Annotated in this window: 54 protein-coding genes (2 of these 54 running past the window's edge); 26 read left to right on the plus strand and 28 right to left on the minus strand. The window is 60.1% G+C overall.

The window, feature by feature from the left end; translation table 11 throughout:
- Nucleotides 1–199 carry the 3' end of a cation diffusion facilitator family transporter gene (locus BZL43_RS19965; protein ID WP_095633891.1) on the plus strand. The gene continues 695 nt to the left of window position 1, outside the view, so only the last 199 of its 894 coding nucleotides appear in the window; its start codon lies beyond the left edge, outside the window; it ends in the stop codon at nt 197–199.
- A gap of 46 nt (nt 200–245) precedes the next feature.
- Here BZL43_RS19965 and BZL43_RS19970 read toward each other — a convergent pair whose 3' ends face one another.
- Nucleotides 246–1,070: a DUF6515 family protein gene (locus BZL43_RS19970; RefSeq protein ID WP_095633892.1), complete on the minus strand. Its 825-nt coding sequence runs from the start codon at nt 1,068–1,070 to the stop codon at nt 246–248.
- Nucleotides 1,071–1,505: 435 nt separating this feature from the next.
- Here BZL43_RS19970 and BZL43_RS19975 point away from each other — a divergent pair, with 435 nt between their 5' ends.
- Both BZL43_RS19975 and BZL43_RS19980 read left to right on the plus strand, forming a co-directional pair.
- Nucleotides 1,506–1,985: an Lrp/AsnC family transcriptional regulator gene (locus BZL43_RS19975; protein WP_007894448.1), complete on the plus strand. Its 480-nt coding sequence runs from the start codon at nt 1,506–1,508 to the stop codon at nt 1,983–1,985.
- A 212-nt stretch (nt 1,986–2,197) separates the two neighbouring features.
- Entirely contained in the window at nt 2,198–2,407 is a 210-nt protein-coding gene (locus tag BZL43_RS19980; protein WP_056855782.1) for a DUF2788 domain-containing protein, read from the plus strand.
- Here BZL43_RS19980 and BZL43_RS19985 read toward each other — a convergent pair.
- From BZL43_RS19985 to BZL43_RS20000, 4 genes are all read right to left on the minus strand, one after another.
- A complete protein-coding gene (locus BZL43_RS19985; protein WP_095633893.1) occupies nt 2,402–3,043 on the minus strand; it encodes a pseudouridine synthase in 642 nt (213 codons plus the stop codon). The genes BZL43_RS19980 and BZL43_RS19985 overlap by 6 nt on opposite strands.
- 69 nt (nt 3,044–3,112) lie before the next feature.
- On the minus strand, nt 3,113–4,612 hold the full coding sequence (gene amn, locus BZL43_RS19990; RefSeq protein ID WP_168185117.1) for an AMP nucleosidase: 1,500 nt from the start codon (nt 4,610–4,612) through the stop codon (nt 3,113–3,115).
- Between the two features lie 120 nt (nt 4,613–4,732).
- Nucleotides 4,733–6,382, minus strand: a complete 1,650-nt coding sequence (locus BZL43_RS19995; protein ID WP_095633894.1) for an acyl-CoA dehydrogenase family protein — start codon at nt 6,380–6,382, stop codon at nt 4,733–4,735.
- Nucleotides 6,383–6,457: 75 nt separating this feature from the next.
- The gene (locus BZL43_RS20000) at nt 6,458–8,842 is read right to left on the minus strand and encodes a hybrid sensor histidine kinase/response regulator (protein WP_095633895.1); all 2,385 of its coding nucleotides are present in this window, start codon (nt 8,840–8,842) and stop codon (nt 6,458–6,460) included.
- Between the two features lie 439 nt (nt 8,843–9,281).
- Here BZL43_RS20000 and BZL43_RS20005 point away from each other — a divergent pair, with 439 nt between their 5' ends.
- The 4 genes from BZL43_RS20005 (at nt 9,282) to BZL43_RS20020 (ending at nt 12,817) form a co-directional block, all read left to right on the plus strand.
- On the plus strand, nt 9,282–10,079 hold the full coding sequence (locus BZL43_RS20005) for a hydroxymethylpyrimidine/phosphomethylpyrimidine kinase (protein ID WP_095633896.1): 798 nt from the start codon (nt 9,282–9,284) through the stop codon (nt 10,077–10,079).
- Between the two features lie 32 nt (nt 10,080–10,111).
- Nucleotides 10,112–10,735, plus strand: coding sequence for a thiamine phosphate synthase (thiE, locus tag BZL43_RS20010; protein WP_095633897.1), 624 nt, complete (start codon nt 10,112–10,114; stop codon nt 10,733–10,735).
- 18 nt (nt 10,736–10,753) lie between these two features.
- Complete coding sequence (gene hemL, locus BZL43_RS20015; RefSeq protein ID WP_095633898.1) at nt 10,754–12,037, plus strand: glutamate-1-semialdehyde 2,1-aminomutase; 1,284 nt, start codon at nt 10,754–10,756, stop codon at nt 12,035–12,037.
- A gap of 225 nt (nt 12,038–12,262) precedes the next feature.
- On the plus strand, nt 12,263–12,817 hold the full coding sequence (locus tag BZL43_RS20020) for a tetratricopeptide repeat protein (RefSeq protein WP_095633899.1): 555 nt from the start codon (nt 12,263–12,265) through the stop codon (nt 12,815–12,817).
- 112 nt (nt 12,818–12,929) lie between these two features.
- On the opposite strand, the gene BZL43_RS20025 is transcribed toward BZL43_RS20020, so the two are convergent.
- On the minus strand, nt 12,930–13,259 hold the full coding sequence (locus BZL43_RS20025; protein WP_007894425.1) for a DUF1820 family protein: 330 nt from the start codon (nt 13,257–13,259) through the stop codon (nt 12,930–12,932).
- Nucleotides 13,260–13,391: 132 nt separating this feature from the next.
- Between BZL43_RS20025 and miaB the strand changes: the two genes are divergently transcribed.
- The 5 genes from miaB (at nt 13,392) to lnt (ending at nt 18,811) form a co-directional block, all read left to right on the plus strand.
- Entirely contained in the window at nt 13,392–14,720 is a 1,329-nt protein-coding gene (gene miaB, locus BZL43_RS20030; protein WP_168185118.1) for a tRNA (N6-isopentenyl adenosine(37)-C2)-methylthiotransferase MiaB, read from the plus strand.
- A 203-nt stretch (nt 14,721–14,923) separates the two neighbouring features.
- Nucleotides 14,924–15,940 carry a PhoH family protein gene (locus BZL43_RS20035; protein ID WP_095633901.1) on the plus strand — a complete coding sequence of 339 codons (1,017 nt, stop codon included), beginning with the start codon at nt 14,924–14,926 and terminating at the stop codon, nt 15,938–15,940.
- The gene (gene ybeY / locus BZL43_RS20040; protein ID WP_095633902.1) at nt 15,933–16,427 is read left to right on the plus strand and encodes an rRNA maturation RNase YbeY; all 495 of its coding nucleotides are present in this window, start codon (nt 15,933–15,935) and stop codon (nt 16,425–16,427) included. The genes BZL43_RS20035 and ybeY overlap by 8 nt, the downstream gene beginning before the upstream one ends.
- 5 nt (nt 16,428–16,432) lie before the next feature.
- Nucleotides 16,433–17,272: an HlyC/CorC family transporter gene (locus tag BZL43_RS20045; RefSeq protein ID WP_007894419.1), complete on the plus strand. Its 840-nt coding sequence runs from the start codon at nt 16,433–16,435 to the stop codon at nt 17,270–17,272.
- Nucleotides 17,273–17,287: 15 nt separating this feature from the next.
- A complete protein-coding gene (lnt, locus tag BZL43_RS20050; RefSeq protein WP_095633903.1) occupies nt 17,288–18,811 on the plus strand; it encodes an apolipoprotein N-acyltransferase in 1,524 nt (507 codons plus the stop codon).
- Between the two features lie 86 nt (nt 18,812–18,897).
- On the opposite strand, the gene BZL43_RS20055 is transcribed toward lnt, so the two are convergent.
- Both BZL43_RS20055 and BZL43_RS20060 read right to left on the minus strand, forming a co-directional pair.
- On the minus strand, nt 18,898–19,659 hold the full coding sequence (locus tag BZL43_RS20055; protein WP_095633904.1) for a YdcF family protein: 762 nt from the start codon (nt 19,657–19,659) through the stop codon (nt 18,898–18,900).
- 106 nt (nt 19,660–19,765) lie between these two features.
- The gene (locus BZL43_RS20060) at nt 19,766–20,086 is read right to left on the minus strand and encodes a hypothetical protein (protein ID WP_095633905.1); all 321 of its coding nucleotides are present in this window, start codon (nt 20,084–20,086) and stop codon (nt 19,766–19,768) included.
- A gap of 280 nt (nt 20,087–20,366) precedes the next feature.
- Between BZL43_RS20060 and leuS the strand changes: the two genes are divergently transcribed.
- The 5 genes from leuS to BZL43_RS20085 all read left to right on the plus strand — a co-directional run bounded on the left by leuS (nt 20,367) and on the right by BZL43_RS20085 (nt 26,482).
- A complete protein-coding gene (gene leuS / locus BZL43_RS20065; RefSeq protein WP_095633906.1) occupies nt 20,367–22,973 on the plus strand; it encodes a leucine--tRNA ligase in 2,607 nt (868 codons plus the stop codon).
- A gap of 88 nt (nt 22,974–23,061) precedes the next feature.
- Nucleotides 23,062–23,667, plus strand: coding sequence for an LPS assembly lipoprotein LptE (gene lptE, locus BZL43_RS20070; protein WP_095633907.1), 606 nt, complete (start codon nt 23,062–23,064; stop codon nt 23,665–23,667).
- A 39-nt stretch (nt 23,668–23,706) separates the two neighbouring features.
- The gene (holA, locus tag BZL43_RS20075; protein ID WP_095633908.1) at nt 23,707–24,744 is read left to right on the plus strand and encodes a DNA polymerase III subunit delta; all 1,038 of its coding nucleotides are present in this window, start codon (nt 23,707–23,709) and stop codon (nt 24,742–24,744) included.
- 188 nt (nt 24,745–24,932) lie between these two features.
- Nucleotides 24,933–25,097: an alternative ribosome rescue factor ArfA gene (arfA, locus tag BZL43_RS20080; RefSeq protein WP_003176285.1), complete on the plus strand. Its 165-nt coding sequence runs from the start codon at nt 24,933–24,935 to the stop codon at nt 25,095–25,097.
- A gap of 62 nt (nt 25,098–25,159) precedes the next feature.
- Nucleotides 25,160–26,482 (plus strand): lytic murein transglycosylase, encoded by a 1,323-nt coding sequence (locus BZL43_RS20085; protein WP_095633909.1) that lies wholly within the window; start codon nt 25,160–25,162, stop codon nt 26,480–26,482.
- 101 nt (nt 26,483–26,583) lie between these two features.
- On the opposite strand, the gene BZL43_RS20090 is transcribed toward BZL43_RS20085, so the two are convergent.
- The 13 genes from BZL43_RS20090 to BZL43_RS20150 form a co-directional block, all read right to left on the minus strand.
- Nucleotides 26,584–27,534: an LD-carboxypeptidase gene (locus BZL43_RS20090; RefSeq protein ID WP_095633910.1), complete on the minus strand. Its 951-nt coding sequence runs from the start codon at nt 27,532–27,534 to the stop codon at nt 26,584–26,586.
- A 173-nt stretch (nt 27,535–27,707) separates the two neighbouring features.
- Entirely contained in the window at nt 27,708–28,730 is a 1,023-nt protein-coding gene (lipA, locus tag BZL43_RS20095; RefSeq protein WP_095145403.1) for a lipoyl synthase, read from the minus strand.
- 1 nt (nt 28,731) lies between these two features.
- Complete coding sequence (gene lipB / locus BZL43_RS20100) at nt 28,732–29,379, minus strand: lipoyl(octanoyl) transferase LipB (protein WP_095633911.1); 648 nt, start codon at nt 29,377–29,379, stop codon at nt 28,732–28,734.
- Entirely contained in the window at nt 29,379–29,654 is a 276-nt protein-coding gene (locus BZL43_RS20105) for a DUF493 domain-containing protein (RefSeq protein ID WP_095633912.1), read from the minus strand. The genes lipB and BZL43_RS20105 overlap by 1 nt, the downstream gene beginning before the upstream one ends.
- Nucleotides 29,655–29,734: 80 nt before the next feature.
- On the minus strand, nt 29,735–30,892 hold the full coding sequence (locus BZL43_RS20110) for a D-alanyl-D-alanine carboxypeptidase family protein (protein WP_095633913.1): 1,158 nt from the start codon (nt 30,890–30,892) through the stop codon (nt 29,735–29,737).
- Nucleotides 30,893–31,074: 182 nt separating this feature from the next.
- Nucleotides 31,075–32,085, minus strand: coding sequence for a septal ring lytic transglycosylase RlpA family protein (locus tag BZL43_RS20115; RefSeq protein WP_095633914.1), 1,011 nt, complete (start codon nt 32,083–32,085; stop codon nt 31,075–31,077).
- Nucleotides 32,085–33,095, minus strand: a complete 1,011-nt coding sequence (mltB, locus tag BZL43_RS20120) for a lytic murein transglycosylase B (RefSeq protein ID WP_095633915.1) — start codon at nt 33,093–33,095, stop codon at nt 32,085–32,087. Before mltB ends, BZL43_RS20115 begins: the two co-directional genes overlap by 1 nt.
- 17 nt (nt 33,096–33,112) lie before the next feature.
- Nucleotides 33,113–34,216, minus strand: coding sequence for a rod shape-determining protein RodA (gene rodA / locus BZL43_RS20125; protein ID WP_168185123.1), 1,104 nt, complete (start codon nt 34,214–34,216; stop codon nt 33,113–33,115).
- Nucleotides 34,217–34,247: 31 nt separating this feature from the next.
- Nucleotides 34,248–36,143, minus strand: a complete 1,896-nt coding sequence (gene mrdA, locus BZL43_RS20130) for a penicillin-binding protein 2 (protein WP_095633917.1) — start codon at nt 36,141–36,143, stop codon at nt 34,248–34,250.
- A 10-nt stretch (nt 36,144–36,153) separates the two neighbouring features.
- Nucleotides 36,154–36,621 carry a 23S rRNA (pseudouridine(1915)-N(3))-methyltransferase RlmH gene (gene rlmH, locus BZL43_RS20135; RefSeq protein ID WP_029292262.1) on the minus strand — a complete coding sequence of 156 codons (468 nt, stop codon included), beginning with the start codon at nt 36,619–36,621 and terminating at the stop codon, nt 36,154–36,156.
- 9 nt (nt 36,622–36,630) lie between these two features.
- Nucleotides 36,631–37,125, minus strand: coding sequence for a ribosome silencing factor (rsfS, locus tag BZL43_RS20140; protein WP_095633918.1), 495 nt, complete (start codon nt 37,123–37,125; stop codon nt 36,631–36,633).
- Nucleotides 37,126–37,197: 72 nt separating this feature from the next.
- Nucleotides 37,198–37,908, minus strand: a complete 711-nt coding sequence (gene nadD, locus BZL43_RS20145; protein WP_095633919.1) for a nicotinate-nucleotide adenylyltransferase — start codon at nt 37,906–37,908, stop codon at nt 37,198–37,200.
- Nucleotides 37,877–39,148, minus strand: coding sequence for a glutamate-5-semialdehyde dehydrogenase (locus tag BZL43_RS20150; protein WP_095633920.1), 1,272 nt, complete (start codon nt 39,146–39,148; stop codon nt 37,877–37,879). The genes nadD and BZL43_RS20150 overlap by 32 nt, the downstream gene beginning before the upstream one ends.
- Nucleotides 39,149–39,337: 189 nt before the next feature.
- On the opposite strand from BZL43_RS20150, the gene BZL43_RS20155 reads away from it, so the two are divergent.
- Together BZL43_RS20155 and BZL43_RS20160 are read left to right on the plus strand one after the other, a co-directional pair.
- Nucleotides 39,338–40,036, plus strand: coding sequence for a DNA-3-methyladenine glycosylase (locus BZL43_RS20155; RefSeq protein ID WP_095633921.1), 699 nt, complete (start codon nt 39,338–39,340; stop codon nt 40,034–40,036).
- Nucleotides 40,037–40,228: 192 nt separating this feature from the next.
- Nucleotides 40,229–41,545 carry a bifunctional DedA family/phosphatase PAP2 family protein gene (locus BZL43_RS20160; RefSeq protein WP_095633922.1) on the plus strand — a complete coding sequence of 439 codons (1,317 nt, stop codon included), beginning with the start codon at nt 40,229–40,231 and terminating at the stop codon, nt 41,543–41,545.
- A 17-nt stretch (nt 41,546–41,562) separates the two neighbouring features.
- On the opposite strand, the gene BZL43_RS20165 is transcribed toward BZL43_RS20160, so the two are convergent.
- Genes BZL43_RS20165 through BZL43_RS20175 form a run of 3 tightly spaced genes read right to left on the minus strand, consistent with a single transcriptional unit; the run spans nt 41,563 to nt 43,239 of the window.
- A complete protein-coding gene (locus tag BZL43_RS20165) occupies nt 41,563–42,153 on the minus strand; it encodes an LON peptidase substrate-binding domain-containing protein (protein ID WP_095633923.1) in 591 nt (196 codons plus the stop codon).
- 10 nt (nt 42,154–42,163) lie between these two features.
- A complete protein-coding gene (locus BZL43_RS20170; RefSeq protein ID WP_095633924.1) occupies nt 42,164–42,880 on the minus strand; it encodes an LrgB family protein in 717 nt (238 codons plus the stop codon).
- Nucleotides 42,877–43,239 (minus strand): CidA/LrgA family protein, encoded by a 363-nt coding sequence (locus tag BZL43_RS20175; protein WP_095633925.1) that lies wholly within the window; start codon nt 43,237–43,239, stop codon nt 42,877–42,879. The genes BZL43_RS20170 and BZL43_RS20175 overlap by 4 nt, the downstream gene beginning before the upstream one ends.
- 194 nt (nt 43,240–43,433) lie before the next feature.
- Between BZL43_RS20175 and BZL43_RS20180 the strand changes: the two genes are divergently transcribed.
- The 3 genes from BZL43_RS20180 (at nt 43,434) to BZL43_RS20190 (ending at nt 46,388) form a co-directional block, all read left to right on the plus strand.
- Complete coding sequence (locus tag BZL43_RS20180) at nt 43,434–43,889, plus strand: MaoC family dehydratase (protein ID WP_095633926.1); 456 nt, start codon at nt 43,434–43,436, stop codon at nt 43,887–43,889.
- A gap of 114 nt (nt 43,890–44,003) precedes the next feature.
- Nucleotides 44,004–45,719, plus strand: a complete 1,716-nt coding sequence (locus BZL43_RS20185; RefSeq protein ID WP_095633927.1) for a C13 family peptidase — start codon at nt 44,004–44,006, stop codon at nt 45,717–45,719.
- Between the two features lie 27 nt (nt 45,720–45,746).
- Complete coding sequence (locus tag BZL43_RS20190; RefSeq protein ID WP_095633928.1) at nt 45,747–46,388, plus strand: oxidoreductase; 642 nt, start codon at nt 45,747–45,749, stop codon at nt 46,386–46,388.
- A 146-nt stretch (nt 46,389–46,534) separates the two neighbouring features.
- Here BZL43_RS20190 and BZL43_RS20195 read toward each other — a convergent pair whose 3' ends face one another.
- The 4 genes from BZL43_RS20195 to BZL43_RS20210 form a co-directional block, all read right to left on the minus strand.
- Nucleotides 46,535–46,819, minus strand: coding sequence for a YceK/YidQ family lipoprotein (locus tag BZL43_RS20195; RefSeq protein ID WP_095633929.1), 285 nt, complete (start codon nt 46,817–46,819; stop codon nt 46,535–46,537).
- On the minus strand, nt 46,812–47,444 hold the full coding sequence (ubiX, locus tag BZL43_RS20200) for a flavin prenyltransferase UbiX (protein WP_095633930.1): 633 nt from the start codon (nt 47,442–47,444) through the stop codon (nt 46,812–46,814). The genes BZL43_RS20195 and ubiX overlap by 8 nt, the downstream gene beginning before the upstream one ends.
- A complete protein-coding gene (gene mpl, locus BZL43_RS20205) occupies nt 47,441–48,790 on the minus strand; it encodes a UDP-N-acetylmuramate:L-alanyl-gamma-D-glutamyl-meso-diaminopimelate ligase (RefSeq protein WP_095633931.1) in 1,350 nt (449 codons plus the stop codon). Before mpl ends, ubiX begins: the two co-directional genes overlap by 4 nt.
- Before the next feature lie 174 nt (nt 48,791–48,964).
- Complete coding sequence (locus BZL43_RS20210) at nt 48,965–50,878, minus strand: sigma-54-dependent Fis family transcriptional regulator (RefSeq protein WP_095633932.1); 1,914 nt, start codon at nt 50,876–50,878, stop codon at nt 48,965–48,967.
- A 391-nt stretch (nt 50,879–51,269) separates the two neighbouring features.
- On the opposite strand from BZL43_RS20210, the gene BZL43_RS20215 reads away from it, so the two are divergent.
- From BZL43_RS20215 to eutC, 4 genes are all read left to right on the plus strand, one after another.
- Nucleotides 51,270–52,790: an aldehyde dehydrogenase family protein gene (locus BZL43_RS20215; RefSeq protein WP_095633933.1), complete on the plus strand. Its 1,521-nt coding sequence runs from the start codon at nt 51,270–51,272 to the stop codon at nt 52,788–52,790.
- Nucleotides 52,791–53,020: 230 nt separating this feature from the next.
- The gene (gene eat, locus BZL43_RS20220) at nt 53,021–54,391 is read left to right on the plus strand and encodes an ethanolamine permease (protein ID WP_095633934.1); all 1,371 of its coding nucleotides are present in this window, start codon (nt 53,021–53,023) and stop codon (nt 54,389–54,391) included.
- Between the two features lie 162 nt (nt 54,392–54,553).
- On the plus strand, nt 54,554–55,948 hold the full coding sequence (locus BZL43_RS20225) for an ethanolamine ammonia-lyase subunit EutB (protein WP_095633935.1): 1,395 nt from the start codon (nt 54,554–54,556) through the stop codon (nt 55,946–55,948).
- 8 nt (nt 55,949–55,956) lie between these two features.
- Nucleotides 55,957–56,398, plus strand: partial view of an ethanolamine ammonia-lyase subunit EutC gene (gene eutC / locus BZL43_RS20230; protein ID WP_168185120.1) — the 5' portion only. The gene runs 383 nt beyond the window's last position; 442 of the gene's 825 nt are visible here — the first part of the coding sequence; the start codon lies at nt 55,957–55,959; its stop codon lies beyond the right edge, outside the window.

Genomic DNA, 56,398 nt, shown 5'->3' on the forward strand with positions numbered 1-56,398 from the left:
CGCCCACGATCTGCGCACACGCATTTCCGGCAACCAGTGGTTTGTGCAATTGCATCTGGAGTTGCCGGGAGAGCTGACCCTGTCAGTCGCCCACGGCATCAGCGATCAAGCCGCCGATGCGATTCATGCGGCTTACCCGCGAGCCGAAGTGCTGGTGCATGCCGATCCTATGAAAGCAGCTTCAAGCGACAAGCTTTAAGCTCCAGGCTTGAGGCTTGAGGCTTGAGGCTTATAGCTTGCAGCTGCTACTGAACCTGATAACCGCGACTGCTCAGGCAGTTGCCCTGGGCCTGTCGGTAGGCTTGCACCACCGACGGGGCCGGTTGATAGGTGACGGTGCGCGGATCGAAGCCGCTCTGCTCCACGGCCCAGCGATAGCATTCGTAACCGTCCCGACTGACCTCCTCCGGCGACTGGCCGTTGGCCGGATACGCCACCACGTCATAACCACTGCTCACCGGTTGCGGCTGCATGGGTGGCTCGACCACGACGTAATCCCGAGTGCTGTCCTGATAGGCGTAATACGCGCCGGCCGCCAGGAACAACAGCGCACCGCCGATCCACACTTCACGCGCGTAATCGGGCAAGTAGCTGACTCGAATCCCGCGCGGCGGCTGCACAACCACGTAACGTGGGCCGTGGGGGCGATACCAATAACCACCGGAATAGAAATACTCCTGGCCGCGATACGGCACGCGGTAGCTGCGCTCCGGGAAGCGGTCGATCACATACCCCGGACGATACTGCGGGCCGGGGCCCCAGCCATTGCCGCGCCCATCCGGGCGACCTGGCCAGGGACGATCATCATGACGTGGGCCCTGTCCGCCAGTCTGCCAGTGCTGGTTGTCATCATTGCGCGGCTGCTCGTCCTGATAGTAGCCACGGCGGGGCTCCTGGGTCTGGTACACCGTATCGGGCCTGCCCTGGATCGGCAGATTGTGACCCTGCTGATCCGCTCCACGCTCGCCGCCATCGGGACCGCGATATTGCGGCTCATCGGCCAGCGATTGCGCAGTGACACTCACACACAGCAAACCAACACCGGCCAAACGCCAGATGCGCGACTTCATGCTTTTCCTCACTGGGGGTCAGGGCCTGTACGCAAGATGGGGAAAACGCAGGCCGGCTCTGAAACAGGTTATCAGTCGCGCAACTTATTTATTTAGGGGCGCCCATAAATTCCGGGCAAGAAAAAAGGGAGACCCGTCGGCCTCCCTTTGAGAACTTCGTCCGTGCTCGACGCTTATGACGTCGGCTCACCTCACGCCGTCTTCTGGACAGTGTGTAGCTCGGGGGCCGACACAACCCCGGTGGGGGTGGCGACCGCAGCTGGCCTGATTGGGCGAGCCGCACTGGACTGTTTGTCCGAGCAGTGATTCTGGTGATAAGAATAGGCCGGGCGCACCGGCAGAGGATTGCGAAGATTGCTCAAATAAACATCACTTGCGCAATTTTTAACTCAGGATAGATAATCCGCCGCAATAGTTATGACAAAGGCCTGATTGATGAGCAAACTCGACCGATACGACCTGAGCATTTTGGCGGAATTACAACGTGATGCACGCATCTCCAATCAGGAGCTGGCCGAACGCATCGGCCTGTCGCCTTCGCCTTGCTCGCGGCGGGTCAAGCAGCTGGAAGACGACGGTTACATCACCCGCCAGGTCGCCTTGCTGGACCGCAAGATGCTCGGCCTGAGCCTGACAGCGTATGTGCTGATTGGCATGGACCGCCATACACCCGAGCGTTTCGAGAATTTCGAAGCCGCCATTCGCACCTTGCCGCAAGTACTGGAATGCAGTTTGGTGACGGGGATGGATGCGGACTATCAGCTCAAAGTGGTAGTGCCAGACATGGATCACTATCAGAAACTGCTGCTGGGGCATCTGACCCGGATTGAAGGGGTGACCAGCGTACGGTCGAGCTTTGTGTTGAATCAGGTGCTCAACAGTACCGAGTTGCCGCTGACGCATCTGCGCAGCTGAGAATGCCTTCGCGGGCAAGCCTCGCTCCTACAGGATTTGTGTCGGTCACGTTATTACAGTCGACACAAAACCCGTAGGAGCGAGGCTTGCCCGCGAAGAGGCCTGCACAGGCGACGAATAGCTGCGGCACACTGCCGCAGGTCAATGCCCCGCCAATTCCCCATGGCGTATACTCCAGCGCCTTTTAGCCCCACCTGCGCCGGAGATGTTCAATGGATCCTGCAGTATTCGAAGAGTGGATGATGACTGGACTGGTCAGCATCCTGATCATTTTCATGGGTTTCATCGTCTGGGATCTGGCGAAAAAATCCAAGGCCGGGCGCTTCGGCTCGTTCATTCTGTTCTTCGTACTGGGGCTGGGCGTGGCCGCGTTCGTGATCAAAAGCGTGGTCATCGGCATGATCGAATCCGGCACGCTATAAGCGCGCCGGCACTTCCTTCCACTGCCCCTGATCGAGCCCTTCGATCGACCAGTCACCGATTCTGACCCGCACCAGACGCAACGTCGGCAAGCCAACCGCCGCAGTCATGCGTCGTACCTGACGGTTGCGGCCTTCGCGAATCACCAGTTCCAGCCAACGGGTGGGCACGCTTTTACGAAAGCGCACTGGCGGGTTGCGCGGCCACAGTTGCGGCTCATCCAGTTGTCGCGCTTCGGCCGGTAACGTCATGCCGTCGTTCAGCTCGACACCGTCGCGCAATCGTTGCAATTGCTCAGCGCTTGGTTCGCCTTCGACTTGAACCCAATAGGTCTTGGCCAGTTTGTGTTTCGGGTCGGCAATTCGTGCCTGAAGCTGGCCGTCGTTGGTCAGCAACAGCAAGCCTTCGCTGTCGCGGTCCAGCCGCCCTGCCGGGTAAATCCCCGGAATCTCGATGAAATCCTTGAGCGTTGCCCGCCCTTCGCCGTCGCTGAATTGCGTCAGCACATCGAAAGGCTTGTTGAACAGAATCAGCTTCGGCTCGGCCGGCGGCGCTTTGGCGACACGGCGCGGGGCTGAAGAGGATGGCGCAGGCTTCACGCCAGGGCGGCGGGAAACGGGACGTGGAGGACGAGACATGAGCAAAGGAACATCTAACGGTCAGGGCTGCTAATGCTAGTAGCCTGACCGTTAAATGACCATCGCAAATCAGCGAAACGGTGGTTCGTCGAAGCTACGCAGTTTGCGCGAGTGCAGCGAGTTGAGCTCGGTGCGCAACAGATCCACCGCTTCGATGCCGATCTTCAAGTGCTGGCTGACCGCGCGTTCATAGAAGGCGTTGGCCGAACCCGGCAGTTTGATTTCGCTGTGCAACGGCTTATCCGACACGCAGAGCAACGTGCCGTAGGGCACCCGCAAGCGGTAACCCTGGGCGGCGATGGTGCCACTTTCCATGTCCACCGCCACGGCGCGGGACAGATTGATCAGCGGACGTTCCTGCGCCCAGCGCAGTTCCCAGTTACGGTCGTCGTAGGTCAATACGGTGCCGGTACGCAGGCGCTTCTTCAATTCGTCGCCCTTCTCACCGGTGATGTTGGCCGCCGCTTGCTGCAATGCCATCTGCACTTCAGCCAGGGCCGGAATCGGAATATTCGGCGGCACGACCCGGTCGAGAATCCCGTCGCGGCGCATGTACGCGTGGGCCAGCACGTAGTCGCCAATGGTCTGCGACTGACGCAAGCCGCCGCAGTGACCAATCATCAGCCAGCAATGCGGACGCAGCACCGCCAGGTGGTCGGTGATGTTCTTGGCGTTGGACGGGCCGACACCGATGTTCACCAAGGTCACGCCATGGCCGTCGCTGGCGATCAGGTGATAGGCCGGCATCTGGTAACGATGCCAGACCACGCCGGCGGCGATCGCCGACGCTTCGCCGTGATCCATGTCCTTTTCGATGATCACATTGCCCGGCAACACCATGCGCACAAAACGCGGGTCGTTGCGCAGTTGCGCCAGACCATGAACGATGAACTGGTCGACGTAGCGATGATAGTTGGTCAGCAGAATCCACGGCTGCACATGCCGCCAGTCGCTGCCGGTGTAATGCACCAGTCGACGCAGGGAGAAATCCACCCGTGCGGCATCGAACAGGGCCAGCGGCAGCGGGTCGGTATTTTCCCAGTCGTACAAGCCATCGGCGATGCCATCAGTGGCGGCCGACAAATCCGTACTCGGGAACACTCGCGCCAGCACCGCCGCCGTAACGCCAGAACCGGCCAGTTCATCGCCCTGCTCGACCACGTACGGATAAGGAATGTTCTGCTGGCTGACGCCGACTTCCACGGTCACGGTGAAGTCGTGCATCAACGGGACGAGTTGTTCCAGCAGGTATTTGCGAAAAGCCCGGGGATGGGTGACGGTGACGCTGTAGGTTCCCGGCAATTGAACCTTGGCATAGGCGCGAGTGGTCTGTGGGACTTCGCCCTGGCAAAGGTAAGTCAGACGCAACTCGGGATAACGAAACAGAGCCCGCTGTTCAGCGTCCGGCTCGACGCGATCCTTGAGATAACGCTTGAGCGCCTGATTCAGCGCGGTGGTTGCACGTTCGTGCAAGGCAGCAAGCCGATCCACGGCTTGCTCGGCGGTTTGAACGACAATAAACGCTTCGGTCACGATCAGCTTCCTGTGTTCTGACTTGCAGGCCTTCATCTTGCCTGCATCATCGCTTCACGGGAACAGTGGCGTGTTGGCTGCACATCAATTCAGAGGTACAGATAAATCCTGTGGGAGCGGGCTTGCCCGCTCCCACAGGTCGTGTGGTGTTTGTGGTCAAAACCCTTGCGGGGTCGATCGGGCGACGATTGCTTCCACCTCCAACCCGCGCGGCAACGTTCCATACACCCGACCCGTCGAACCGAGGCGGCTGACGATGAAGGCATCACTGACCGCCGCATTACCCGCTTCCAGCAACAGCTTGGCCTGAAGCCCCAAGGCGATGTCTTCGGTGAGCTGGCGGGCGCGGTATTGAATGTCGGCGGTGTCCTTGAACGCCGCCTGCAACTGGCTGATGTGCGCCGCCAGGCGTTTGTCGCCATGACCGTCGCCCAACTCGCTGAACAACACATCGAGCACACCCGGCTCTTTCGACAGCGCTCTCAGCACGTCGAGGCATTGCACGTTGCCGGAACCCTCCCACGTCGAATTGACCGGGGCCTCACGGTACAGCCGCGGCAGGATGCTTTCTTCGACATAACCGGCGCCGCCCATGCATTCGGCCGCTTCATTGATCATCGCGGGCGCGCGCTTGCAGATCCAGTACTTGCCCACCGCCGTCACCAGTCGGGCGAATTTCGCTTCGTGCCCCTCATCCAGATGATCCAGCGCCCGGCCCATGCGCAAGCTCAAGGCCAACGCCGCTTCGCTTTCCAGAGCCAGGTCGGCCAGCACGTTTTGCATCAAGGGTTGCTCGCTGAGCAATTTGCCACCGACCTTGCGGTGGGCGCAGTGGTGGCTGGCCTGGGTCAGGGCCTGGCGCATCAACGCACTGGAGCCGACCATGCAATCGAAACGGGTCATGGCGACCATTTCGATGATGGTTGGAACACCCCGGCCCTCTTCGCCAACCATCCAGGCCAGGGCGCCACGGAATTCCACCTCGCTGGAGGCATTGGACCAGTTGCCGAGTTTGTTCTTCAGCCGCTGGATGTAGAACTGATTGCGTGTGTCGTCCGGGCGATGGCGCGGCAGCAAGAAACAGGTCAAGCCTTTGTCGGTCTGGGCCAGGGTAAGAAAGGCGTCGCACATCGGCGCCGAACAGAACCACTTGTGGCCCACCAGTTCATACGCTTGACCGGGCCCACTGGCGCCGACCGGATACGCCCTGGTGGTGTTGGCCCGCACGTCGGTGCCGCCCTGTTTCTCGGTCATGGCCATACCGATGGTGACCCCGGCCTTGTGGGCCATGCCGACGTTGCGCGGGTCGTACTCGGTGGCGAGGATTTTCGGCAGCCAGTGTTTGGCCAGATCCGGTTGCAGGCGCATCGCCGGGACGCTGGCGAAGGTCATGGTCAGCGGGCAACCGCTGCCGGCTTCAGCCTGACTGTGCAAATAGGTCATGGACGCGCGGGCAACGTGGGCGCCCGGTTGCGTGTCGGTCCAGGGCAAGCCCGTCAGGCCATGCTCTACCGCCGTGCGCATCAATTCATGATAAGCCGGATGAAATTCCACCAGGTCGATGCGATGACCGTAACGGTCATGACTGACGAACACCGGTTTGTTCTGATTGGCGGCAAACCCCGCCTCCATCAGCGGCCCGCCGGCCAAGGCGCCGTAAGCATCGATCCGCGACTCGGCCCAACCGGCATCGAACCGCCGCGACCATTCCTGCAACGGCCGGTCGATGCGATAGAGGTTGGCGCCGTCCAGCGACGGCGGCTGATTGGTGACTTCGTGGGTTTCGGCGAACTGATGCAGGTTCATGACAGGGCTCCTTTGGTCAGCCAAGGGACTTTCAGTTAAGCACCGCCCCGAAGCTGAACAAAGTGGCATATCTGCCTAACTGTCGGCGCTTTCGCCTTGCCCCGGGCAGAGTACCCGTCGAGAGAGCGCCGTCTGCAAATCTTCGAATTTCACTGGTTTGTTCAGGTAGTCGACGAAGGTATCGCTCGGACGATAGGCCCGGTCTGCGCTCAGGCCAAGCATGAACACGGGTAATTCGGCACAACCTGGCAAGGCGCGGATCCGGCAGCAGATCGAGGCGCCGTCCAGTGGCGGCAGCTGACCATCGAGCAGCACCGCGTCAACGGCTTCATGCTGCAAATGATCGAGCGCCGCGGCGCCGCTGTCAGCGGTGCACACGCGGAACCCAAGTTTGAGCAACATGCCACGCATCACCAGCTGATTGATGCTGTTGTCATCGACCAGCAACACCGTGCAATCCTGAGGCACACGCAGATCGGTGGCTTGCGCGGTGATTGCGGGCGCAGGTTCCACCACCGGCAGCGGCAGCTCGAACTCCACGTCCAGTTGAAAGCGACTGCCGCGTCCCGGTTCCGAGCGATGACTCAGACGCCCGCCGAGCAACTCGACCAGTTGCCGACAAATGGCCAGGCCAACGCCCAGGCCACCGTATTCACGGGTCATTGAACCATCGAGCTGGAAGAAGCGCTGATACAGCGTTGCCTCCCCCAGATCGGTAAAGCCAATGCCGGTATCGATCACCGCAAAGGACAGCGCCAGCCGATCGGGCGCCACCGGTTTGCCCGTCACCCGCAGCGCCAATCCGCCGACCCGGGTGAATTTGATCGCGTTATCCAGCAGGCATTCCAGGCATTGCGTCAGCTTGCCGCTGTCGCCGTGCAAACGATCCGGCAACCCAGGCGTAACCTCCACCTTGAAGTCCAGCGACTTGCCCGATGCATTGCCATCGAACTGCAGGCGCAAGGCCTCGACCACACTGCGCAAACTGAAGGTGTCCGGATAGACCTTGAGCTTGCCGGCCTGCAACTCGGTCAGGGTCAGGATGCCGTTGACCATGCGCATCATGTCCCGCGCCGAACCGGCGGCCGTTTGCTGGTATTGCTCCAGCTCGGGATTCATCTCGACGGTCTGCATCAGTTCCAGCGAGCCAATCACACCGTTCATGGGCGTGCGCAGTTCATGGGTCAGAGTGGCGAGGAATTCGTCCTTGAGCTTGTTACTGTGGGCCAGTTGCTGGTTCAACACTTCGAGCTTCTGGCCAGCATCAAACAGGGTTTGCGCCTGTTGCTCACGCATGGCGTTGATGCGATCGGCCAGGGCCAGGGACAGCAGCGCCACTTCGATCGCCGAGCCGATCTGGCTGGCGTACATGGTCAGGAATACGTTAGGCAAATAACCCAGCACCATCAGGGTATTGACCACGCCTCCGAGCAGGAACGCCGACCAGGCAATGATGAAATACCGCGCGACCCGCAGGCCACGCCACCAGGCGAAAATCCCGGCGGCGAAAATCACCACGGTGAACACCAACGCCAGCAACGTCGCCAGACGCAGGGCCAGGGCGTAATGGGTCATCAAGGACAACCCGACCACCAGCGCACTGAACGCAATCAACGCCAGCAGCAAACGGTCGAGCCAGCGACTGTGGGTGGCCGTCTGCAAAAAGCTGCGGGCGAACTGGCTGCCGAACAATCCTGAACAGCCGATGAAGAACGGCGTCGCGGCGTTGGCCCACCAGGGATTGTCGGGCCAGAAATACTCAACGGCTGCGCCGTTCACCGACAGCTGATACAAGCCGAAAGAGGCGATATAAACGATGTAATAGAGGTAGCTGGTGTCGCGCACGCTGAGGAAGATGAACAGGTTGTAGACCAGCATCCCCAGCAACACTCCGTAAATCAGGCCCAGTACATAGAGCCGTACCGGCTGCTCTTCGAGGTAAGCGGTGCTCGACCACAACGTGACGGGCGCCTGAACCGAGCCTTGGCTTTGCAGACGCAAATACACGGTTTGCGCCTGCTCGGGCGCAAAATTCAGACCAAACAGATAGTTGTTCTGGCGGATCTCGCGAGTGGCGAACGGCAACGCATCGCCGGTCTGCCGGACCAATTGATACTCACCGCCCGTGTCGGGCACGTACAGATCCAGGTGATCGAGAGGCGGATAAGCCACTTCCAGCAACCAGGACCGTTGCGCCGACGGGTTGGTCGGGCGGTATTGCAGGTCAATTTTCAGCCAGAACGCAGAACGCGAATAACCGGCGTTGAGGGTGTTTTTATCATGAAGCTTGAATTGCCCGGCCGCCGCCTGCGCACGGACTTCGGCGATGGTCGCCTGACCGCCCGCGTCTTCATAAACCTGCATCGCTCGGCCCAGGGGAAGGCTCTGGGTAAACTCGTCGAACTCGACGGCGCTCGCCAGGAGGGGCAAGCACAACAGCAACATCAGCAAATAGCGCATTTAAGCCCCAGCGTGGCCTGTCCGGTTGTGTCAGGAAGCCCCCCATTCCTTTTGAGCAGACGTAAAACCGGTATTACCTGTGATTGGTTTGGATCCACTCTAGCATAGCCGTTGGTGGCCATTGAACACCATTGAAATTTTTCCTGCGAAGGCTCTAGAACAAGCGTTCCAGCTCTATACATTGAGTTAGAGCTGTAGGCTTGGTCAGGTTGTGACAAGGGTACCCCGGCACACATCCCTCTGTAGCAGTTGCCGAAGGCTGCGTTCAACGGCGAAGCCGTTGCGAAATCAATCACCGCAGTGCATCAGGCTAACCGTGATCACAGGCTTGACGACCGCTACGCGGCCGAACGCAGCCTTCGGCAGCTGCTACAGGGACCGCGTCACGATTCACGGGCCGACACCCGAAAAAACATGTTTGGTGGTAAGCTCGCGCACCATGAATATCTACAGCTCTCGCCCCGTTGTCCTCTGCCTCTCCGGCCACGACCCAAGTGGTGGCGCCGGCTTGCAGGCAGATATCGAAGCCCTGCTCGCTCAAGGTTGTCATGCGGCTCCGGCCGTCACTGCCCTGACCGTGCAAGACACCGTCAATGTCACTGACTTCCGCGTGCTCGATCGCGAGTGGGTGTTGGCCCAAGCCAACGCCGTGCTCAACGACTCCGAAGTCGCCGCCGTCAAACTGGGCATGCTCGGTTCCCTGGAAATGGTCGACACCGTGGTCGAACTGCTCTCGGCGCACCCGCATTTGCCGGTGGTCTGCGACCCGGTGCTGCGCGCCGGCGGTGGCGGGCGACTGGGCAAGGATGAAGTCGGCTACGCCATGCGCGAACGCCTGTTGCCGCTGTCAATCATTGCCACCCCCAACCTTCCCGAAGCTCGCATCCTCGCCGAACTGCCCGAAGGCACCGCGGACGAGTGCGCCGACAAACTTCTGCCGTTCGTCAAACACCTGCTGATCACCGGCGGTCATGGCGATGAACACGAAATACACAATCGCCTGTACAGCCGCGACGGTCACCGCGAAACCTTTACCTGCCAGCGCCTGCCCGGCAGTTACCATGGTTCCGGTTGCACACTGGCCAGCGCCCTCGCCGGTCGTCTGGCCCAGGGTGAACACCTCGCCAGTGCCGTAAAGAGCGCGCTTGACTACACTTGGCGCACCTTGCGTGATGCGGAGCAGCTGGGCAAAGGCCAGTTCGTGCCGCGCCGCTTGCCGCTGGATTTCTGTTCGTAACTTTCTATGCGTAAAGCGCAGAGGCTTGTCCGATGAAACTACGTGGCCTGTACGCCATTACCGACAGCCAGTTACTGGCCGGTAAATTTCTTTCGTACGTGGAGGCGGCGCTCGAAGGCGGCGTCACCCTGCTGCAATACCGCGACAAGAGCAGCGACGAGGCCCGCCGCCTGCGCGAAGCCGAAGCCCTGCGCGATCTGTGCGAACGCTACAAGACCCAGCTGATCATCAACGATGACGCCGAACTGGCCGCGCGCCTGAATGTCGGCGTGCACCTGGGCCAGACCGATGGCCCGCTGATGCCGGTTCGCGCACTGCTCGGTCGTCAGGCGATCATCGGTTCGACCTGCCACGCGCAACTCGCACTCGCCGAACAAGCCGCCAAAGAAGGCGCCAGTTACGTCGCCTTCGGTCGCTTCTTCAATTCCAATACCAAACCCGGCGCACCGGCCTGCAGCCTCGACCTGCTTGATCAGGCGCGCAGCAAACTGCACCTGCCAATCTGCGCGATCGGCGGCATCACGCTGGACAACGCTGCGCCGCTGGTGGCCCACGGGGTCGACTTGCTGGCGGTGGTGCACGGCCTGTTTGGCGCCGAGAGTACGGCTGAAGTGACACGCCGCGCCCGCGCCTTTAACGAATTGTTCAAATCCTGATTTTTTGAGAGCCCGATCATGTCTCGTTCCGAAACCCTGTTTGCCAATGCCCAGAAACACATTCCAGGAGGCGTGAACTCGCCTGTTCGTGCGTTCAAGAGTGTTGGCGGCACGCCGCTGTTCTTCAAACACGCTGAAGGTGCCTACGTCACCGACGAAGACGACAAGCGTTATGTGGATTACGTCGGTTCCTGGGGGCCAATGATTCTCGGCCACAGCCATCCGGACGTGCTGGACGCGGTGCGCAAACAGCTGGAACACGGCCTGTCCTACGGCGCCCCGACCGCGATGGAAACCGAAATGGCCGATCTGGTCTGCTCGATCGTGCCGTCGATGGAAATGGTGCGCATGGTCAGCTCCGGCACCGAAGCGACCATGAGCGCCATTCGTCTGGCCCGTGGCTTTACCGGCCGTGACAGCATCATCAAATTCGAAGGCTGCTACCACGGCCACTCCGACAGCCTGCTGGTCAAGGCCGGTTCCGGCGCCCTGACCCAAGGCGTACCTAGCTCGGCCGGTGTACCGGCGGCGTTCGCCAAACACACCCTGACCCTGCCGTTCAACGACATCGATGCGGTAGAAACCCTGCTCGCCGAAGTCGGCCAGGACGTGGCGTGCATCATTGTCGAACCAGTGGCCGGCAACATGAATTGCGTACCGCCGGCACCGGGCTTCCTCGAAGGCCTGCGGACTCTGTGCGACAAACACGGCGTGGTGCTGATTTTCGATGAAGTGATGACCGGTTTCCGTGTCGCCCTCGGCGGCGCCCAAGCCCATTATGGCGTCACGCCGGACCTGAGCACCTTCGGCAAAATCATCGGTGGCGGTATGCCGGTGGGTTGCTTCGGCGGCAAACGCAAGATCATGGAACACATCGCACCGCTGGGGCCGGTCTACCAGGCCGGCACGTTGTCGGGTAACCCACTGGCGATGGCGGCGGGCCTGACCACGCTGCGCCTGATCAGTCGTCCTGGTTTCCACGCCGAGCTGAGCGACTACACCAGCCGTCTGCTCGATGGTCTGCAACAGCGCGCCGACGCCGCTGGCATTCCGTTCGTGACTACTCAGGCCGGCGGCATGTTCGGCCTGTACTTCAGCGGCGCTGACGACATTGTGACCTTTGAGGATGTAATGGCCAGTGATGCCGGCCTGTTCGGGCGTTTCTTCCACCTGATGCTTGAAGGCGGCGTGTACCTGGCGCCAAGCGCCTTCGAAGCCGGTTTCACCTCGATCGCCCACGGCGAAACCGAGTTGAAACTGACGCTGGACGCCGCCGAGCGTGCGTTCGCCGCATTGAAATAAATGCTGTAACGCTGACGTTGGCCATTGCCAGCGTCAGCTTCCACCTGCATCCGCGCCCTTTTCCTGCTCTTCTGCCAATAATCCTCCGCAAAATGGGCGATATATTCCCCGCGCAGCAGAAAAACGAGTAAAGACTTTGTAAGGTTGGCCCTGCTTATTTCATAATGCGCGCTTATTGGATCCCCTCGATGGGTCCACGCGCCCTTCAGAGGTAAGTCGATTCCCATGAACCGCACCGGCCGCACCCTTGCATTGGGCTGCCTGTTGCTCCTTCAGCCCCTGCTCGCGCTCGCACAAGCAGGCGGCAACTCGTTGTTGATCCCGGCGATGGGTCGCTGCACCCTCAATACTCAGCCGCAAGACCTGACGCAAGCGCTCGCCGCCTGTCAGAAAGCGTCGGATGAAGGGGATGCGCAAGCGCAATACGAGTTGGGTGAATTCTATTACGACGGCAAAAACGCGCCGCGCGACCTCAATCAAGCCCTGAGCTACTTCGAAAAGGCCTCGCTGCAAGGCCACGCCCAGGCGCAATTCAAACTCGGCACCATGTTCTTCCGTGGCGAAGGCGTACCTGCCAATAACGTTCAGGCGTATATCGTGCTGAAAATGGCCGCGGTCAACGGTGCCGAAGAGGCGCTGGACACCGCCGATGAAGTCGCCGAAAAAATGCCCCGCGAAGACCTGGAAGTCGCTACCCAGGTGCTGGGGCAAATTTTCCGTAAATACCTCATGGAATTGCAGAGCGCCGATGGGCGTACGCCTTTCTCACCGCTACCTTGAATTCTGCGTTGGTCTTTCTGGCCTCTTCGCGGGCAAGCCTCGCTTCTACAAGGGCAGCGCTGGCCTGTAGGAGCGAGGCTTGCCCGCAAAGGGAGCGACCCGGTCTCGAAGACTACTTCTCAGGCATCGGCATCGGAAACGGCATGACATTGCCGACCGCGCCGCGGGCTTCGCTGATTTTCGGGGTGCCGAGGCGCTCGACTTCGTCGATGCGCACAATCGAATGCATTGGCACGAAACTGCGGACAACGCCTTCGAATTGAGCCTTGAGCTTCTCTTCGCTCGGATCGACGACCACTTGCGTGCGCTCGCCAAAGACGAACTCTTCCACTTCCAGGAAGCCCCACAGATCACTTTGATAGATCTGCTTGGCATACATCTCGTACACCTGGCCCTGATTGAGGAAAATCACCTTGTAGATTGGAGCTTCACGTTTGGTCATGGTGGGCGGATAACATCGGGGGTCAAAATGAGGGCGCGAACTATAGCATAGCCACCGGACGCGCAACGGTAGGAACCTGGGAGCATGTTCCCTATAATGCGCGGTTCTTTGAATCACGTGATGACTCTATCCATGGCCAAGAAGCTTTACATCGAAACCCACGGCTGCCAGATGAACGAGTACGACAGCTCGCGCATGGTCGATCTGCTGGGTGAACATCAGGCCCTGGAAGTCACCGCTCGCGCTGAAGATGCCGACGTGATCCTGCTTAATACCTGCTCGATCCGCGAACGTGCCCAGGACCGGGTGTATTCCCAGCTGGGGCGTTGGCGCGAACTTAAACTGGCTAATCCGGACATGGTCATCGCCGTTGGCGGTTGCGTGGCCAGTCAGGAAGGGGCGGCGATCCGTGATCGCGCTCCGTATGTCGACGTGGTATTCGGCCCGCAGACCCTGCACCGCCTGCCGGAAATGATCGACGCCGCACGCAATACCAAACTGCCGCAAGTCGACGTCTCGTTCCCGGAAATCGAAAAATTCGACCACTTGCCCGAGCCGCGCATTGACGGGCCGAGCGCTTACGTGTCGGTCATGGAAGGCTGCAGCAAGTACTGCACGTTCTGTGTGGTGCCTTATACGCGTGGTGAAGAAGTCAGCCGACCGTTCGACGACGTGATTGCCGAGATCATTCACCTGGCCGAAAACGGCGTACGGGAAGTGACCTTGCTGGGGCAGAACGTCAACGGTTATCGCGGCACCACCCACGATGGGCGCCTGGCTGATCTGGCGGAATTGATCCGGGTAGTGGCCGCTGTCGAGGGTATCGAACGGATTCGCTACACCACTTCGCACCCACTGGAATTCTCCGACAGCCTGATCCAGGCCCACGCCGAGGTGCCGGAGCTGGTGAAACACCTGCATTTGCCAGTGCAATCGGGTTCCGACCGGATCCTCGCGGCGATGAAACGCAATCACACTGCGCTGGAGTACAAATCCAAGCTGCGTAAATTGCGGGCGGCCGTACCGGGGATCTGCATCAGTTCTGACTTCATCGTCGGCTTCCCGGGCGAGACCGAAAAAGACTTCGAACAGACCATGAAGCTGATCGAAGACGTCGGCTTCGACTTTTCCTACTCGTTCGTTTATAGCCAGCGCCCGGGCACGCCAGCTGCCGATCTGGCCGACGAAACGCCGGAAGAACTGAAAAAAGAACGCCTGAACGCCCTGCAACATCGCCTGAATCAACAAGGCTTCGAGATCAGCCGACAAATGGTGGGCTCCATTCAGCGGATTCTGGTTACCGATTATTCGAAAAAAGACCCCGGTGAACTGCAAGGCCGGACCGAGAATAATCGTATCGTCAACTTCCGCTGCGACAATCCGACCCTGATCGGGCAGTTCGCCGATGTGCACATCGATGCCGCGCAACCGCACTCGCTACGGGGCTCGCTGCTCCCATAACGCAGCAAAACCTGTAGGAGCGAGGCTTGCCCGCGAAGGCCGCGCCGCAGTCTGTCTGCCGGACCGCGTTATCGTTCTTCGCGGGCAAGCCTCGCTCCTACAAGGACGGTGCTCAACATTGGTCTGTTTAAGAGCTTTCGCACCCAGGCGACTGGCGCTATCCTTGATTCATCATAATTGCCCTTGGGCGGCTAAATACGACCTTGAACGCACCCATAGAACCACATCGTTTCATCCTCGAGCCTTTTGAAGCTCGCCGCTTCGCCAATCTGTGCGGGCAATTCGACGAGCATCTGCGCTTGATCGAACAGCGCCTCGCGATCGAGATCCGCAACCGCGGAAATCAGTTCGAACTGATCGGCGAGCGCAAGCACACCACCTCAGCGGAAAACCTGCTGCGCCGCTTGTACCGGGAAACCAAAGGTACCGAGCTGTCGCCCGACATGGTTCACCTGTTCCTGCAGGAATCGGCCGTCGAGGAACTGGACAATCATTCTCCCGCCGAACCGTCCGTCGCCTTGCGCACCAAGAAAGGCATGATTCGCCCACGCGGCTTGAATCAAGTGCGCTATGTGAAGGAAATTCTCGGTAACGACATCAACTTCGGCATCGGCCCGGCCGGTACCGGCAAGACCTATCTGGCCGTTGCCTGCGCGGTCGATGCGCTGGAACGCGAGCAGATTCGCCGCATTCTGCTGGTTCGTCCGGCGGTTGAAGCGGGCGAAAAGCTCGGCTTCCTGCCCGGCGACCTGTCGCAGAAAATCGACCCCTACCTGCGCCCGCTTTATGACGCGCTCTACGAAATGCTCGGCTTCGAATACGTAGCCAAGCTGATCGAGCGCCAAGTGATCGAAGTCGCGCCGTTGGCCTACATGCGCGGTCGTACGCTGAACAACAGCTTCATCATCCTCGACGAAAGCCAGAACACCACCGTCGAGCAGATGAAAATGTTCCTGACTCGCATCGGCTTCGGCTCCACGGCGGTCATCACCGGTGACATCACCCAGGTCGACCTGCCGAAAGGCACCAAATCCGGGCTGCATCATGTGATCGAGGTGCTCAAGGACGTTCCGGGTATCAGCTTTACCCACTTCATGCCCAAGGACGTGGTGCGCCATCCATTGGTGCAACGCATCGTCGAAGCCTATGAGCGCTTCGAAAATCGCACAGCCGACGAAACGGCGAAGCCTTCTCCCAAGGACACTCGCCCCGATGCTTGAGCTTGACCTGCAACTGGCTAGCGAAGCGTCTGCCCCAAGCGAAGCCGAATTCCGCCAATGGTGCGAACTGGCCCTGCGCCAGCGCACCGCCGACTCCGAAATGACCATCCGTCTGGTCGATGAGGAAGAAGCACGCGAACTGAACTTCACCTGGCGGCAGAAAGACTACGCCACCAACGTTTTGTCGTTCCCGGCCGATGTCCCCGATGAGTTTCTCGATATTCCCCTGCTCGGTGATCTGGTGATCTGCGTAGCGGTAGTCGAACGCGAAGCGGCGGAACAAGGCAAGGAAGTAAAGGCCCACTGGGCGCATCTGGTCATTCACGGCTGCTTGCATCTGCTTGGTTACGACCACATAGATGACGACGAAGCCGAAGAAATGGAAGCACTGGAACGAACGTTGCTTGCAGAGCTGGGTTATCCGGACCCTTATGCGGACGACGAAACAGACACATCCCCCATCGTGACAACAAAGGATTCAGAGTAATCGCTATGAGCGAAGATCGATCGAGCAACGGGCAGAAGTCCTGGCTGGGTAAGCTCACCCAGGCTTTTGCCCATGAGCCGAAAAACCGCCAGGAGCTGCTGGAGCTGCTGCGCGACGCACATCAAAACAAGTTGCTGGACAGCGAAGCGCTGGCCATCGTCGAAGGCGCCATCCAGGTTGCGGACCTGCAAGTACGGGACATCATGGTCCCGCGCTCGCAGATGATCAGCATCAAGGCGACCCAGACACCTCGCGAGTTCCTGCCGGCCGTGGTCGACTCGGCCCACTCCCGCTATCCGGTGATCGGCGAAAGCCACGATGACGTGATGGGTGTGTTGCTGGCCAAGGACTTGCTGCCGCTGATCCTCAAGGAGAACGGCGACAGCTTCAACATCAAGGACCTGCTGCGCCCGGCTACCTTCGTGCCCGAGTCCAAGCGCCTGAATGTGCTGCTGCGTGAATTTCGCGCCAACCATAATCACATGGCCATCGTCATCGACGAATACGGCGGCGTGGCTGGCCTGGTGACCATCGAAGACGTGCTGGAACAGATCGTCGGCGACATCGAAGACGAGCACGACGTCGAAGAAGACAGCTACATCAAGCCGCTGCCCAGTGGTGATTTCCTGATCAAGGCCCTGACGCCGATCGATAACTTCAATGAGTTCTTCGACAGCGAATTCTCCGACGATGAATTCGACACCGTTGGCGGCTTGGTGATGAGTGCGTTCGGGCACCTGCCAAAACGCAACGAAATCACAGAAATCGGCGCCTATCGCTTCCGCATCCTGAACGCCGACAGCCGTCGGATTCACTTGCTGCGTCTGACCCCTATTGCCCGGTAAACATTAAGGAAAGAAATGCACTGGATGACCCGCCCCGGCTGGCCCGGTAACCTGCTGGCCATGGCGGCCGGTGCACTCACTACCCTGGCCCTGGCGCCGTTCGATATCTGGCCGCTGGCCTTGCTGGCGGTCGGTCTCTTTTACGCCGGTTTGCGTGAACTGAGCCCCCGCCAGGCCCTGGGTCGTGGCTGGTGCTTCGGTTTCGGCCTGTTTGCCGCGGGCACCAGCTGGATCTACTACAGCATTCACAACTTCGGTGGCGCATCGGTGCTGCTGGCCGGGTTGTTGATGCTCGCCTTCACCATGGCGATTGCCTGGTTCTTCGCCCTGCCCGCCTGGATTTGGGCGCGCTGGCTGCGCCGTAACGAAGCGCCGCTGGCCGATGCCTTGGCATTTGCGGCGTTGTGGGTGGCCCAGGAAGCCTTTCGCGGCTGGTTCCTTACCGGTTTCCCCTGGCTCTATTCCGGTTACAGCCAGCTCGACGGCCCATTGGCCGGGCTCGCGCCGGTCGGCGGGATGTGGCTGATTTCCTTCGCGCTGGCCCTGACGGCTGCGCTGATCTACAACGCTGCGCGCCTGGTACGCACCGGTCGTGCAGGCTTCATCGCTGTCGGCGTGCTCCTGCTGGCAGGCCCATGGGTGGCCGGCATGGCGCTCAAAGAACATGCCTGGACCAGCCCGGCAGGCGACCCCCTGAGCGTCGCGGCGATTCAGGGCAACATCGAACAAAGCATGAAGTGGGACCCCTCACAGCTCAATGCGCAATTGGCGCTGTACCGCGACATGAGTTTGAGCTCCAAACGCGTCGACCTGCTGATCTGGCCGGAAACGGCGGTCCCGGTACTCAAGGAGTCCGCCGAGGGCTACCTGAACATGATGGGAAGTTTCGCCGCCGAGCGTAAATCCGCGCTGATCACCGGTGTGCCGATTCGCCAGGAACTCCATCACCAAAAGCGTTATTTCAACGGTATTACCGTCGTCGGTGAAGGCGATGGCACATACCTGAAGCAAAAACTGGTGCCGTTCGGCGAATACGTGCCACTGCAGGAAGTTTTGCGTGGCCTGATCGCTTTCTTCGACCTGCCGATGTCCGACTTTGCCCGTGGGCCGGCCGATCAAGCGCTGCTGCAAGCCAAGGGTTATCAGATTGCACCGTTCATCTGCTACGAAGTGGTCTACCCGGAATTCGCCGCCAGCCTCGCTGCCCGTAGCGATTTGCTGCTGACCATCAGCAACGACACCTGGTTCGGCACCTCGATCGGCCCGCTGCAACACTTGCAGATGGCGCAGATGCGTGCACTTGAAGCCGGCCGCTGGATGATCCGCGCCACCAATAACGGCGTGACGGGGCTGATCAACCCGTTCGGTCAGATCACGGCGCAGATTCCGCAGTTCGAACAAGGCATCCTGTATGGCGAAGTGGTGCCGATGCACAACCTCACGCCGTATCTGGAATGGCGCTCGTGGCCATTGATCATCAGTTGCATGTTGTTGTTTGGTTGGGCATTGGTGGCGAACCGGATGGCGAAGACCGTTTAAGTATCGTGCCGCCTGTAAAAGATCGCAGCCTTCGGCAGCGCCCAACGGGCGCGTAGGAGCTGCCGAAGGCTGCGATCTTTTGATCTTCAACGATAAAACAACGAATACCCGATCTGCCCCACCGCTTCATTCATCAATTGCCCGCTCTGCCAGATCGATTTGAATTCCGGCAACCAGCCGCCCAGCGGTCGGGCATTGTCCACGCCTAAAAACCCTACGGGCGCTGGCACCACTTCAAATCCGGCCTGCCGGAAACTCCAGACCGCTCGCGGCATATGCCAGGCCTGAGTCACGACCACCACCCGCTTGATTCCTTCCGGCAACAACACCTGGGCGCTGAATTGCGCGTTTTCCCACGTCGTGCGGCTGCGCCCTTCCTGCCAACGCACGGTCACGCCGAAATCATCGAGCAACGAGTCCGCCATCAGCTTCGCTTCGGTCGGTGGTGTGCCGTAATGCAGACCACCACTGGTCAGAATCGGCAAGCCAGACGCCTTGGCCAAGCGCGCGGCATAGCGCTCGCGCCCCAGGCCCACGCCCGTCGGCTGGTCAACGCCCCAAGCCGGATCGCCACGCTCACGCCCTGAACCCAGCACCACGATTGCATCGGCGCGCCGACTCAGGGTTGCCCATTCTTCGCGCGCCAGCGGCGGCTCTCGCTCCAGAGCCTTGGCACTCCATTCCACCACCACCGGCAGGCTCATCAACCAGAAGCCGCCCACGCCCAGGACGAAACACAACCCCGCCAGCCTGGGCCTGGAGCGGCGCCACCACCAGGCAAGTATCAGCAATAGCAATAAAATGCCGGGTGGCAATAGAATTTGTTTAACGAAATAACGAAAAGGCATCGAGCATCTCCATAGATGCCCGAAGCCTAGGTGGGTTGATGCAATGCGACAATAAGCGTTGAAGGACTTTGTTTCAAAAAACCATTTTCCATGGCTTCAAGTGCCCTTACTTGAATTGCAAAGACCGGACCTTTACCGCGCCTTTGCCGGGTGCCTTATCCTTGAGCCAGATGACCTTGGCCGAACGCGGTGCCTCGAGTTGCTTCACTGCTGCTGACAAGCATCCGTGCGTTTCACGTTCACTACGATCCAGATAGGCCTTGACCAGTTCAAACTCTGCGGGGCTCAAACCACGCAGCTCCAGCTCCAGGGGACGCTCATCACGCAGCCGTCCGGCTGTTTTGGCCGTGTCCAGGGCCATTGCGAGACGGTCTATCAGTTTTTCGTATAGCTCCGGTTTTGTAGCTTTTTGCTGTGACTCAACCATCCATCACCTCATTGAAGATAAGACTCACTCCCCTTTTAGAGCTTAGCCTCGCTGAAAAAACCGGCTGAGTGCCGCGACCAACGGCCCTCGGGGCAGGTATTGGCCGCATCCTTGCGTGTAATCAGGGTTTCCCTCGGTAGAGTGCGGTCATGTATGCTACGGCGCTTCCTGTAACTCCACTTCCAGCTCGCCTGGGCACCGAAACGTCGATTTGGCGTTCTCACCGTCCAGCGTTGCATTGAAGAGGATTAGGCCACCCCTATTCAGTTCAAAAGTAGCCATGCACGAACAATATCAGCCCCGTGAAATCGAAGCCGCCGCCCAGTCATTCTGGGATGAGCAAAAGTCCTTTGAAGTCAGTGAACAGCCAGGCAAGGAGACGTTCTACTGCCTGTCGATGTTCCCTTACCCCAGCGGCAAGCTACACATGGGGCACGTGCGCAACTACACCATCGGCGACGTGATCTCCCGCTACCAGCGCATGCAAGGCAAGAACGTCCTGCAACCCATGGGTTGGGACGCCTTCGGCATGCCGGCGGAAAACGCCGCGATGAAGAACAACGTAGCGCCCGCCAAGTGGACCTACGAAAACATCGCCTACATGAAAAGCCAGCTGCGCAGCCTGGGCCTGGCGGTGGACTGGTCGCGCGAAGTGACCACCTGCAAGCCTGATTACTACCGCTGGGAACAATGGCTGTTCACTCGCCTGTTCGAAAAAGGCGTGATTTACAAAAAAAGCGGCACGGTGAACTGGGACCCGGTCGACCAGACCGTTCTGGCCAACGAGCAGGTGATCGACGGTCGCGGCTGGCGTTCCGGCGCGCTGATCGAAAAGCGCGAAATCCCGATGTACTACTTCAAGATCACCGCCTACGCCGATGAGCTGCTGGAGAGCCTCGACGAACTGACGGGCTGGCCTGAACAGGTCAAGACCATGCAGCGCAACTGGATCGGCAAATCCCGCGGCATGGAAGTGCAATTCCCGTACGACGTCGCTTCCATCGGTGAAACCGGCGCGTTGAAAGTTTTCACTACCCGTCCGGATACCCTGATGGGCGCAACCTACGTTGCCGTGGCCGCCGAACACCATTTGGCCACCCTGGCCGCGCAGAACAACCCTGAGCTGCAAGCGTTCATCGCTGAATGCAAGGGCGGCAGCGTTGCCGAAGCCGACGTCGCCACCCAAGAGAAAAAAGGCCTGCCAACCTCGCTGTTCGTCGAACACCCGCTGACCGGTGAGAAACTCCCGGTGTGGGTCGCCAACTACGTGCTTATGCATTACGGCGATGGCGCGGTGATGGCTGTTCCGGCTCACGACGAACGTGATTTCGAGTTCGCCACCAAGTACAAGCTGCCGATCAAATCCGTGGTGCGCACAAGCTCCGGTGACACCAACCCGGCGCCTTGGCAGGATGCGTACGGCGAGCACGGCACGCTGATCAACTCCGGCGAATTCGACGGCCTCGACTTCGCAGGCGCCTTCGACGCCATTGAAGTGGCGCTGATCAAGAAAAACCTCGGTGCCTCGCGCACCCAGTTCCGCCTGCGCGACTGGGGCATCAGCCGTCAGCGCTATTGGGGCTGCCCGATCCCGATCATCCACTGCGACACCTGCGGTGATGTGCCGGTCCCGGAAGATCAACTGCCCGTGGTGCTGCCGGAAGATGTCGTGCCGGACGGCGCTGGTTCGCCGCTGGCGCGCATGCCCGAGTTCTACGAATGCACCTGCCCGAAATGCGGCGCCGCGGCCAAGCGTGAAACCGACACCATGGACACCTTCGTCGAGTCCTCGTGGTACTACGCCCGCTATGCCTCGCCCCACTATGAAGGTGGTCTGGTGGAAAAATCGGCGGCCGACCATTGGTTGCCGGTGGATCAGTACATCGGTGGCATCGAACACGCCATTCTTCACCTGCTTTATGCGCGCTTCTTCCACAAACTGATGCGTGATGAAGGCCTGGTGAGCTCCAACGAGCCGTTCAAGAACCTGCTGACCCAGGGCATGGTGATCGCCGAGACTTACTACCGTCGCGAAGCCAACGGTGCCTACACGTGGTTCAACCCGGCGGATGTCGAGCTCGAACGCGACAGCAAAGCCAAGGTCATCAGCGCCAAGCTGATCGCGGATGGCCTGCCGGTGGAAATCGGTGGCACCGAGAAGATGGCCAAGTCGAAAAACAACGGCGTTGACCCCCAGTCGATGATTGACCAGTTCGGCGCAGACACCTGCCGCCTGTTCATGATGTTCGCCTCGCCACCCGACATGAGCGCGGAATGGTCCGACTCCGGCGTAGAGGGTTCGCACCGCTTCCTCAAACGCGTCTGGCGTCTGGCTCAAGCACACGTCATCCAGGGCCTGCCGGGCAAACTGGACATCGCCAGCCTGAGCGACGAACAGAAAGCCATTCGCCGCTCGATCCACCAGGCGATCAAGCAGGCCAGCCACGACGTCGGCCAGAACCACAAATTCAACACCGCCATCGCCCAAGTGATGACGTTGATGAACGTGCTGGAAAAAGCCGCGCAAGGCACCGAACAGGATCGCGCACTGATTCACGAAGGCCTGGAAACCGTGGTCCTGCTGCTGGCTCCGATCACCCCGCACATCAGTCACGAACTGTGGCATCGCCTCGGTCACGCCGATCCGGTCATCGATGCCGGCTGGCCGGTGCTGGATGAAAGCGCCCTGGTACAGGACAGCCTGCAGCTTGTCATTCAAGTCAACGGCAAGCTGCGTGGCCACATCGAAATGCCGGCCAGCGCCAGCCGCGAAGAAGTCGAAGCGGCCGCACGAGCCAACGAAAACGTCCTGCGCTTCGTCGATGGCCTGACTATTCGCAAAGTGATCGTAGTGCCTGGGAAACTGGTCAATATCGTCGCCAGCTAAATTGGATCGGGCGCCAGGTCATGCCTGGCGCCGGTAAAACCTTTCGGGCCGCTTGACCGGCCCACATGGTTTCAAGGGGAGCAACAAGATGATCAAACGCAATTTGCTGGTGATGGGCCTTGCAGTCCTGCTGAGCGCCTGCGGCTTCCAGCTGCGCGGCACCGGCACCACTGAACTGGCAATCAAGGAACTCGATCTGAGCGCCCGCAATGCCTACGGCGAAACCGTGACGCAATTGCGTCAGGTGCTGGAAAGCAGTGGCGTCAAGGTCTACAGCGGCGCACCGCACAAACTGGTGCTGACCGATGAGCAGGAAAGCCAGCGCATCCTCAGTTACGCAGGCGCCGGTCGTACTGGCGAGTACCAGATGAGCATGGTGCTGAACTACGACATCCGGAGTCAGAGCAACCTGCCATTGCTGAGCGACAAGCTCGAAGTGCAGAAGGTCTTCATCCATGACGGCAACAACCTGGTGGGTTCCGACCAGGAAGCCAACGATGCTCGCAAGGAAATGCGTCGTGAACTGGTTCAACGCATGATGCTGCGCCTGCAACAGCTCTCCCCAACTCAGTTGGAACAGCTGCAACAGACCGCTGACGCCAGGGCCAAGGCTGAAGCCGACGCACTGGAAGCTGCGCAGAAAGCTGAAGCGCAGATGCCGCGTCAGTCGCCTATCGAACTGCCGCAGCAATAAGCCTTACGGGGCGCTCAGGCGCCCCGTTTGCCTCTTCTTATGAAACTCGCCCCCGCCCAACTCGCTAAACACCTGCAAGGTGCCCTCGCGCCGATCTATGTCATCAGTGGCGATGACCCGCTGCTGTGTCAGGAAGCCGCCGACGCCGTTCGCGCGGCTGCCCGCCAGCAAGGTTTCGATGAACGCCAGGTCTTTGCCGCCGACGCCAGTTTCGACTGGGGTACGCTGCTGCAGGCCGGTGCCAGCATGTCGCTGTTCGCTGAAAAACGTCTTCTGGAACTGCGCCTGCCCTCCGGCAAACCCGGAGACAAAGGCGCTGCGGCATTAATTGAGTATTGCTCGCGCCCGGCCGAAGACACGGTGTTGCTGATCAGCCTGCCCAAGCTGGATGGGAGTGCGCAGAAGACCAAGTGGGGCAAGGCACTGATCGAAGGTCCGCAGACCCAGTTCGTGCAGATCTGGCCCGTGGACACCCACCAGTTGCCGGGCTGGATCCGTCAACGCCTCTCCCAGGCCGGGCTTTCCGCCAGCCAGGACGCCGTTGAACTGATCGCCGCCAGGGTCGAGGGCAACCTGCTGGCTGCCGCCCAGGAAATCGAAAAGCTCAAGCTGATGGCCGAAGGTGGCCAGATCACCGTCGAAACGGTGCAAGCCGCGGTGGCCGACAGTGCGCGTTTCGATGTTTTCGGCCTGACCGATGCGATTCTCAATGGCGAGGCTGCTCACGCCCTGCGCATGCTCGAAGGGTTGCGCGGCGAAGGCGTCGAACCGCCGGTGATCCTCTGGGCGCTGGCCCGGGAACTGCGTCTGCTGGCCAACCTGTCGCTGCAATACAGCCAGGGCGTGCCGCTGGACAAAGCCTTCAGCCAGGCCCGACCGCCAATCTGGGACAAACGCAAACCGTTGATGAGCAAGGCGCTGCAACGTTATTCGGCACAACGCTGGGCGCAGTTGCTGCTGGAAGCCCAGCGCATCGACGCACAGATCAAAGGCCAGGCGGCGGGTTCGCCGTGGATGAGCCTGAGTCGGTTGACGCTGTTGATGGCCGGGCAGAGATTGTCGTTGCCCGCCGAGTAATGTTTTTGACCCATAACGGCCATTCGCGGGCAAGCCTCGCTCCTACAGAGATCGTGTGTGATTCCTGTAGGAGGGAGGCTTGCCCGCGAAGGCGTCCGAAAGGTCCTACACAATGTAGGGACTAGACAAAATCCCCACTTCGGCAGATTATTCTCCCCGCAAAATCCACTCACTTGCGAGAGATCATCATGAGCAAAAAGCCATCTAAACATGGCCCCAACAAGGCCAAATCCATCATCGCCCAGCCACTGTTCCGCAGCCGTCAGGAACGAGCCGGCAAGGGCAAAGGCAGCTACCGCCGCGAAGCCTTCCAGTCTAATAGCTGGGAGGCTTCTTACTTTCTGGCGGCCTGAAAGGCAAGCCATCGCTCAACATGTTAAGGTCTGCATCTGATTCGTATCCTCTGGACCTGTGCATGCCCCTTTGTATTTCCCGTCGTTGGCACTTTCGCCAACTGATCGCTGCCTCCAGCCTCGTTCTGCTTGTCGCCTGCGCGGAAAAACCCACTGCCGCCGACGCCCAACCGCTTCAGACCCGCACCGTTGCGACAGCCCCTGCGATCATTCCGCCGGTGGTTCCAACCGGTGAAAACCTCGACATCCAGCCAACCCAGAGCTTTGCCGAATGGCAGGCGGGTTTCCGTAAAGACGCGCTCGCCGCTGGCATTCGCGCCGACTTGTTCGATCGTGCTTTCGCCAATGTCAGCGTGGACGACAGCGTGATCCGTGCCGATCGCAGTCAACCGGAATTTACTCGCCCGGTGTGGGAGTACCTCGATGGCGCGCTGTCGCCGCTGCGGGTGCGCAAAGGTCAGGCGCTTGTCAGCGAGCACGCCGACATCCTGCAAAGCATCGAGCAGCGCTACGGCGTCGACCGTCAGGCTCTGGTCGCGGTGTGGGGAATGGAAAGTAACTTCGGTCAGTTCCAGGGCAGCAAGTCGGTGATCAATTCCCTGGCGACCCTGGCTTATGAAGGGCGACGTCCGGGCTTTGCCCATGCGCAACTGATCGCTGCCTTGCAAATCCTGCAACAGGGCGATATCGCCCCCGAGAAAATGCTCGGTTCCTGGGCCGGCGCCATGGGCCAGACCCAGTTCATTCCGACCACCTATAACACCCACGCCGTAGACTTCGATGGTGATGGCCGCCGCGACATCTGGAACAGCTCCGCTGATGCATTGGCCTCGACCGCGCATTACCTGCAAAGCTCAGGCTGGCAGAAAGGTCAGCCCTGGGGCTTCGAAGTTCAACTGGCGAGCGGCTTCAATTACGTTCTGGCCGATGGCGCGATTCGCAAGAGCGTGGCCGAGTGGCGACAACTGGGCGTGAGCCTGCCCAATGGCGGCCAGGTTCCAGCCGGCTCCGAACACCTGTCGGCCGCCCTGTTGTTGCCGGCAGGCTATCGCGGCCCGGCGTTCCTGGTCCTCGATAACTTCCGCGCGATCCTCAAGTACAACAACTCTTCGTCCTACGCCCTGGCCGTGAGCCTGCTGTCCGAGCGCTTCAATGGCGGCGGTTTGATCAGCGGTCTATGGCCAAAAGATGACTTGCCCCTGAGCCGTACCGAGCGCATCGAACTGCAAAACCTGCTGAGCGCCCAGAACTACGATGCCGGGACCGCCGACGGGATTATCGGTGCCAACACCCGCAAAGCGATCCGCAGTGCGCAGCAGTCGTTTGGCTGGCCGGCGGATGGTTATCCGACGCACAAGCTGCTGGAAGGGTTGCGTAACCGCTAAAAGCTTCGCGGGCAAGCCTCGCCCCTACAGGATTGTTGGCGCCCCACAATCCCGTAGGAGCGAGGCTTGCCCGCGAAGACTGACTATCAGGCGCTAATGAACTACCGCCTGATCACCACATCCTGCTCCAGCACCAACGTCTTGTCCCCCGCATCCAGCCTGACCAGCGCGCCCATCGGCAGCGTCAGATTCGGATCACAATGCCCGCTACGCCATCCGCCCAGCACGGGGATGCGCAATGGCGCAAAGGTCTGCTTGAGCAACTTCTTCAGCGCGATCGCATCGACGCCTGCCACATCCCCCACCAGAACCCCGCGCAGCTTGTGCAGCGTGCCCGCCAGACGCAAATGAGTCAGCAACCGGTCGATGCGATACAGCGGCTCGTTAATGTCCTCGATGAACAGGATGGCGCCCTCGGCATCGATTTCATAAGGCGTGCCCATGGTGGCGGTGATCATCGACAGGTTGCCCCCCAGCAAACGCCCGTGAGCGATGCCGGGCTCGATAGTGGTCAACGGCCAGGCCACCGGGTGAGAAAGCACAGTGCCCGCCTTCACCTGCCCGCGCAGCATGTTGAAAAACGAGAACTCGGTGGGTTGCTGTTTGTCACCCAGCAGGTCCGCGTTGAGCATCGGGCCATGGAAGGTCACAAACCCGGCATAACGACTGATGGCCATGTGCAGCGCAGTGACATCGCTGTAGCCGATGAACGGCTTGGCGTTGTTGCGCAGTAATTCGAAATCGATGCGATCGAGCAAACGCGGCGTACCGTAACCGCCACGCAAGCAGATGATGGCATCGACCTCGCTGTCGGCGAATGCGCCGTGCAAGTCATTGAGCCGCACATCATCGCTGCCAGCCAGATACCCCTCTTGCTCATAAACGCCGGGAAACACGCGCAGCGAATAGCCACGAGCGCGCATCCAGGTAATGGCTTTATCGGTGTCCAGCATTGCGGGGCCGGCGGGCGCGATCACGCCAATCAGCCCGGAAGGCGGCAAGGCCGGCACGGGGGCATGGGGACAAAGGGTATGGGTCGGTCGAGCAGTCATCCATGATTCTCCCTGTGAATGCTTCAGCACACAGTAGTCAGGAACGGGAATAAACAGAAGAGGGTCAATCGCACCACAGCGTGCAGGAAAAGACCGCAATCGCCGCGGGTACTGCCAAAAAAAGGCCCGCAAGGCCTGAGAGCCTTGCGGGCTTTTTTGTTCTCACAACAGGATCAGGACGACATCAGCTCGGCCTTGACCAGTTTCGCTTGCTCGTCAGCGTGGTACGAGGAACGCACCAGCGGCCCGGAGGCTACGTTCTTGAAGCCCATCTTGTAACCTTCCTCGGCGAACCAGGCGAACGTATCCGGGTGTACGAAGCGCTGGACCGGCAAGTGGCTGCGGGACGGTTGCAGATACTGGCCCAGGGTCAGCATGTCGATGTCGTGTTCGCGCATGCGCTTCATGACTTCGATGACTTCTTCGTCGGTTTCGCCCAGGCCCAGCATCAAACCGGACTTGGTCGGAATATGCGGCATCATCTGCTTGAAGCGTTGCAGCAGGGTCAGCGACCACTGGTAATCCGAACCCGGACGCGCGGCCTTGTACAAGCGCGGTACGGTTTCCAGGTTGTGGTTGAACACATCCGGCGGCTCGGCGGCGGTGATTTCCAGCGCGATGTCCATGCGGCCACGGTAGTCCGGGACCAGGGTCTCGAGCTGCACGTTAGGCGACAGTTTGCGGATTTCGCGGATGCAGTCGGCAAAATGCTGGGCACCGCCGTCACGCAGGTCGTCGCGGTCTACCGAGGTGATCACCACGTATTTGAGGCGCAGGTCGGCGATGGCAATGGCCAGGCTTTCCGGCTCATTGACGTCCAGTGGTTTCGGGCGACCATGGCCGACGTCGCAGAACGGGCAGCGACGGGTGCAAATGTCACCCATGATCATGAAGGTCGCGGTGCCGCCGGAGAAGCACTCGCCCAGGTTCGGGCAGGACGCCTCTTCGCATACGCTGTGCAGCTTGTGTTTACGCAGCAGGGCCTTGATGCGGTCGACTTCCGGGGAAACCGGGATACGCACACGAATCCAGTCAGGTTTCTTCGGCAGCTCAGTGGTCGGGATGATCTTCACCGGGATGCGTGCAACCTTCTCGGCGCCGCGCAGCTTGACGCCGGCTTCAACCTTGGCACGCGGGGCCGGACGCTCGGTGACATCGAGCGTCGGGATCATGGTTTGCACTGCATCAGTAGTCATATCAGTCGATTCCGCCCGTTAGGGTCGTCTGCTCAGCATAGTCGAGGTGTTTGACGAGCTGCGCGCGCAGCCGGGCACTTACCTCGGCAAATTCAATCGATCCTGCGTGATCGCGCAGCTGGGTCATTGCCAGCCCGGCGTAGCCGCAGGGATTAATCCGTCGAAACGGTTCCAGGTTCATATCCACGTTCAAGGCCAGGCCGTGAAAGGAGCAACCGTGGCGGATCCGCAGACCCAGAGAAGCGATTTTCGCGCCGTCGACATAGACACCCGGCGCATCCGACTTGGCCACCGCGGTCACGCCGTAGCTGGCCAGCAGCTCGATCAGGCATTGCTCCATGCGGCTGACCAGATCACGCACACCAAACCCCAGCTTGCGCACGTCCAGCAACAGGTAGGCCACCAGTTGGCCGGGACCGTGATAAGTCACCTGGCCACCGCGGTCGACCTTCACCACCGGAATATCCCCCGGCAGCAGCAGATGCTCGGCCTTGCCAGCCTGGCCCTGAGTGAACACCGGCGGATGCTCCACCAGCCAGATTTCGTCGGCGGCATCGCTGCCGCGTTCGTTGGTGAAGCGCTGCATGGCATGCCAGACCGGCTCATAAGCCATCTGACCGAGCTCGCGAAAGCCCAGCGTGCCAGACATCACAGCACCATGTGCACGAAACCGGTAGCCCGCAACTCGCTGTTGATGTCGTACAGCTGTTCCTGGCCGGTGGCGATAATGTGCAACTGGATGGTCGTGTACTTGCCGTTGGTACTCAGCCGTTCGGCAAAGGTGTCGTGGTCAACGGTCGCGTGTTTCTCAAGAATCGCGATGATTTTGTCCCTGAAACCCACGCCGGTGTCGCCGATTACCTTGATCGGGTAATCCGCGCAGGGGAATTCGATTTTTGGCGCCTTTACTTCGGTGTCTGTCATGGCGTAACGGCCTCGTAAGCCGTGGCAACGGACATGGCCCCGCTCCGGATTGGAAGGGGGCCATGCAGGTCCACACTAATTCAGTTGAACAAGCCGTAGAAGAATAGACGGATGCTATCCCACATGCGGCGGAAGATACCACCCTCGTCGACCGCGTCCAGAGCGATCAGGTCGGCGCTGTGCACCACTTTGTCGTCCAGTTTAACTTCGACTTTACCGATCACATCGCCCTTGGCGATTGGCGCCATCAATTGCGGGGTCATGGTCATGCTGGCGGCGAGCTTTTTCAGCTGGCCTTTTGGCAGGGTCATGGTCAGGTCTTGTGCCAGGCCGGCCTTGACTTGATTGGTGGTGCCTTTCCAGACAGGAGCCTGAGCCAGCTCGGCGCCTTTCTGATAGAAGGTCTGGGTTTCGAAGAAGCGGAAACCGTAAGTCAGCAGCTTCTGGGTTTCAGCAGCACGGGCCACTTCACTGTTGGTGCCGAACACCACGGCGATCAGGCGCATGCCATCACGTACGGCCGAAGACACCATGCAGTAGCCGGCTTCGTCGGTGTGGCCGGTTTTCAGACCATCGACGGTCTTGTCGCGCCACAGCAGCAGGTTGCGGTTAGGCTGCTTGATGCCGTTCCAGAAGAACTCTTTCTGCGAGTAGATCGCGTAGTGAGCCGGGTCTTCGTGGATGATCGCGCGGGCCAGCACAGCCATGTCGTGAGCCGACGAGTAGTGCTCCGGGTTCGGCAGACCGGTCGGGTTCATGAAGTGGCTGTTGGTCATGCCCAGATCGGCCACAGTTTTGTTCATCATGTCGGCGAACGCGTCTTCGCTGCCGGCGATGTGCTCGGCGAGCGCAACACTGGCGTCGTTACCCGACTGAATGATGATGCCGTGCAGCAGATCACTGACGGTGACTTGCGAACCCACCTTGATGAACATCCGCGAACCGCCGGTACGCCAGGCGTTCTCGCTGACGGTCACCGGATCGTTTTCACCGATCTGGCCACGACGGATTTCCAGGGTGGCGATGTAAGCGGTCATCAGCTTGGTCAGGCTGGCCGGTGGCAGGCGCTGATCACCATTGTTCTCTACCAGCACGTTGCCGCTGCTGGCGTCCATGAGTACATAGGCTTTGGCGGCCAGTTGCGGTGGCGACGGCATCATCTCGGCCGCGAAAGCCGCGGGAGAGAGAAGCAGCGGGACTAGCAGGCACAGGCGTTTGGCAAAGGTGGTGATGTTCATCCGTCTCTCGAAATCGCTAATGGAAACTGCCCTAGGGCAAAACTAATCAGACAACCCTTGAAAAAGTTGTCGCGTGTTCAGTTGCTCACTCTGCAACCCTTGCCGGGCTTTTGTTCTTCAACGAGCCAACAACCCGGTTCGCCCCCCAAACCGCAAGCGAACCGTCAAACAAGAACCAGGTATTACTCGGCGCTGACCAGGCTCGGCGAACCTAGATTGGCCAGCCGCACGCTGTTTTGCACTTGCTGGATTTCACCTGGCGAGCCGATCGGCCCCAGGCGCACCCGATGCAGTGTCTGTTGGTTACGCACGATCGAGCTGATGAACACCGGAGCGCTCACCATCGCGCTGAGCTTCGATCTCAGGAGTTCTGCAGCGTCCGGGTTGGCGAACGCGCCCACCTGCAGATACTGGCCAGAGGCTGGTACAGAAGCGTTTTTTTTTGCATCGATCTGCACAGGTACGACGGCCGCGGCGTGTTGTTGCGGCGGCGGCGTCCATTGCTCGACGGTACCGGCCGATGCCGTTATCACCGGGGCGCTATTTTGTGCGATTTTCGGCTCGTTAAGCATTAAAGGCGCCGGGCGACCTTTGGCTGCCCACCATTGCTGCGGGTCGATGCCTTCGACCTTGACCCGCGCCGTACCGGTTTCGGCATAGCCGAGTTTCTTGGCGGCCGCGTAGGACAAGTCAATGATCCGGTCCGAATAGAACGGCCCGCGGTCGTTGACCCGCAGGATGACCGTTTTGTTGTTGTCCAGGTTAGTCACCCGCACGTAACTGGGCAGCGGCAGGGTCTTGTGCGCTGCGCTCATGCCGTACAGGTCATACACTTCGCCGTTGGCGGTGTTCTGGCCATGGAATTTGGTGCCGTACCAGGACGCAGTGCCCGAGGCCACGTAGGTTTTGGATTCTTGTATCGGGAAATAAGTCTTGCCCAGCACCGTGTACGGGTTGGCTTTATAAGGACCGCTGTGCAGGGTCGGCGTGGCATCCGGAATGCGCGTTACGTCGACGTCCCACCAGGGTGCGCCGTCCTTGTGAGCCCGGTTGATATCCAGGCCAGGTGCCGAACGAACGGCGGTCGAGGACTTTTGCGCCGGCGCGCGACTGGTCGAGCAACTGGCGAGCACAATCGTCAACGCGGCAAATGCCATGAGCTTCAGGGGTTTATCCATAGGCAATGCCCGCATTACTTGACGCCCCGTGCTTGGACCAGCTGTTCAGACAGTTGATGTACGGCCATGGCGTACATCACGCTGCGGTTATAACGCGTGATTGCGTAAAAATTCGTCAGGCCCATCCAGTGTTCCGGGCCATTGTCACCTTCCAGGCGGAACGCCGTGACCGGCATATCATCGCGCAGCGCATCATGACTCGACCAGCCCAGCGCCCGCAACTCCCCGACAGTTTTCGTCGGCTCGATGCCTGCGGTCAAACCCTCGTCGACCTGATCGCCACGCACATCGGCACGACTGACCACCGGTTCGCCGGCAACCCAACCGTGGCGCTTGAAATAACTGGCGACGCTGCCGATGGCATCATCCGGGTTGGTCCAGATATTAATGTGGCCGTCACCGTCGAAATCCACCGCATAGGCGCGAAAACTGCTTGGCATGAATTGCGGCAAACCCATGGCCCCGGCGTAGGAGCCTTTGAGGGTCAACGGATCGACCTGCTCTTCACGGGCCAGCAGCAGGAATTCACGCAATTCCTTGCGGAAGAATTCAGCACGGGGAGGATAGTCGAAACCCAGGGTAGACAAGGCATCGATCACCCGGAAATTACCGGTATTTCGACCAAAGAAGGTCTCAACCCCGATGATCGAGACGATCACCTGCGCCGGCACACCGTATTCCTGCTCGGCGCGGGCCAGGATCGCTTCGTGCTGACGCCAGAAGTCCACGCCACGGGCGATGCGCGCATCGGTGATGAACATCGGGCGATATTCTTTCCACTGTTTAACCCGTTCGGCGGGTTTGGAGATCGCGTCCAGAATCGACTGTTTGCGCTCGGCTTCGCGGAACACGCCCATCAGCTGTTCACCGGCAAAACCATAGTCGCGGGTCATTTCACCGACGAACTCGGCCACCTGCGGCGAGCCTTCGTAATCGCCGGCCCACGCTGGCTGCGCGGTACCAAGGATGCTCACCAGGCCGACCCACGGCGCGTATCGAGTCGCCCAGCCACGCATTACTTGCATTGAAATCTTCACCTTATTCAAACCTGCGCGATCCACTTGCGATGGGTATGGATCGACATCAAAACCCCAAACGCTGACAGTAGCGTCACCAGCGAAGTTCCTCCGTAGCTAATGAACGGCAACGGCACCCCCACAACCGGCAACAGGCCACTGACCATACCGATGTTGACGAAAACATAAACAAAAAACGTCATGGTCAGGCTGCCCGCGAGCAATTTGCCGAACAATGTCTGTGCCTGGGCAGTAATCACCAGCCCGCGACCGATCAACAGCAGGTAAATCAGCAACAGTGCGCAGATGCCCACCAGGCCGAATTCTTCGCCCAGCACCGCAATAATGAAGTCGGTGTGGCTTTCCGGCAGGAAGTCCAGGTGCGACTGGGTGCCAAGCAACCAACCTTTGCCGAACACACCACCGGAACCGATGGCCGCTTTCGACTGGATGATGTTCCAGCCTGTGCCCAGCGGATCGCTTTCGGGATCGAGAAAGGTCAGGACTCGCTGCTTCTGGTAGTCGTGCATGACGAAGTACCACATGCCGATTGCCACCGGCACGGCCGCGGCAATCACGCTGAGAATCCAGCGCCAGCGCAGGCCGCCCATGAACAGCACGAACGCGCCACCGGCGAGAATCAGCAGCGAAGTGCCGAGGTCGGGTTGACGCACGATCAGGATGAATGGCAACCCGATCAGAAACAGACTGACGCCCACATGCTTGAGTTGTGGTGGCAAAGAGCGCTTGGCCAGGTACCAGGCGATGGTTGCCGGCATCAGGATCTTCATGAATTCCGAAGGCTGGAAACGGATCACTCCGGGAATGTTGATCCAGCGCGTGGCCCCCATAGCGTTGTGGCCCATGACATCCACCACCACCAGCAACAGCACGCCGATCACATAACCGACCGGCACCCAGCGGGCCATGAAGCGCGGCTCGAACTGGGCGATGACGATCATCGATACCAGGCCGATGCCGAAGGAAGTGGCTTGCTTGGCCAGCAGATCCCAGCTTTTGCCGCTGGCCGAATACAGCACGAACAGGCTGCCGGCCGCGAGGGTCAGCAGCAGGATCAGCAACGGGCCGTCGATGTGCATGCGTTGCAACAACGTCGCCCGGCGACGCATCACATCCTCGCTGGAGAGTATGCGATCGAAATTACTCTTCACGGGCCGTAGCCTCCGCACTGATAGGGCTGGCGTATTCGGCTTTCAGTCGGCCATCCTGGTCCAGGAGCCAGGCGTCCATCACTTGACGCACCACAGGCGCGGCGACGCCGGAGCCGGACTCGCCGTTCTCGACCATCACCGACACGACGATTTTCGGGTTTTCGGCCGGTGCGAAGCCAACGAACAGAGCGTGGTCGCGGTGGCGTTCCTGGACCTTGGAGCGGTCGTACTTCTCGCCCTGCTTGATCGCGACCACCTGGGCCGTACCACTTTTGCCGGCGATCCGGTATTGCGAACCGATCGCGGCCTTGCGCGCGGTACCGCGGGCACCGTGCATCACCTGCTGCATGCCGTGGTTGACCCGGGTCCAGTCCGACGGGTCGCGCAGGATGATGTCCGGCATCGGATTTTCGTCCACCGGCTTCGCACCTTCGAGAGTCTTGGCCAGATGCGGACGATTCCACACACCCTTGTTGGCCACCAGCGCCGTGGCCTGCGCCAACTGCAACGGAGTGGACTGCATGTAGCCCTGACCGATCCCCAGAATCAGCGTTTCGCCCGGGTACCAGGCCTGCCGACGGGTCGCGCGCTTCCATTCCCGGGTCGGCATCAATCCTGGCGACTCTTCGAACATGTCGAGGGAGACCTTCTGGCCAATCCCGAATTTGCTCATGTAAGCCGACAATCGATCAATCCCCAGCTTGTGCGCCAAGTCATAGAAATAGGTGTCGTTGGACCGCATGATCGCCGTGTCCAGGTCCACAAAACCGTCGCCGGTACGGTTCCAGTTACGGTATTTGTGATCGTAATTGGGCAGTTGGTAGTAACCGGGGTCGTAGACCCGGGTCGCCGCCGTGACCACGCCCGCATCCAGGCCGGCAATCGCCACCGCCGGTTTAATCGTCGAGCCCGGCGGGTACAGACCGCGCAACACGCGGTTGAACAATGGCCGATCGATGGAATCGCGCAGCTCGGCATAGGCTTTGAAACTGATGCCGGTAACGAACAGGTTCGGGTCGAAACTCGGCTGACTGACCATTGCCAGCACTTCGCCGGTGTTCGGGTCCAGCGCCACGACCGCGCCGCGGCGACCACCCAGCGCGGCTTCGGCGGCTTCCTGCAATTTGATGTCCAGGCTCAGGACAATGTCCTTGCCAGGAATCGGATCGGTACGCTTGAGTACGCGTAATACGCGACCTCGTGCGTTGGTTTCGACTTCCTCGTAACCCACCTGGCCATGCAATTCGGCCTCATAGAAGCGCTCGATGCCGGTCTTGCCGATGTGGTGGGTGCCGCTGTAATTGACCGGATCGAGCGACTTCAGCTCCTTCTCGTTGATCCGCCCCATGTAGCCCACCGAGTGCGCAAAGTGCGGGCCCTGCGGGTAATGACGCACCAGTTGCGCGACCACTTCCACCCCGGGCAGGCGGAACTGGTTCACTGCGATGCGGGCGATCTGCTCTTCGGTCAGTTCGAACAGGATGGGCACCGGTTCGAACGGCCGGCGCCCCTGACGCATGCGCTTCTCGAAAATCACCCGGTCTTCGGGCGTCAGCTCGAGCACCTCGACAATCACATCGAGCACATGCTGCCAATTGCCGGAGCGTTCGCGGGTCATGCTCAGGCTGAAGCTGGGCCGGTTATCGGCTACTACCACGCCATTGCGATCGAAGATCAAACCGCGGGTCGGCGGAATCGGTTGCACATGGACGCGGTTGTTTTCCGACAGGGTCGAGTGGTACTCGTACTGGATCACCTGGAGGAAATACAGCCGCGCGATCAGCACGCCGATCAGCGCCACCACCGCAATGGCCCCGAACACGACGCGGCCGCGCACCAGACGGGCGTCTTTTTCGTGGTCCTTGATGCGGATCGGCTGGGGCATGAGGGCAGAACTACTTGTGGTAAGGGTGGCCGGACAGAACTGTCCAGGCACGATACAGCTGTTCGCCGATCAGAATCCGCACCAAGGGGTGCGGCAGCGTCAACGGCGACAACGACCAGCGTTGATCTGCCCGGGCACAGACTTCCGGCGCCAGCCCTTCGGGGCCGCCGACCATGAAATTCACCGTGCGCGAGTCCAGCCGCCAGCGATCGAGTTCGACCGCCAGTTGCTCGGTACTCCAGGGCTTGCCGTGGACTTCGAGGGTGACAATGCGCTCGTTCGCCCCGACCTTGGCCAGCATGGCCTCGCCTTCCTGACGGATAAAACGCGCCACGTCGGCGTTCTTGCCGCGGGTATTGAGCGGAATTTCCACCAGTTCCAGCGCCAGCTCGGACGGAAGACGCTTGGCATATTCATGCCAGCCTTCTTCCACCCATTTGGGCATGCGTGAACCGACGGCGATCAGTCGCAGTCGCACAGCGGTCCCTTATTGCTGGTCTTTGTTGAGCTTGATGAAATGCTCATGGGTGTTTTCCGGGCTGTGGTGCGCGGCGCTGCCGGCACGGCTCTGCTCGGCACCCTGCCACAAACGCTCCAGGTCATAGAACTGGCGAGCGCTGGCAGTCATCATGTGCACGATGACGTCGTCCATGTCCAACAGCACCCAGTCGCTGTCGCCCTTGCCTTCTTCGCCCAATGGCTTGACGCCCTTGGCCTTGACCGACTCGCGGACCTTATCCAGCATCGCGCCGATCTGACGGTTGGAAGTACCGGTAGCGATGATCATGAAATCAGTGATGCTCTGTTTTTCACGAACGTCGATCACCAGAACATCCTGGGCCTTGACGTCTTCCAGGGCCGCTACGGCAACCTTGACCAGCTCTTCACCGCGCAGTTCCGGGCCGGTATCAGCCACTACTGGCAGTGGAGCGCTCTTGAACGTGCCCTTGCGCTTTACTTTGTTTACGTCTTTGTCAGTCATATAAAACTCGTTTTGCTCGTATGTTCGGGCGCTTCGGTACACGGGTTCACGTGCCTTGAAGCGCGCCCTTTTTCAGTTCGACGCACGGTAGAGTCCGTGCGCATCGATGTAGGCCAGGACCGCGTCGGGCACCAGGAAACGTACCGACTTACCGCTGGCCAGCAGTTGACGGATCTGGGTGGCGGATACCGCGAGCGGCGTCTGCCAGACGAATGCAATCTGTCCGCTCGGCCCTTTGAGGGCCAGCGGGTCGCTCACCGAGCGCGCTGCCAGCAGGTTGCGCAAGGCATCCGGCGGTTCGCTGTCGGCATCCGGGCGTTGCAGCACCAGGATGTGGCAATGCTGGAGCAACTCTTCCCAGCGGTGCCAAGTGGGCAGGCCGCAAAATGCGTCCCAGCCCAAAAGTAGAAAAACCTGGTCCGCAGCGGCCAGTTCGGCGCGCATCAGCTCCAGGGTGTCGATGGTGTAGGACGGTTTGTCCCGCTGCAATTCGCGGGCGTCCACCACCAACGGTGGCACACCGGCCACCGCGCACTTGACCATCGCCAGACGGTCCTTCGCCGACACCTGCGGCGTACCGCGATGAGGCGGCCTGGCACTGGGTGTCAGACGCAACTCGTCGAGCGCCAGCGACTCGGCAACTTCCAGTGCACCGCGCAAATGGCCGATGTGCACCGGGTCGAAAGTCCCGCCCAGTACGCCAATGCGTCGAGGCTGGGGCTCGCTGACCGACGGGTTTAAGTCGCCCAAGTCAGACCGACTCCTGGCCGCGCAACTGACCATCACCGATCACGACGTACTTCTCGCAAGTCAGCCCTTCGAGGCCCACCGGGCCGCGGGCGTGCAGCTTATCAGTAGAAATGCCAATCTCGGCACCCAATCCGTATTCGAAGCCATCGGCGAAGCACGTCGGCGTATTGATCATCACCGAAGACGAATCGACTTCGGCCACGAAACGCCGGGTGTCGGCCAGGTTTTCGCTGACGATCGAATCGGTGTGATGGGAGCCGTACTGGTTAATGTGTTCGATGGCCTGATCCAGCCCGTCGACCACGCGGATCGAGAGGATTGGCGCCAGGTATTCGGTGTGCCAGTCCTCGGTGGTGGCCGCGACGGCCTCGATGATCGCCCGTGTACGCTCGCAACCGCGCAGTTCGACGCCTTTTTCGCGGAACTGTGCCGCCATCGACGGCAGGAATTCCTTGGCAACCGCTTGATCCACCAGCAGGGTTTCCATGGCGCCACAGATGCCATAACGGTAAGTCTTGGCGTTGAAGGCAATGCGCTGGGCTTTCGGCAGATCGGCGTGGGCGCTGACGTAGACGTGACAAATGCCGTCCAGGTGCTTGATCACGGGTACGCGGGCATCGCGACTGACCCGTTCGATCAGGCCACGGCCACCACGGGGCACGATGACGTCGACGTATTCGGGCATGGTGATCAGCGCGCCAACGGCGGCACGGTCGGTGGTTTCGACCACTTGCACCACGGCGGCCGGCAGATCGGCCTCGGCCAGGCCGCGCTGAATGCAGGCGGCAATGGCACGGTTGGAATGAATCGCCTCGGAGCCGCCACGCAGGATGGTCGCGTTGCCAGACTTCAGGCACAGGCTGGCGGCATCGATGGTCACGTTCGGCCGTGATTCGTAGATGATCCCGATCACGCCCAATGGCACGCGCATCTTGCCGACCTGAATGCCGGACGGGCGATAACTCATGTCGCGGATCGCCCCCACCGGGTCTGGCAGTGCCGCAACCTGACGCAAACCGACGATCATGCCGTCGATGCGCTCCGGGGTCAGCGCCAGACGTTCCAGCAAAGCAGGCTCCAGACCATTGGCGCGGCCGGCCGCCAAATCCTGTTCATTGGCTGCGGTCAGCTCGGCGCGTGCAGCGTCCAGCGCATTGGCAGCCGCCTGCAAGGCGCGGTTTTTCTGCGCGGTGCTGGCACGGCCGATCACGCGGGAAGCTTCGCGGGCGGCGCGACCCAAACGGGTCATGTAGTCAAGAACGGACTCAGTCATGGTCTGCAATGGTCTTTGCTAAGGTCTTGGTAAAGAGTAAAGCGGCAGATTATAGCTGTCGCGTCCCGGGACTAACAGCGGTGACAGGCGGATGGTCGAAATGGAGGGCAATTTGCCGACGTTCAGCCGGGATTAAGCTGCATATTGTTATCATCACGACTCAATCAGCCCTGATAAACGCTGTTCATCATGACCAACCTGCCTGTTTCAGCGTCCGCTACGCGCCAGCCCACGGGGTTGCCGGATGCATTTTTCGACCGCGATGCCCAAACGCTGGCCCGGGATTTACTGGGCAAAATCATCCGCCATAAGGTCGGCGACCTGTGGCTCAGTGCCCGGATCATCGAAACCGAAGCCTATTACTGCGAAGAGAAAGGCAGCCATGCCTCCCTTGGCTACACAGAAAAGCGTAAGGCTTTGTTTCTGGATGGCGGCCACATCTATATGTATTACGCCCGCGGCGGCGATTCGTTGAACTTCAGCGCTCAGGGTCCGGGTAATGCGGTATTGATCAAGTCAGCCTACCCCTGGGTCGATGAACTGAGCGGGCCGGCTAGCCTGGCGCAGATGCTATTGAACAACCCCGATGCCCAGGGCCGCCCTCGCCCCTCGCAAAAGCTGTGTGCCGGGCAGACGCTGCTTTGCAAGGCACTGGGGTTGAAGGTGCCGGCCTGGGACGCCAAGCGCTTCGACCATGAAGTACTGCTGGTGGAAGATGTCGGGCCGGCGCCCGGTCACATCATCCAGACCACACGCCTGGGCATCCCCCAAGGGCGCGACGAACATTTGATGTACCGTTTTGTTGATGCGGCTTACGCACTTTATTGCACGCGCAACCCGCTGCGCCGGGGACAGGTCGAAGGGCGTGATTATTTTTTGCTGTCCTGATACCCGCTGAATCTTGATGCAAAGGAAACCCTTGTGGGAGCGGGCTTGCCCGCGATAGGGCCATACCGGCCGACATCGATGCTGACTGTCCCGACACCATCGCGGGCAAGCCCGCTCCCACAGGGTTTTAGGGTGTTGTTTAAATTGTGTTCGCCCACCAAGGGGCCAATTGAATCAGATGGAGTTGTTTTTATGGGCCCATGGCTCGATAGCGTGACCGGTTGGCTGACAGTCAACCCGCAGTGGCTGGCCGCGGCAGTGTTCATCGTGGCTTGCGTTGAATGCCTGGCGATTGCCGGGTTGATCGTGCCCGGCACCGTGTTGCTGTTTGCCGTGGCGGTCCTGGCCGGCAGCGGCGCGTTGTCCTTGGGAGAAACGCTGCTGCTGGGTTTGCTCGGTGGTGTGCTGGGTGACATTGTTTCGTACTTTCTGGGGCGCCATTTCCACCAGAACATCCGGCGTCTGCCGGGGTTGCGCCATCATCCGGAATGGATCGCCGGGGCCGAGGCGTATTTCCAGCGTTATGGCATTGCCAGCCTATTGGTCGGACGTTTTATCGGCCCGCTACGACCGATGTTGCCGATGGTCGCAGGAATGTTCGACATGCCATTCCCGCGCTTCGCTGTCGTCAGCCTGCTGGCCGCCGCAGGCTGGAGCGTTGCGTATCTGCTGCCCGGCTGGGCCACGGGAGCGGCGATTCGCTTGCCGTTGCCGGAAGGTTTCTGGCCCGAGGCCGGGATTGTCGCGGGCAGCATTGCACTGATGGTGGGGCTGAGTGCCACCAGCAGCCTGCGCCGACATCGCAAAGCCACGATGTTCATCACCGGCATGAGCCTGCTGATTCTGGCGGGGCTGTTTATTGGCTACCCGCACCTGAGCGCGCTTGACCAAGGCGTGATGACGCTGGTGCAGGAGCATCGCAGCCCGATGCTCGATGAAATAGCCGTAGTGTTCACACTGATCGGCGAATTCCGCAACATGTTGATGTTGAGCGCGCTGCTGACAATTCTGCTGTTGCTGACGAAGCAATGGCGGCACGCAATCTTTGCCGGTAGTACGTTGCTGTTCACCGCACTGGGCAATACTGCGACCAAGCACTTTTTCGCCCGCATTCGCCCGGAAGTGCTGAGTGATCCATTGACCAGCTACAGCATGCCCAGCGGCCACGCATCGGGCTCTTTCGCGCTGTTCTTGACCCTCGCGGTGCTGGCGGGTCGCGGACAACCGCCGCGCATGCGCCTGACCTGGTTGTTGGTGGGTTGCTTGCCAGCGCTGACGATTTCCTTTTCACGGGTGTACCTGGGGGCCCACTGGCCGACCGATGTACTGGCCGGCGCGATGCTGGCGGCATGCGTATGTGCGGCCAGCCTCTGGCTGACTCAACGGCAGATCTCACTCAACGCCATGCCGTCGAAAATCTGGTGGCTGGTATTGCCTTCATTGGTGGCGTTGTTCGGTTTCTTTGTGTTGAAGCACATGCCGCATGCGATGTTGAGATACGCGTACTGAAAGATCAAAAGCGCGCGTCAGGCAAACAAGTCACCCTGCAACTTATCCAGCAACGCCTGAATCGCATCCAGACGTTGCTGCGGATCATCGAGTTGCAGCAGGTTGATCTTGTCCGTGTCGGCAAACGGCAACAGGTATGCCAATTGATTGGCCAGCGACTGTTGCCCCGCCGCTTCGGTGCCCATGTCCAGCGCTTCGACCATCGGATGTTCCGCCAAGGCCTTGAGCAACGCGACCAGGTCGGCGTCTTCATCCTGTAGCGGTTGTTCGGGTTCATCTTTGAGCCACTCGACTTCAGCGATGATCAATTGGTCGCGCTGCACCTCGGTACGCACAACGCGGAAACGCCGCCCGCCTTTCACCCGAATACCCAGCAGGCCATTGTCTTGCTGATGGAAATCGGTGATCAGTGCCTCGCACCCTACCCGTGCGTAGCCTTCGGGGGCGATGCCCACTTCCTTGCCGTCGAGGATGCACACCACGCCGAAGCCGACGCCCTGTTTCATGCAGAGACCAATCATGTCCAGATAGCGCGCCTCGAAGATCTGCAAGTCGAGGATGCAGTCCGGAAACAGCACCGTGTTCAGCGGAAAAAGCGGCAGACTCATAGACATTTCCTTACACCACCATCGACACCGCCAACGGCAGGAATACCGCCGTGGCTACGCCCATCAGACTCATCGCCAGCGCCGCAAAGGCACCGCACTCTTCACTTTCCTGCAAGGCCACCGAAGTGCCGACCGCGTGGGCGGTCATGCCCAGGGCCATGCCGCGGGCCTCTGGACTGTGGACACCGAGGCGAGTCAGAAGACTCGGCCCGAAGATCGCCCCGATCACTCCGGTAATCAATACGAACACCGCGGCCAATGCCGCGACGCCACCTATCTGCTCCGCCACCAGCATGGCAATCGGCGAGGTGACCGACTTGGGTGCCATGGTCATCAGGATCATGTGTTCGGCGCCGAAGCCCCAGCCCAGCAACACACCCATGCCCGTGGCGACCACGCCACCTATCACCAGCGTAGTAAATATCGGCCAGAACAACTGCCGGATCCGCCGCAGATTGAGGTACAGCGGCACCGCCAGCGCAACAGTGGCCGGCCCGAGCAAGATGCTGAGGATCTCGGTGCTCTTGCGATATTCGGCGTAGCTCAAGCCGCAACCGATCAGGACAGCGATGACCAGCAACATGGAGACCAGTACCGGCTGCAGAAAAATCCAGCGGGTTTTCTCGTAGCACGCCAGCACCAATTGATACGCGCCCAAGGTAATGCCAATACCGAACAATGGATGATGGATCACCGACGCCCAGGCGCCCTGCCAATCGAAAGTCATTGGCCATCCTCACGATGCGCGTGACGCTTGACCATGCGCTGCATCAATACGCCGGCGAAGGCCATCGACAGCAGCAGCGACAACACCAGCGCACCGGTGATCGCCCAGAAATCCGCGGCAATATCGGCAGCGTAAACCATCACGCCCACCGCTGGCGGCACCAGCAGCAATGGCAGATAACGCAGCAGGCTGCTGGCCGCCAGGTTCAGCGGTTCGCCGACCTGACCGCGAATAATCAGGTATCCCAGCAGCAACAGCAGACCAATGATCGGCCCTGGCAGCACCGGCAAAAACAAATGGTTAAGGGCGGTGCCGAGCAATTGAAAAAGCACCAGCCAGGTCAGGCCACGTAACAACATCCATCATCTCCCGCGCACGCTCCCACAAAGAAGGGGCCCGACATTATAAGCACGCCAACGCTATGAACCGGCATTCGCCAAAAGCATGGACAGTTGACCGGAGCAATTTGCCATGTTGATCTAAAGTGGTTCGCAGGGAGGTCACATCCCCCACTCGAAAAACTATAAAACCGATAAACCCAAGGAGAGTCTCAATGCCCCAGGTTCCAGTTGCAGAGCTCAAAGATTATGTCGGCAAGGAACTCGGACGTTCCGAATGGCTCACCATCGACCAGAAACGTATCGACCTCTTCGCAGAAGCCACAGGCGATTTTCAGTTCATCCATGTCGACCCGGTCAAAGCCGCGCAAACACCTTTTGGCAGCACCATCGCCCACGGTTTTTTGTCGTTGTCGCTGATCCCCAAACTGATGGAAGACATCTTCATCGTGCCCGAAGGTGCAAAGATGGTCGTCAACTATGGTCTGGACAGCGTGCGTTTCATCCAGCCTGTGAAGGTCGATTCCAGGGTTCGACTCAAGGTTGACATGAACGAGGTCACCGAAAAGAAACCCGGCCAATGGTTACTCAAGGTCATCGCCACGCTTGAAATCGAAGGGTCGGACAAACCGGCGTATATCGCCGAGTCGCTGTCCCTCTGCTTCGTGTAAAGCCTCCCGGATGCGAAGCAGCTCACGCTGCTTCGCGCTGTGTCTGTGCTGCGTCTCTATAAATGCGACACATAGCTGCGGCATACTCGGTCTCCTAATTGCCCGGATCCCGCTATGCGCTCATTTGCACTTCTTGCTTTGACCTTGTTGCTTACCGCTTGCGGCGATGGCGAATCGCTGTTGCCCCCCGATGCGCGCCTGCCGGACGGCGGACGTTATCGCGGTGATCTGGTCAATGGCTTGCTGCAAGGCGAAGGCCGTATCGATTATCCGAACGGCAGCTGGTACGCCGGTCAGTTCGATAAAGGCCAATGGCATGGCCAGGGCGAATGGCATGGCAGCAATGGCGAGGTCTATCGCGGGCAATTCCAGCAAGGGCTATTCGACGGCCAAGGCACGCTGACCACTCCTGGCAGCAGCTACACCGGCGGTTTCAAGGCGGGCAGACGCGACGGCGAAGGCACCCTCAAAGAAAACGCCATGACTTACCGCGGCGAATTCAAGGCCGATCAATATTCAGGGCTCGGTCGTCTGGAACTCGCAGACGGCAGCCAGTACCAGGGTCAATTCGCCCACGGCAAACCCAACGGCGAAGGCCAGCGCAGCGATGCCAGCGGGAATCAGTTCACCGGGCATTTCGTTAACGGCCAGCTGGAAGGCAACGGCACCTTCAACAGCGCCGATGGCGATATCTATGTCGGCGGTTTCAAGAACAATCAACTGCACGGCAAGGGCCGCTACGAAAACGCCGATGGCGATGTCTGGCTCGGTCAGTTCAAGGAAGGCGTGCTCGGCGGCAAGGGCGAGTTGATCGGCGCCGATGGCAGTCACTACATCGGTCACTTCAGCGACTGGCGTTTCACCGGTCAGGGTCGCTTGAACCTGGCCGACGGCAGCTTCTATGTCGGCCAGTTCGACGGCGACAACTATCAGGGCCAAGGTACTTTGGTGCTGACCGATGGCACGGTGCAGAGCGGCGCCTGGGTCAATAGTCAGCGCGTGCGCGATGCCGACGACAAGCTGCTACCCGACCCTCTGGAGCTCGGTTTGCTGGCTCAGGGTCGCTTGCTCGACGATGCACTGGCCAATGTCCCGGCCTCAACCTCGGCGGTCGAACTGTACACCTTGACCCTCGGCGGCGACGGCAAGCAGAGTGTGTTCCTGCGCGAGTCCGACTATGTCGCCAACATGCTCGCCAGCCGTTTCGGCGCCTTCGGCCAGATTCGCCTGGTCAACCATCGCGACCACCTGGGCGACCGACCGATGGCCACCCGGGAAACCCTGCGCCGCGCCGCCCAGACCCTGGCCGAACGTAGCGGCCCGGAAGACCTGCTGTTCATTTACCTGACCAGCCACGGCACCAGCGAACACGAACTGGTACTCGACCAGCCACGCATGGAACTGGCCGACCTGCCGGGCGATGAACTCGCCGCCGTCCTCGCGCCCTTGAAAAAGCGCGACAAAATCATCGTGATTTCATCCTGTTATTCCGGCGGTTTCATTCCCGCCCTCAAGGACGAACGCACCCTGATCATGACCGCCTCGCGCGCCGATCGAGTGTCCTTCGGGTGTTCGGAAGAAGCCAACTTCACCTACTTTGGCGACGCGCTGTTCGCCCAGGCGCTGAACCAGACCGACGATCTGGAGCATGCCTTCAAACTGGCCAGTGCCACCGTGGCCGAACGCGAACTGGCCGACAATTTCGAAGCCTCGGAGCCGCAAATCTGGGCGCCGAAAACCGTGCTCGCCCACTGGCAATCGTTACGCAAACAGCAAGCACGAAAAGCCCTGCAAAGTGTCTCAGTCAGCAAGGATGAAAAGAGCAACTAAGCTGAATAGTATCAAGGGGGAATGACTATGTACTTGACGCCTCAGCATGTATTGCTTGCCGGAGCTACCGGGTTAACCGGTGAACATTTGCTTGACCGTCTACTCAATGAGCCAACGATTACACGGGTATTAGCCCCCTCACGCCGGCCGCTGGCCGAACATCCTCACCTGGAAAACCCGGTTGGCGATCCGGCGGTGTTTTTGCCGCAACTGAACGGGCGCGTCGACATTGCCTACTGCTGCCTCGGCACCACGATCAAAAAGGCCGGCTCCGAGGAAGCGTTTCGCGCAGTGGACCTGGACATGGTGGTGGCCTTCGCCAAACGTGCGCGGGAAATGGGTGCACGGCACTTGATCGTGATCAGCGCCTTGGGAGCCGATCGCAGATCCCCGATTTTCTACAACCGGGTCAAAGGCGAAATGGAACACGCATTGCGCGCGCAGAATTGGCCGCAGCTGACCATTTGCCGGCCTTCGCTGTTGTTGGGTGATCGCGTCGAGCCGCGACTGGCCGAACGGGTTGCCGGTCCACTGTCGAAATTGATTCCGGGCAAATACCACGGCATCGAAGCCTGCCAACTGGCCCGCGCCATGTGGCGCCTGGCGCTGGAAGAGCAGGATGGCGTGCGGATTGTCGAGTCGGATGAGTTGCGTAAATTAGGCAAGTAATTTCAGGCCGACCGCGGACCTGTGGCGAGGGGGCTTGCCCCCGTTCGGCTGCGAAGCAGCCGCAAATCCAGGCGATTCAATGCAGCTGAAGAAACGGAGGGCCGCTGCGCGACCCAACGGGGGCAAGCCCCTCGCCACAGGGCTTTTTACAATCCGCCAGTCGCTTGAAAACTCACGCCAATCACCGTCAATAGCGACAGCGGCAACAGCAGCGTGTCGAGCAACGCACTGGCCGGCAGGTCAACAGCCGGATAACTCGGCGCTTCGGCGCCAAACCGGTCCATGGCACAGCAGCCGCCGTTCAGCGCATACAAATCCAGTCGTGTCCCCGAATACACCACCGGCGCTCCAGGCTTGGCTGCATCAAGGGTGCGCACGGTGGCGCAACCCGCCAATTGCAAAGCCAGCAGCATGACCAGCAGCTTATTCATCGCTGCTCAAATGGTGTTCGCCCCAACGCGGCAGCATGTCTTGCGGAATATTCAAACAATTGAGAATTCGCGCCACGACGAAGTCGATCAGGTCATCGATAGTCTGCGGCTGGTGATAGAAGCCCGGCGACGCCGGCAAAATCGTCACGCCCATGTTGGACAGCTTGAGCATGTTCTCCAGATGAATGCTCGAATACGGCGCCTCGCGTGGTACCAGAATCAACTGGCGGCGCTCCTTCAAGGTCACGTCGGCCGCCCGTTCGATCAAGTTGTTGCAGGCGCCGGTCGCGATAGCCGACAAGGTTCCGGTGGAACACGGCACCACCACCATCGCCGCTGGCGAGCCGGAACCCGAAGCCACCGGCGACATCCAGTCTTCCTTGCCATACACCCGAATCTGCCCGGCGGCGGCGCCGGTGTATTCAGTGAGGAAAGCTTGCATCATCTGCGGCTTGGGCGGCAGCGAGACATCGGTTTCGGTGGCCATCACCAGTTGCGCCGCCTTGGAAATCAGGAAGTGCACCTCGCGGTCTTCACGCACCAGGCAGTCGAGCAGGCGCAAGCCGTACTGGGCGCCCGAAGCGCCGGTCATCGCCAGAGTGATGCGTTCCGGACCGTTGTTCATTGCAGCGCCTCGGCCAGTTTGCCGTGCAGGCCGCCGAAGCCGCCATTGCTCATGATCACCACGTGAGTACCGGGCTGAGCCTGGCTTTTCACACGCTCGATGATGCCTTCCAGCGAATCGCTGACGATTGACGGCACAGTGCACAACGCCGCGGTGGCGCCTAGGTCCCAACCGAGGTTGGCGGGCGAATACCAGATCACCTGATCGGCATCGACCACACTTTCCGGCAAGCCATCACGGTGCGCGCCAAGCTTCATGGAGTTGGAGCGCGGCTCGATGATCGCGATCAGCGGCGCATCGCCAATACGTTTGCGCAGGCCGTCAAGGGTGGTGGCGATCGCGGTCGGGTGATGAGCGAAATCATCGTAAATGGTGATGCCACGGACTTGCGCGACTTTTTCCATCCGCCGCTTGACGCTTTTGAACGCGCTCAGTGCAGCGATACCCATCGACGGCACGACGCCGACGTGACGCGCAGCGGCCAAGGTGGCCAAGGCGTTGGCGACGTTGTGCTGACCGGTCATATCCCACTCGACCACGCCTTGAACGGCGCCTTCGAACATCACTTCGAATTTCGAGCCGTCTTCACTGAGCAGTTTGACTTGCCATTGGCCACCGGCACCGGTGGTTTGCACCGGGGTCCAGCAGCCCATTTCGATCACGCGCAGTAATGCCGGCTCGGTGGTCGGATGAATCACCAGGCCTTCGCTGGGGATGGTTCGCACCAAATGGTGAAATTGCCGTTCGATGGCCGGCAGATCCGGGAAGATGTCCGCGTGATCGAACTCAAGATTGTTCAGGATCGCTGTACGCGGGCGGTAGTGAACGAATTTCGAGCGCTTGTCGAAGAACGCGCTGTCGTATTCGTCGGCTTCGATCACGAAGAACGGCGTATCGCCCAAACGCGCCGAGACCGAGAAATTCTGCGGCACACCGCCGATCAGGAAACCCGGACTCATGCCCGCGTGCTCCAGAACCCAGGCGAGCATGCTGCTGGTGGTGGTTTTGCCATGAGTGCCGGCAACCGCCAGCACCCAGCGGCCTTGCAACACGTGATCGGCCAGCCATTGCGGGCCGGAGACGTACGGCAGGCCTTTGTTCAGCACGTATTCGACGGCCGGATTGCCGCGGGACATGGCATTGCCGATCACCACCAGGTCCGGGGCCGGATCGAGCTGCGCCGGATCGTAACCTTGGGTCAACTCAATGCCCTGGGCTTGCAGCTGAGTACTCATTGGTGGATAGACGTTGGCATCGGAGCCCGTCACGTGATGGCCCAGCTCTTTGGCCAGAACCGCCATCGAACCCATGAAAGTGCCGCAAATACCAAGAATATGAATGTGCATAAGTCGACCTCGTAAAACATGGCCGCAGGTTAGCGTAGGGTGGGGAAATTCGCACTCAGAGTTTGAAATCAGCGCAGAACCGGTAGGAGCGAGGCTCGCCCGCGAAGGCATCCTCGAGTACGCCAAAAGCTTCGCGGGCAAGCCTCGCTCCTACAAAGTCAGGATCCGGTGCATCTAGCGGGCGATACCGTGTTTGCGCAGCTTTCTGTAGAGGGTATTGCGGCTGACGCCCAGCTGTTCAGCGGTATGCGTCATGTGCCAGCGCTGCTGCTCCAGCACCGTCAGCAACGCCAGCCGCTCGGCATCGTCCAGCGGATACTCGGACGGTTCTTCAACCGCTGACACCGTTACCGCCCGAACCTGGCGAATCATCGCTGGCAAATCCTCCAGGCCGATCCGCCCGCCATCACACAACGCCGCCAGGGTCCGCAGCACATTGCGCAACTGCCGCACATTCCCCGGCCAGGCAAAATCCAGCAAGGCCTGTCGCGCCGGCGCATCAATCAGCACTGTCTCCGCGCCCGCCTCTTCGGCCAGCAAAAAGTCGAGCAACTGCGATTTGTCAGAACGCTCGCGCAACGCCGGCAATGCGACTTCCAGCCCATTGAGCCGGTAATACAGATCCTCGCGGAAACTGCCGGCCTGCACCCGTTCAAGCAGATTACGGTGAGTGGCGCTGATGATCCGCACATTGACCGGCTCCGGCTCACCGCCAATCGGCACCACTTGACGGTCTTCCAGCACCCTTAATAGCCGGGTCTGCATGCTCAGCGGCATGTCTCCGATTTCATCGAGGAACAACGTCCCGCCATCGGCCTGCTGCAATTTGCCGCGCATGCCTTCCTTGCGGGCGCCTGTGAAACTGCCGCCGCGATAGCCGAACAGTTCGCTTTCGATCAGGCTTTCGGGAATCGCCGCGCAATTGAGGGCAACGAACGATTTTTCGGCCCGTTGACTGGCCTGATGCACGGCTTTGGCGAAAGCTTCCTTGCCGGAACCGGTTTCGCCGTTGATCAGCAACGGCACATCTCGTTCAAACACGCGCAAGGCCTTGCGGAAATCCTCCTGCAACGCGGCATCGTCCAGGCAAATGCCTGACAAGCGCGGACGCTCGGCAACCCTCGGGCTTTGCACCACCGGTACCGGAATACTGCGCGGCTGCCCGCGCAATACGGCAAACAACCGCCGTCCGTCACGGGTGCGCAATGGCCAACTGGCACTGGCGTTGGCGCTCGCGCGTCCGAGCAATTCATCCAGCGAACAGTCGAAAAACGCCTCCACCGGTTTGCCTAACAGCCCGCCACGAATATGCCCCAGTAAATTCAGCGCACTCTGGTTGACCGCACTGATCCGCCCTTCCCCATCGAACGCCAGCAACCCTTCGCTGAACAGCCCGACAGACTCGGCCTGCAAGTGAAAACGCAGCAACCATTGGTTGTCGAAGTAACGCAGGAAATAGCAGCTCTCGATCATCTTCGCCGACAGATTGACCAGGGCCATGGTGTGGAACTGGCTCTGACGCGAAACTTCGTGACGCGCCGAAGATACATCGAGCACCGCCAGCAGCTCACCGTGCGGATCGAACACCGGACTTGCCGAGCAGGTCAGGCCGGTGTGACGCCCCCGAAAATGTTCGTCTTGATGGATGGTCAGGGATTGGCGCTCCACCAGGCAGGTGCCGATGCCATTGGTGCCTTCGCAGGCTTCGCTCCAGTCGGCGCCCAGCCAAAGGCCGGCGCGCTCGAAAATCTTCCGTTCGGTGGGCGCAGTGACGCAATTGAGGATCACCCCGCGAGCATCGGTCAGCAGCACCGCATGGCCGGCGCCGGAAAGCTGCTGGTGGAGGCTGGTCATTTCGGTGCCGGCGATTTGCAGCACTTGCTGCAAACGTTCGCGACTTTCCAGCACGCGGCCATGCTCGAGTACCGTCGGCGCCATGGTCAGGGCCGGGTCGAGGTGATAATCCTCAAGACAACGCAGCCAGGAACGGGCAATGGACGGATCACTGCCGGGACCGTGCAAGTGGGATTTGCCTTGGGTCACGGTCAGCACTTGCTGGGCATGGCGACTCAAATGGTTATCGTGCATTTCTTATTATTCTCCCCGAGCGGTTTACATCCCCGTGTAGGAGCGTGGCTTGCCCGCGAAGAACGATAACGCGGTGCATCAGGCAAACCGAATCATGGCTTTCGCGGGCAAGCCTCGCTCCTACAAGGAGGGAGGTTCGAGCATCCTCCAGCCTGGCCAGCATTGCAATGCTTGCAAGACCGCCAAGTCACAGGCCGCGCCACAAACGGTACAAAGTGTCACACAGGCTGTACCGTAAACGTCACAAACACTGCCCATCCGTCCGACAAAAAACACGCAAAGCCTTGATTTACCTGACCTGCAAGGCGCTGGCCCGAGCTTTGCTCTACGCTTAATGCAGCGCTTTAGCGCGTCCTCCCTTATAAGCACAAAAGCCAAGGAGAAACCCATCATGCGTTACGCTCACCCCGGTACTGAAGGCGCTATCGTTTCGTTCAAGAGCAAATACGGTAACTACATCGGCGGCGAGTTCGTCGCGCCTGTCAAAGGTCAGTACTTCACCAATACATCGCCGGTCAACGGCCAACCTATTGCCGAATTCCCACGCTCCACTGCCGAAGACATCGAAAAGGCCCTGGACGCTGCCCATGCCGCCGCCGATGCCTGGGGCGCCACGTCCGCCCAGGCACGCTCGCTGGTGCTGCTGAAAATCGCCGATCGCATCGAACAGAACCTGGAAGTGCTGGCGATCACCGAATCCTGGGACAACGGCAAGGCCGTTCGCGAAACCCTCAACGCCGACATCCCGCTGGCCGCCGACCATTTCCGCTACTTCGCCGGTTGCATCCGCGCCCAGGAAGGTAGCGCCGCCGAGATCGACGGCAACACCGTGGCCTATCACATCCATGAACCGCTGGGCGTGGTCGGGCAGATCATTCCGTGGAACTTTCCGATCCTGATGGCCGCCTGGAAACTTGCACCGGCCCTCGCCGCCGGCAACTGCGTGGTCCTCAAGCCGGCCGAGCAAACCCCGCTGGGCATCACCGTGCTGATGGAACTGATCGGCGACCTGCTGCCACCTGGCGTGCTCAACGTGGTGCAAGGCTTCGGCAAAGAAGCCGGGGAAGCTCTGGCCACCAGCAAGCGCATCGCCAAGATCGCATTCACCGGCTCGACCCCGGTCGGCTCGCACATCATGAAATGCGCCGCCGAAAACATCATTCCGTCCACCGTGGAGCTGGGTGGCAAGTCGCCAAACATCTTCTTCGAAGACATCATGCAGGCCGAACCGAATTTCATCGAGAAAGCCGCTGAAGGCCTGGTACTGGCGTTCTTCAACCAGGGCGAAGTCTGCACCTGCCCGTCCCGCGCCCTGGTGCAAGAGTCGATCTACGACGAATTCATGCAAGTGGTGATGAAGAAGGTCCTGCAAATCAAACGTGGCGACCCGCTGGACACCGACACCATGGTCGGCGCCCAGGCGTCCGAGCAGCAATTCGACAAAATCCTTTCGTACCTGGACATCGCCAAGGGCGAAGGCGCCGAGTTGTTGACCGGCGGCAAAGTGGAAAAACTCGAGGGCAGCCTGGCGACCGGATACTACATCCAGCCGACCCTGCTCAAGGGCACCAACAAAATGCGCGTGTTCCAGGAAGAAATCTTTGGCCCGGTAGTGAGCATCACCACTTTCAAGGACGAAGCCGAAGCCCTGGCCATCGCCAACGATACCGAGTTCGGCCTGGGTGCCGGCCTCTGGACCCGCGACATCAACCGCGCTTATCGCATGGGCCGCGCCATCAAGGCCGGTCGTGTATGGACCAACTGCTACCACCTGTACCCGGCTCATGCCGCGTTCGGGGGCTACAAAAAGTCCGGCGTCGGCCGTGAAACCCACAAGATGATGCTCGACCACTATCAGCAGACCAAAAACCTGCTGGTGAGCTACGACATTAATCCGTTGGGCTTCTTCTAACTCGTCGCGATAGCGCGTAACCGCTTTCGCGGGCAAGTCGGATCACCGCACCGCTCGCTCCTACAGGTATCAGTGATCTGTAGGAGCATGGCTTGCCAGCGAAGGCGCCTCCACTGACACAACCCACATCGCCCTGCTGCTCTGGCACGGGCTTTGCGTGCCTGTAGCACACATAAACGCCATACCCGAAAGTCCAACAGATCAAACAATAAAAAAGACAGAGAGGACTTATGACTTCTACTACACAGCTCAAACCCACACTCGGCACCCTGCATCTATGGGGCATTGCCGTCGGCCTGGTGATTTCCGGCGAGTACTTCGGCTGGAGTTACGGCTGGGGCACCGCAGGAACCCTGGGCTTTCTCGTCACTGCCCTGATGGTGGCGACGATGTACACCTGCTTCATCTTCAGTTTCACCGAATTGACCACCGCCATTCCCCACGCTGGCGGGCCGTTTGCCTACAGCCGACGGGCCTTCGGCGAAAAAGGCGGACTGATCGCCGGCATTGCGACCCTGATCGAGTTCGTTTTTGCGCCACCGGCGATTGCCATGGCCATCGGCGCCTACCTCAATGTGCAATACCCAGAACTGGATCCGAAGCTTGCCGCTGTGGGCGCCTATTTAGTGTTCATGGGCTTGAATATCCTCGGCGTAAGCATCGCCGCCACGTTCGAGTTGGTGGTTACCGTGCTGGCGGTTGCCGAACTGCTGGTGTTCATGGGTGTGGTTGCACCGGGCTTCAGCTTCAGCAATTTCGTGCTCAATGGCTGGTCGGGCACCAACGAATTCACCCTGGCCTCAATCCCCGGTATTTTTGCGGCAATCCCCTTTGCAATCTGGTTCTTTCTCGCCATTGAAGGCGCAGCCATGGCCGCCGAAGAAGCCAAGGACCCGAAACGCACGATTCCCCGGGCTTACGTCAGTGGCATTCTGACGTTGGTGTTCCTGGCTATCGGCGTCATGGTGATGGCGGGCGGTGTCGGCGACTGGCGCCAACTGTCGAACATCAACGATCCGTTGCCTCAGGCGATGAAAGCGGTGGTCGGCAATGATTCGACCTGGATGCACATGCTGGTCTGGATCGGCCTGTTCGGCCTGGTGGCGAGTTTCCACGGGATCATTCTTGGCTATTCGCGCCAATTCTTCGCCCTGGCTCGCGCCGGTTACCTGCCTAAAGGGCTGGCCAAACTCTCGCGTTTCCAGACACCGCACCGGGCGATTCTGGCGGGCGGCGTGATCGGCATCGCGGCAATCTACAGCGACGGGCTGGTCAATCTGCAGGGCATGACACTGACGGCTGCGATGATCACCATGTCGGTATTTGGCGCCATCGTGATGTACATCATCAGTATGCTGAGCCTGTTCAAACTGCGTAAAACCGAGCCGAACCTGGAACGCACCTTCCGCGCGCCGGGCTACCCTATCGTGCCGGGGATCGCACTGTTTCTGGCGGTGGTGTGCCTGGTGGCGATGGCGTGGTTCAACCCCTTGATCGGGTGTGTGTTCCTCGGGTTTATGGCGGCCGGTTACCTGTATTTCCAATTGACGGCCAAGCAGCGTTCCGACGCGCCGGCGGATGCGATGCTCGAAGGTATCTAATTGCACCGGAGTCGGGCGCACGCCCTATTTGGGAGCGCCCCATTCTTGTAGGAGCGAGGCTTGCCCGCGAAGGGCATGATGCGGTCTGACTGATACACCGCGTTATCGTTTTTCGCGGGCAAGCCTCGCGCCTACAGGTCATCAATTAACCAGGAGGACACCATGGCCGTATTTGCCCATACCATCGGCGCCCAGACCTACCGCTTCGAGAGCCTCAAGGATGTCATGGCCAAGGCCAGCCCGGCGCGCTCCGGAGATTTTCTGGCCGGCGTTGCCGCCCTCAATGATGGCGAGCGCGTAGCCGCGCAGATGGCCCTGGCTGACATCCCGCTGACTCATTTCCTGCAAGAAGTACTGATTCCTTACGAGACCGATGAAGTCACTCGGCTGATCATCGACACCCACGACAAACAGGCTTTTAAAGCGGTCAGCCACCTCACTGTCGGCGGCTTTCGCGATTGGCTGCTCAGCGATGCCGCCGACGAACAGAGCCTGCGCGCCCTCGCCCCGGGCCTGACCCCGGAAATGGCCGCCGCCGTGTCGAAGATCATGCGCGTGCAAGACCTGGTGCTGGTGGCGCAGAAAATCCGCGTGATCACGAAATTCCGCGGCACTCTGGGCCTGCGCGGCCGGCTCTCGACACGTCTGCAACCCAATCACCCCACCGACGAACCGGCCGGTATCGCCGCGAGCATTCTCGATGGCCTGCTGTACGGCAACGGTGACGCGATGATCGGCATCAACCCGGCCACCGACAGCATCGCTTCGATCTGCGCCATGCTCGAAATGCTCGATGCAATCATCCAGCGCTACGAAATTCCTACACAGGCCTGCGTGCTGACCCACGTCACCACCTCCATCGAGGCGGTGAACCGCGGAGTTCCGCTGGACCTGGTGTTCCAGTCGATCGCCGGCACTGAAGCGGCCAACGCCAGTTTCGGTATCAACCTAAACGTCTTGCAGGAAGGCTATGACGCGGGCTTGAGCCTGAATCGCGGCACGTTGGGCCAGAATCTGATGTATTTCGAAACCGGCCAAGGCAGCGCCTTGTCGGCCAATGCCCACCACGGCATTGATCAACAGACCTGCGAAACCCGCGCCTACGCCGTGGCACGCCATTTCAAACCGTTTCTGGTCAACACCGTCGTAGGCTTCATCGGCCCCGAATACCTGTACAACGGCAAACAGATCATCCGTGCCGGCCTCGAGGACCACTTCTGCGGCAAGCTGCTGGGCGTGCCCATGGGTTGCGACATTTGCTACACCAATCATGCCGAAGCCGATCAGGACGACATGGATACCCTGCTGACTTTATTGGGCGTGGCCGGGATCAACTTCATCATGGGCATCCCCGGCTCCGACGACATCATGCTCAATTACCAGACCACCTCGTTCCACGACGCCCTCTACGCCCGGAAAACCCTGGGCCTGAAACCGGCGCCGGAGTTTGAACAGTGGCTGGCGAACATGGGCATCTTCACCCAGGCAGACGGCAAAATTCACTTCGGCGACAACCTGCCGCCGGCCTTCCGTCAGGCCATGGGGCAACTGGGATGAGTATTGAGATGGATAAACCACCTGTCGATCCGCAAAACCCGTTGCTGGAACTGCGTCGCCTGACCCCGGCACGTATTGCTCTCGGTCGTACAGGCACCAGCATGCCGACCCGTGCACAGCTGGATTTTCAATACGCCCACGCCCAGGCCCGGGATGCGGTGCACCTGCCGTTCGATCACAAGGGGCTCAGTTCGCAACTGGCCGAGCGTGGACGTGAGCATCTGCTGCTGCACAGCGCCGCCTCGGATCGCAACAGCTATCTGCAGCGCCCCGATCTGGGGCGCAAGTTGAGTGATGAGTCGGCGCAGACTCTGCGCGACCATGCTCGGAATCATCCTGACGGGGTGGACTTGGCGGTCGTGGTGGCCGATGGGCTCTCGGCATTGGCCGTTCATCGCCACACCTTACCGTTTCTGGCGCGCATGGAAGAACAGACAGCCAATGAGGGCT

Source organism: Pseudomonas sp. PICF141 (assembly GCF_002286815.1).
In the GTDB taxonomy this organism is placed as follows: domain Bacteria; phylum Pseudomonadota; class Gammaproteobacteria; order Pseudomonadales; family Pseudomonadaceae; genus Aquipseudomonas.

Excerpts from the sequence above, each read along its gene's own strand:
- BZL43_RS19970 (WP_095633892.1), bottom strand. The coding sequence starts at position 1,070 with ATGAAGTCGCGCATCTGGCGTTTGGCCGGTGTTGGTTTGCTGTGTGTG.
- BZL43_RS19975 (WP_007894448.1), top strand. The coding sequence starts at position 1,506 with ATGAGCAAACTCGACCGATACGACCTGAGCATTTTGGCGGAATTACAA.
- BZL43_RS19980 (WP_056855782.1), top strand. The coding sequence starts at position 2,198 with ATGGATCCTGCAGTATTCGAAGAGTGGATGATGACTGGACTGGTCAGC.
- BZL43_RS19985 (WP_095633893.1), bottom strand. The coding sequence starts at position 3,043 with ATGTCTCGTCCTCCACGTCCCGTTTCCCGCCGCCCTGGCGTGAAGCCT.
- amn (WP_168185117.1), bottom strand. The coding sequence starts at position 4,612 with ATGAAGGCCTGCAAGTCAGAACACAGGAAGCTGATCGTGACCGAAGCG.
- BZL43_RS19995 (WP_095633894.1), bottom strand. The coding sequence starts at position 6,382 with ATGAACCTGCATCAGTTCGCCGAAACCCACGAAGTCACCAATCAGCCG.
- BZL43_RS20000 (WP_095633895.1), bottom strand. The coding sequence starts at position 8,842 with ATGCGCTATTTGCTGATGTTGCTGTTGTGCTTGCCCCTCCTGGCGAGC.
- BZL43_RS20005 (WP_095633896.1), top strand. The coding sequence starts at position 9,282 with ATGAATATCTACAGCTCTCGCCCCGTTGTCCTCTGCCTCTCCGGCCAC.
- thiE (WP_095633897.1), top strand. The coding sequence starts at position 10,112 with ATGAAACTACGTGGCCTGTACGCCATTACCGACAGCCAGTTACTGGCC.
- hemL (WP_095633898.1), top strand. The coding sequence starts at position 10,754 with ATGTCTCGTTCCGAAACCCTGTTTGCCAATGCCCAGAAACACATTCCA.
- BZL43_RS20020 (WP_095633899.1), top strand. The coding sequence starts at position 12,263 with ATGAACCGCACCGGCCGCACCCTTGCATTGGGCTGCCTGTTGCTCCTT.
- BZL43_RS20025 (WP_007894425.1), bottom strand. The coding sequence starts at position 13,259 with ATGACCAAACGTGAAGCTCCAATCTACAAGGTGATTTTCCTCAATCAG.
- miaB (WP_168185118.1), top strand. The coding sequence starts at position 13,392 with ATGGCCAAGAAGCTTTACATCGAAACCCACGGCTGCCAGATGAACGAG.
- ybeY (WP_095633902.1), top strand. The coding sequence starts at position 15,933 with ATGCTTGAGCTTGACCTGCAACTGGCTAGCGAAGCGTCTGCCCCAAGC.
- BZL43_RS20045 (WP_007894419.1), top strand. The coding sequence starts at position 16,433 with ATGAGCGAAGATCGATCGAGCAACGGGCAGAAGTCCTGGCTGGGTAAG.
- lnt (WP_095633903.1), top strand. The coding sequence starts at position 17,288 with ATGCACTGGATGACCCGCCCCGGCTGGCCCGGTAACCTGCTGGCCATG.
- BZL43_RS20055 (WP_095633904.1), bottom strand. The coding sequence starts at position 19,659 with ATGCCTTTTCGTTATTTCGTTAAACAAATTCTATTGCCACCCGGCATT.
- BZL43_RS20060 (WP_095633905.1), bottom strand. The coding sequence starts at position 20,086 with ATGGTTGAGTCACAGCAAAAAGCTACAAAACCGGAGCTATACGAAAAA.
- leuS (WP_095633906.1), top strand. The coding sequence starts at position 20,367 with ATGCACGAACAATATCAGCCCCGTGAAATCGAAGCCGCCGCCCAGTCA.
- lptE (WP_095633907.1), top strand. The coding sequence starts at position 23,062 with ATGATCAAACGCAATTTGCTGGTGATGGGCCTTGCAGTCCTGCTGAGC.
- holA (WP_095633908.1), top strand. The coding sequence starts at position 23,707 with ATGAAACTCGCCCCCGCCCAACTCGCTAAACACCTGCAAGGTGCCCTC.
- arfA (WP_003176285.1), top strand. The coding sequence starts at position 24,933 with ATGAGCAAAAAGCCATCTAAACATGGCCCCAACAAGGCCAAATCCATC.
- BZL43_RS20085 (WP_095633909.1), top strand. The coding sequence starts at position 25,160 with ATGCCCCTTTGTATTTCCCGTCGTTGGCACTTTCGCCAACTGATCGCT.
- BZL43_RS20090 (WP_095633910.1), bottom strand. The coding sequence starts at position 27,534 with ATGACTGCTCGACCGACCCATACCCTTTGTCCCCATGCCCCCGTGCCG.
- lipA (WP_095145403.1), bottom strand. The coding sequence starts at position 28,730 with ATGACTACTGATGCAGTGCAAACCATGATCCCGACGCTCGATGTCACC.
- lipB (WP_095633911.1), bottom strand. The coding sequence starts at position 29,379 with ATGTCTGGCACGCTGGGCTTTCGCGAGCTCGGTCAGATGGCTTATGAG.
- BZL43_RS20105 (WP_095633912.1), bottom strand. The coding sequence starts at position 29,654 with ATGACAGACACCGAAGTAAAGGCGCCAAAAATCGAATTCCCCTGCGCG.
- BZL43_RS20110 (WP_095633913.1), bottom strand. The coding sequence starts at position 30,892 with ATGAACATCACCACCTTTGCCAAACGCCTGTGCCTGCTAGTCCCGCTG.
- BZL43_RS20115 (WP_095633914.1), bottom strand. The coding sequence starts at position 32,085 with ATGCGGGCATTGCCTATGGATAAACCCCTGAAGCTCATGGCATTTGCC.
- mltB (WP_095633915.1), bottom strand. The coding sequence starts at position 33,095 with ATGCAAGTAATGCGTGGCTGGGCGACTCGATACGCGCCGTGGGTCGGC.
- rodA (WP_168185123.1), bottom strand. The coding sequence starts at position 34,216 with ATGCGTCGCCGGGCGACGTTGTTGCAACGCATGCACATCGACGGCCCG.
- mrdA (WP_095633917.1), bottom strand. The coding sequence starts at position 36,143 with ATGCCCCAGCCGATCCGCATCAAGGACCACGAAAAAGACGCCCGTCTG.
- rsfS (WP_095633918.1), bottom strand. The coding sequence starts at position 37,125 with ATGACTGACAAAGACGTAAACAAAGTAAAGCGCAAGGGCACGTTCAAG.
- nadD (WP_095633919.1), bottom strand. The coding sequence starts at position 37,908 with ATGGTCAGTTGCGCGGCCAGGAGTCGGTCTGACTTGGGCGACTTAAAC.
- BZL43_RS20150 (WP_095633920.1), bottom strand. The coding sequence starts at position 39,148 with ATGACTGAGTCCGTTCTTGACTACATGACCCGTTTGGGTCGCGCCGCC.
- BZL43_RS20155 (WP_095633921.1), top strand. The coding sequence starts at position 39,338 with ATGACCAACCTGCCTGTTTCAGCGTCCGCTACGCGCCAGCCCACGGGG.
- BZL43_RS20160 (WP_095633922.1), top strand. The coding sequence starts at position 40,229 with ATGGGCCCATGGCTCGATAGCGTGACCGGTTGGCTGACAGTCAACCCG.
- BZL43_RS20165 (WP_095633923.1), bottom strand. The coding sequence starts at position 42,153 with ATGAGTCTGCCGCTTTTTCCGCTGAACACGGTGCTGTTTCCGGACTGC.
- BZL43_RS20170 (WP_095633924.1), bottom strand. The coding sequence starts at position 42,880 with ATGACTTTCGATTGGCAGGGCGCCTGGGCGTCGGTGATCCATCATCCA.
- BZL43_RS20175 (WP_095633925.1), bottom strand. The coding sequence starts at position 43,239 with ATGTTGTTACGTGGCCTGACCTGGCTGGTGCTTTTTCAATTGCTCGGC.
- BZL43_RS20180 (WP_095633926.1), top strand. The coding sequence starts at position 43,434 with ATGCCCCAGGTTCCAGTTGCAGAGCTCAAAGATTATGTCGGCAAGGAA.
- BZL43_RS20185 (WP_095633927.1), top strand. The coding sequence starts at position 44,004 with ATGCGCTCATTTGCACTTCTTGCTTTGACCTTGTTGCTTACCGCTTGC.
- BZL43_RS20190 (WP_095633928.1), top strand. The coding sequence starts at position 45,747 with ATGTACTTGACGCCTCAGCATGTATTGCTTGCCGGAGCTACCGGGTTA.
- BZL43_RS20195 (WP_095633929.1), bottom strand. The coding sequence starts at position 46,819 with ATGAATAAGCTGCTGGTCATGCTGCTGGCTTTGCAATTGGCGGGTTGC.
- ubiX (WP_095633930.1), bottom strand. The coding sequence starts at position 47,444 with ATGAACAACGGTCCGGAACGCATCACTCTGGCGATGACCGGCGCTTCG.
- mpl (WP_095633931.1), bottom strand. The coding sequence starts at position 48,790 with ATGCACATTCATATTCTTGGTATTTGCGGCACTTTCATGGGTTCGATG.
- BZL43_RS20210 (WP_095633932.1), bottom strand. The coding sequence starts at position 50,878 with ATGCACGATAACCATTTGAGTCGCCATGCCCAGCAAGTGCTGACCGTG.
- BZL43_RS20215 (WP_095633933.1), top strand. The coding sequence starts at position 51,270 with ATGCGTTACGCTCACCCCGGTACTGAAGGCGCTATCGTTTCGTTCAAG.
- eat (WP_095633934.1), top strand. The coding sequence starts at position 53,021 with ATGACTTCTACTACACAGCTCAAACCCACACTCGGCACCCTGCATCTA.
- BZL43_RS20225 (WP_095633935.1), top strand. The coding sequence starts at position 54,554 with ATGGCCGTATTTGCCCATACCATCGGCGCCCAGACCTACCGCTTCGAG.